This is a genomic window from Denitrificimonas halotolerans, from assembly GCF_034259425.1.
GTDB classification, from domain to species: Bacteria; Pseudomonadota; Gammaproteobacteria; order Pseudomonadales; family Pseudomonadaceae; genus Denitrificimonas; species Denitrificimonas halotolerans.
In genome coordinates, this window is the sequence record NZ_JAXIVU010000016.1 from 1 (window position 1) to 57512 (window position 57512).

The following is a 57512-nucleotide window of genomic DNA, read 5'->3' on the forward strand; positions in this document are numbered from 1 at the left end:
TCTATTAAGAGCTTTCCTGCATTCATTGCGTGTTTGTAACTATATTTTTGTGAATTGCTTACGAAGCTAAGTGGTATATCGACTGCATGTTTTGTTGCTGAGCCAATGTAATGTGACGCTTAATATTCTGGGTTGAAGAAAAGGGTGTGTTTATCAAAATCGTGTAAGATCTCATACTTTTAGTGCGGGGATGGATAGCGAGGGCTGTGTAAGCAGCCTCTTAACCCCTTAACAGGCTGCTAAAGTCTTTGCAGTATAGGTTTACACTAGCATTATATACAGCATGATAAAGCACACTAAAACCTTAAAAGTCCGAGTACGAGATAGGCGTGTGACCTTGCTAAACCGCATGGCTCGAAGCGTCAATTTCATCTGGAACTTTGTTAATGAATTAAGTCAACGCTCGATTAAAGAGCTGGGCTTGCACAGCCAAACCTTGCAGCGCACTCTAGGTGAGTATGTCACGCACCGCAAGCAGTTTAAGAAAGCGCGGCTGAACTGGCGTAAAGTCAGTGTTGGATGCTAGCTGGGGTCAATTAAAAACAATGCTGGACTATAAATGTGCTCACGCAGGCATTGTTTTTAAGGAAGTTGACGAGGCATACACCACTCAAACCTGTTCGAGTTGTGGCAGCTTGCCCGAATCGAGGCCGAAAGGTATCGCAGAACTTGGAATAAGAGAATGGACGTGCAGTGGGTGCGGTGTCACCCACGATCGCGATATCAACGCGGCACGTAACATTCTTGCGGCCGGGCATGGCCGTCTAGCAGTAGGAACCCCCGTCCTTTAGGTCGGGGAGGATGTCAATGTTGGAGGAAGCTGCTAATAAGGCCAGATTTTTTGGTGTAGGTGAATTTTAGTGAATTACTCACTAAATCCATTTGGGTTTTTCTGCTGCCAGCGCCAAGTATCTTGCATCATATCTGCTAAGCTATGTTTTGCTTTCCAACCTAGCTCAGTAGTGGCTTTGCTAGAGTCGGCCCAGCATTCAGCAATATCACCACTACGACGTTCGACTATTTTATAAGGTACAGAAGTTTTGGCGGCTTGTTCAAAAGCCTCAATCATTTGTAGAACGCTATAGCCCTGACCTGTACCTAAATTCCAAATATTTATACCTTGTGTGCTAGCAATTGCATCCAAGGCTTTGAGGTGACCGTCAGCCAGATCAATAACATGAATGTAATCGCGTACGCCGGTACCATCGACTGTTGGATAGTCGTCGCCATATACTGAAAGTTGTGACAGTTTACCCACAGCGACTTGGCTGATATACGGTAATAGATTGTTTGGAATGCCGTTAGGGTCTTCCCCAATTAAACCACTGGGGTGGGCGCCAACTGGATTAAAATATCGTAATAAGGCGATACTCCAGCGTGATTCTGAGATGGCTAGATCATGCAGTATCTCTTCGATCATGAGTTTGGAGCGGCCATAAGGGTTAGTAGGCACGCCCGTTGGGCAGTCTTCGCTGATTGGTATTTGTTGTGGTTCACCATAGACGGTAGCAGAAGAACTAAATACCAACTTAAATACACTTGCTGCGGCCATAGCTTGAAAGAGAACAACACTACCGCTGACATTATTTTCATAATATGTAAGTGGCTGTTGTACGCTTTCGCCAACAGCTTTTAAGCCTGCAAAATGTAAAACAGCATGAATTGAGTAACGCGTAAAAATTGAATCTAATAGAGCACGATCACGAATATCACCTTGAATAAAGGTAGGAGCTTTACCGCAAATACGTTCGACGCGATGCAATGATTCAACGGAGCTATTAGTAAGGTTATCAAGTACGACAACCTCATGCCCTGCTTCAAGTAGTGCGAGGGTGGTGTGTGAGCCAATATAACCCGCCCCTCCAGTGACTAAGATAGATTGTTTCATATGATCTTTAAGTATCCTAAAGTGAGTTGGCTACTGGTTTAGCAGTATGATGCTGGGTATCGATCATGCGCTTTCGGCGTGATTGTAGAATGATGATGATCAGTAATAGCAATAAACCAGGAATCCACATAAGCTCTTTTGGCATCCGATCGGTGGGAGCGCGTACCAGAACAATTTCTTGATCGAACTCTAAACCTAAATCTGCTGCTTGGCTTGAGAAGGCCACGTTATCAATAAGGGTTTTTCCATCTTCTTCGATTAGCATTAAGCCCAGGGCATCTAAACGTTCTTCACCGCTAGCACCGTGTGGTACAGGTAGAAGAACGACGAACTCACGAGGCTCACCGACCTCATCTTCTCCCTGGATACGTAGGCGTAATTGACTACCTTCTTCAACTTGACCTAGAGCTTGAACCATTTGGTTTGGAGGAATATTTTGATAGGGATCATGGATTATATCCATCCAAAAACCAGGGCGGAATAAAGTGAAGGCTACTAAGAGTAAAAGAAGGTTTTCATACCAACGGCTGCGGGTGATAAACCAACCCTGGGTGCCTGCTGCAAATATCAACATGGCGATAGTTGCGACAATAAATATTAAAACACCGTGCATAAAGTTTATATTAATCAGTAATAAGTCGGTGTTAAAAATAAAGAGGAAAGGCAATAGTGCCGTGCGTAAACTGTAGTAAAAAGCTTGTGCTCCAGTTTTGATGGGGTTGCCTTTCGAAACAGCTGCGGCGGCGAATGAAGCTAAGCCTACTGGCGGTGTGACATCAGCCATAATACCGAAGTAGAACACAAATAAATGGACAGCAATTAAAGGCACAATCAAGCCGTTTTGTTGGCCAAGAGAAATAATCACCGGTGCTAATAAGCTTGAAACGACAATATAGTTGGCTGTAGTGGGAAGCCCCATACCAAGGATTAAACTGAAGATAGCGGTAAAAATCAGCATCAGAAGTAAGTTGCCCATAGATAAAAGGTCAACTAAGTCAGCTAATACTAAACCTACACCTGTTTGGGAAACTGCGCCAACAATGACTCCAGCTGCGGCTGTAGCGATACCAATACCGATCATATTGCGGGCACCGGTAATCATGCCTTCACGTAGATCTATAGCTCCATCGAGCCAGCCACCATGGTCATAGCTTTCATCTGTACGCATCCAAGTTAGAATAGGGCGCTGAGTGAGCAAGATAAAAATGAGCATCACACTACCCCAAAATGCTGAGAGGCCTGGTGATAAGCGTTCGATCATGAGGCACCAGACTAGAACTATAACAGGCAGAACAAAGTGCAAGCCTGAAAGTAGGACGGTGCGTGTATCAGGGAGTTCTTCTAAAGGTTTGTCAGTGTTTTCTAGTGGCAGTGGTGGATTGCTTGCAGCAATTTTTAATAAGCCTAAGTACGCAACTGCCAACAAAATACCGACCCCAAGTAGCGCATAATCGCCTAAGGCAGGCTTTAACCAACCTAAGCCATAGTAAACCAGCAAGGAAATGCCAGAAATAAAGGTAATACCAAAAGCAAAGCCGACTAGGCGGCGTAACCAAGGTTTAGGCTGGTGATTACCAATGGGTTGCATGCCTAATTTAAGAGCTTCTAAATGAACGATATATAACAGAGCAATGTAGGAAATAGCTGCTGGTAAAAAAGCGTGCTTGATAATTTCTACATAAGGAATGCCTACATATTCCACCATTAAGAATGCGGCCGCCCCCATCACTGGAGGCATAATTTGCCCATTTACTGATGAAGCAACTTCAACTGCACCAGCTTTTTCAGAAGAAAAACCAACACGTTTCATCATTGGAATGGTGAAGGTTCCGGTGGTTACCACGTTAGCAATAGATGAGCCAGAAATCATACCCGTGAGGCCTGAAGCAACAACTGCTGCTTTGGCCGGTCCGCCACGCATATGCCCTAATAAACTAAATGCCAGCTGAATAAAATAGTTACCGGCACCTGCGCGTTCGAGTAAGGCACCAAAGAGTACAAATAAGAACACAAAGCTGGTGGATACCCCAAGTGCAATACCAAAGACACCTTCTGTGGTAATCCATTGGTGATTAGCTAAGGCGGTCCAACTCACACCTCGGTGAGCAAGCATCTCCGGCATATAAGGACCAGCTACACTATAGGTTAGGAACAATAAAGCAATAATGGCTAAAGGGGGGCCTAGGGTTCGCCGTGTTGCTTCAAGTAGCATGGGAATACCCACGCAGGCAGTCACTAAATCAAAAGTGGTTAAACTACCGGGACGCATCGCTAGGTCTTGATAGAAAATAAATAAGTAAGCAGCACTGGCTGCTGCAACGAGCGACAGAGCAATATCCAGTAAAGGTACATAATTACGCGGTGAGCGTTTAAAAGCTGGATAGGCTAAGAAAGCTAATAGTAAGGCAAAGGTTAAGTGAATTGAGCGGGTTTCTGTGTCATTAAAAACCCCAATACGAAAAATAAAAGGAAGCGGTGAAGCAATCCAAAGTTGGAATAGAGACCAAAGTAAAGCGAGGCCAGCAATAACTTGCGCCATGATGCCATCAGGTGAGCGCGCTCCTGAGTCTTGTGCAATAAGTTCTTCGGCAGAGATATGTTTTTCTGTCATGGCAGTTAACCGGCATTAAATCTAAAGATGCCAATCTACCGTTACTCAGAGTTCCGGTAGATTGGGGTTGTTTAACAGGTTAGCCGAAGCTTTTACATCCAGCCACGTTCTTTATAGTAGCGTACCGCACCCTCGTGTAAGGGGGCAGATAAGCCTGCATCAATCATTTCTTCTGCTTTTAAGTCTTTAAAAGCAGGGTGCAGACGTTTGAAACGCTCGAGATTATCAAAGACGGATTTAACCATCTGATAAACCAAGTCAGCGCTAACCTTGCTGCTGGTTGAAAGCACCGCTTTACCACCAATAGACTGAGTGGGTAGGTCGTTGCCTGTATACATGCCACCTGGGATTTCTGCCTTAGTGTAGTAGCTTTTTTCTGCTAGTAGGGCATCAATTTCAGGACCTGTGACTGGAACTAAAACAGCATCTACAGTCGTGGTTGCTTCTTGAATTGCTCCGTTTGGATGACCAACGAAGTAGGTCATAGCATCGATGTTGTTATCATTTAATGCACTAGCTTGTTCTGCAGCTTTGAGTTCTGCTGCTAAGGAAAAGCTGCTACGATCCCAACCTTTTTTCTGCATGATTTCATCAAGAGTGTCACGTTGGCCGGAACCTGGGTTACCGATATTGACGCGTTTACCTTTTAGGTCGTTAAAGTTAGCAATGTGTGCGTCACGGCGAGCAAGCACTGTGAACACTTCACTTTGCAGTGAGAAAAGTGCACGCATATCATCCATTGGACCTTCAGCCTCAAAAGGTGCGATACCTTTCATAGCTTTGTATTGGTGGTCAGATTGCATAACACCGAAGTTAAACTCCCCGCTGCGAATGCCGTTAACGTTAGCAACACCGCCACCACTGGCGGGAGCATTACAACGAATACCAGTCTCTTTGCTGTCACGATTAACGAAGCGGCAGATCGATTGGCCTGCCACATAGTACACGCCAGTTTGTCCGCCGGTACCAATGGTGATGTATTTTTCTTCGGCCTGCGACATGCCACTCAAGCTCATTCCAGCGAGGGTCATGGACAGAGCCCATGCGAGGGTTTTACCTTTGATCATGGGTATTCTCCTTTCGTTTTTTTAACACAGACTAAGCATTTTATGCGCAGCGCTGTGCAACAAGTTGTTACAGGCTTATGAACTTATAACAACATAGCTGCATGTTAATAGCTTTTAGGGTGAAAGACTATTGGCTTAAGGTTTTTCTAAAAACTTTAGAGTTACGCTGAAAGTTATACATTGAAGCTTTAGCACTGGGAAGCATCGTTATGGGCTGAGCTTGGAAACCTCGTTCTTGAAACCAGTGTGCAGTACGTGTTGTCAGCACGAAAAGGGATACCAATCCTAAAGCTTTTGCTCGCTGTTCGATGCGATCAAGAATGACATCACCACGACCACCGTGGCGATAATCTGGGTGCACAGCCAAACAGGCTAGTTCACCTGTAGCTTGTTCAGGAAAAGGATAAAGAGCGGCGCAAGCGATAATTAAGCCGTCACGCTCAACAATACTAAATTGTTCAATTTCTTGTTCGATTAAGTCCCGTGAACGGCGTACTAGAGTGCCTTGTTCTTCGAGTGGTCGGATCAGTTCCAATAAACCGCCAACATCATCAATTTTAGCTTCACGTACTTGCTCAAATAATCCTTGGTCAACTAAGGTGCCACAACCATCGCGAGTGAACATCTCGGAAAGTAGAGCGCCATCGGTGTGATAGCTAATAATATGACAACGAGCTACCCCACCACGGCAAGCGTTAGCTGCAGCTTGTAAAAGTTCAGCCTGCTCCAGTTTTTTGTGCTTTGTATAGTGCTCAAGGTGTGGTTGTGCTTCTTGTGCGGACAGCTCTCGAATCAGCTGACCTGAAGCATCAAGCAGGCCTTGCTCAGAACAAAATAAAAGTAACTTATCCGCCTGTAGATCAATGGCTGCACGGGTTGCGATGTCCTCGCTAGAGAGGTTAAAAGTTTCACCGGTGGGAGAATAACCCAGGGGGGGTAAGAGAACGATGGTACGTTCATCCAACAAACGTTTAATGCCTTTACTATCAATGCGGCGAACTTCGCCCGTATGTTGATAATCAACACCATCAATGACCCCAAGCGGGCGGGCGGTTACCAAGTTACCACCGGCTACGCGTAAACGTGCACCTTGCATCGGTGAAGTGGCTACATCCATTGATAGGCGCGCCTCTATGAAAGCGCGTAACTGTCCTACGGCATCCAGTACACAGCTCAAGGTTGCTGCGTCGGTAATACGTAGATCTTTGTGATAGCGAGAGTGTGAGCCGAGTATCTCTAAGCGTGACTCAATTTGTGGTCGAGATCCAAAAGCGAGGACTAAACGTACACCTAAGCTGTGCAAGAGTACTAGATCATTGATGGTATTACTAAAATTTTCATGGGCGATACTTTCACCAGGGAGCATCACCACAAAAGTGCGTTCACGATGCGCATTAATATAAGGCAATGAATGACGGAGGGAATTAACGTAAGTGTGCATAAGTGCGTCCAACTCTAAATGACAGCTAATAACTGACGTGTTTGCTGTATTGGCCGCCACAGCTGTAATGCTGTGACGTTTTCTCAGGCAGCATACAATGAAGCTGTGCCTGAGAAAACGCAGCGTTAAGTATTAAATGAAGATGAGCTTCAATATACTAAAGAACACAATTGCGAGGAAAGCACCAGCGGGTAGAGTAATAGCCCAAGACATAAAGATTGAGCCAATGACCCTAAGGTTTAGAGCACCGATACCGCGTGCTAGACCAATTCCTAACACTGCACCAACTAAGGTGTGCGTAGTGGAAACGGGTAAGCCAACTGCTGAAGCACCAACAACGGTAGAAGCAGTGGCTAACTCAGCAGCAAAACCACGACTAGGAGTCAGTTCTGTGATACCTCGGCCAACTGTAGCAATGATTTTATATCCATAGGTTGCTAAACCAACCACAATACCTATGGCTCCTAACAATAGCACCCAAGCAGGTACGGCTGATTTAGCGGTGAGCTCACCCACACCATTGCTTTGAATGACACCCGCAATTGCAGCTAAAGGACCGACTGCATTAGCTACATCATTAGCACCGTGGGCAAATGCCATAGCACATGCGGTGAAAATCATCAGAGTCGCAAAAACTTTTTCTACGCTAGCAAAGTAGGTGCTGCGGTTTGCGTCTGGAGCAATTTTGATGCGGCGAAGCAAGACCATGCCTAATAGCATGACCAAAATGCCCACACCGACTGCAAGCAGTACACTTTCTTCACTATTGATGTTTAAACCAACGTGCTTCAGACCTTTGGATAAGGTCATTAACGCAACCATAAAACCGGTTAAAAACATATAGAAAGGCACGTAGCGCTTAGCGTTTTCAAAAGGATTGTCTGTGTTAATGATCAGTTTTTGAACACTAACGAATAATCCAAAAGCGACAACACCAGAGAGGAAGGGGGTCACAACCCAACTGGCAACGATGGGGAGAATAGCACCCCAATGGACAGCATCAAAAGATACACCAAAAGCAGAGAAGCCCACTACCGCGCCAATGATGGTATGGGTGGTGGAGACTGGCCAACCTTTATTCGTAGCAATTAATAACCAAGTACCGGAGGCAAGCAGCGCTGACATCATACCTAAGACTAACAGGTCTGCTGTCATTACATCGATATCAACAATACCATTTTTAATGGTTTCGGTAACTTCTCCGCCGGCTAAATAAGCACCGCAGAACTCGAATACCATTGCAATAATAATGGCTTGTTTAATGGTCAGCGCGCGTGAGCCCACTGATGTACCCATGGCATTTGCAACGTCGTTTGCACCGACGCCCCATGCCATAAAAAAGCCGAAAAGACAGGCTAAAACTAAAAGTATAAAGCCATAGTCAGTTAAAAGAGCCATAAAAAATCCGCTTGTTCCAGGTGGGGCACGCTATATGAATTAGCGTGCGAGCAATTGTTCCAATCGGTTGCCGATGCGCTCTGCGCGATCAGCGACATCACCAATCCACTCGATGATGGTGTAGAGAAACATGACATCAACAGGTGGTAGGTCTTTCTCTAGCTTAAAGAGTGAGCGACGCACCTCAATTTGCATACGGTCAGTGTCGTGCTCAATATCTTCAAGCACTTCGATCATAGCCGTAACGCGATTGACTTCACGGTTTCCAAAACCTGTTTCAAGGATCTCATCCAGCTCGTTCATTGCGGTCAGTGCTTGTTCGCTGGCATCTACCACTCGTTGTACGAAAGCAAGCATCATAGGTTGCAAAGGCTTAGGAATGGTCATTTGTCGGCCTAGCATTAGGCCTGCAATGTCTTTTGCGCGGTTAGCTACTTTGTCCTGTACACTGAGCAGTTCAAGTAAATCTGAGCGCGGTACAGGCAAGAATAGGCTTTTAGGAAGATGAATACGCACATTACGCTTGAGTTTGTCTGCTTCTTTTTCAAGGCGTGACATCTCTTGCTGAACATGCTCCACCTGTTCCCAATCTTCAGCAATGACTGCTTGAAAAAAAGGAATCAGATTTGAAGCACATTCGTGTGCTTTGGCAATATGTTGTTGCATCGGCCCAATGGGCGAACGACCAAACAAACTTATAAACGGGTTTATCGACATTTTAGAGCTGTGCTCGATTATCCAATAACGACCGATATTATACGGTGTTGTTGTAGGGTTCGGCCAGCTTAGAGGTAAACTTGTAATAAATTGAATTGAGAATGAGATGGCTAAAGAAACCGAAATAAAGTTGCGCGTCAGCCCTGCAATGCTTGCTAAGCTGCGCGAGCACACGCTTTTAGCCAAGCGTTGTGTGGGCCAATGGCAGACCCGAGAGCTACTGAATCGGTATTACGATACAGCTGATTTTGCTTTAGCGCATGGTCAGGTAGCGCTAAGAATTCGTCGGGATGGCGAACAATTGATTCAAACTTTGAAGAGTAAAGGGGCAAGTGTTGCAGGGTTGTCTGAGCGTAATGAGTGGGACTGGTACCTGAAAAGTGATCAATTGGTGCTCGAATATTTAGATGACAATTGCTGGCCTAATAGTTTAAATGCGCTCGATAAAGGGCAATTACAGGTTGTTTTTAGTACAGATTTTAAACGTCAATTTGCAGAGTTGCGTTGGGTACGTCATGGTGTTGAGACTGTTGTTGAGGTGGCGCTAGATCATGGTTTGGTTATCGCTAACGAGCAACAGGAAGAAATCTGTGAAATGGAGTTGGAGTTACGTCAAGGTGAGCCCACTGCATTATTAGAACTAGCTTTAGAATTGGCCGCAGATGTTCCATTAATGCCCTGTGATATCAGTAAAGCAGAGCGTGGTTACCGTTTATTTGATGCAACCAGCTATAGCGTTAATGCTGAGTCAGCATCTTTGGCTGCAGGTATGTCTCTGGATGATAGTTTAGGTGCTATTGCTTGGCAGCTATTAGGTAACAGTCAGCGATTGGCGGAGCAATATCGTTTTAATGGTCACTGGAAGCTTTTTGAGCAATGGTTGCATCAACTCATTAGCTTGCGCGCTTTATTAGCGAGTTTAGGGCAGGCCGCCCCCCGTTCTTCAAGCAGTGCTTTACGCACGCAGCTGGATGAATTAATTCATGATTGGCGCGAACTAGCTTTGACCGGTTCAGAGGACCAAGCGATACGGGAAGCCAATCCAGAGCGATTTCTTTCTGAGTTAAATAACACGCGTTGGGGTGTTTTTTCCTTGCAGATGGCATTGTGGTTGCAAGGTAAATTATGGAAGAAAAACCGCACAGTACGGGGTGCGCGGCAAGGTGGGGTAGCACTGGAAAAGTGGGTGCTGCAGTTTTTAAAGGATGAAACACAAGCATTACAGGTGCATCGTTATATGCGCCAGCCGGAGGATTTAGTTGAGCAAGTGCCGCGTTTGGAGCGTGTGTTGGTTTGGTTGCAGGTGGCGCGTCACTTGATTGAATTGGTGGATAGTGATCGTTTATTTGGCAGTTTACGTGAGCTGCATGCTTTAGCATTACAGCCGATTACTGACGATGTGCTAGACATGCGTCGTGAAAGCTTAGGTTCGATACTGATGTTGAATGCCTGGAAACAGTTGCGTTAAACGCAGATAAAAAGTGCATGATGTGCTGTTAGAGGCCATCATGCAGCGTTTGTAATGATCCGATACAGGTCATCAATCACTGATTTTTGAGTAGTTTATGTGTTTATTAGTTTTTGCTTGGCGACCCAAGCATCCTCAGCCCTTATTAGTGCTGGCTAATCGTGACGAAAATCACGGGCGTCCAACTGCACCGCTGGCACAGTGGATTGGTCAGCCAGAAATCTATGCTGGACGCGATCTTGAAGCAGGTGGAACTTGGCTGGGTGTGAGTCAAAACGGGCGATTTGCTACTTTAACTAATATTCGTGACCTGACTTTGCCTGTCGGCGAACAATCTCGTGGTGCGTTAGTCACTGATTTTTTAGCTTCAGAGCAGACGCCTCGAGTTTATTTAAATAAGGTTGCGAGCAAAGCTGATCAATATTCTGGCTTTAATTTGCTTGTTGCTGATTTAGAGTCGGTTTGGTATTTAAACTCGAGGGAAGCACGACCTGTTCGTCTAACTGATGGCATTTATGCCTTGTGTAATGGCAGTTTAGATACTCCTTGGCCTAAATTAGTGCGTTTGCGCAGTGCATTTTCAGAGCGGTTAGATGCATCTGATCAAAGTTTGTTTGAGTTGATGCAGGATGAGCAGCGTGCGGCTGATGATCAGCTGCCTGATACGGGGGTTGGTTTAACGATGGAGCGCATGTTATCTAGTATTTTTATTCGTGGTGAGCGGTATGGTACTCGGGCCACCAGTTTGCTGCGTCGTTTCGCTGATGGCAGTACTACACTGGTTGAGCGCAGTTATGGAGTAAATGGGGAGTTTATTGGATTGCAGCAGATTGAGTTAGCAGGCTTATCAAAACCGCGTAAGACCTCGTACTTTTAGTGCAGGGATGGATAGCGAGGGCTGCGTAAGCAGCCCCTTAACCCCTTAATAGGTTGCTAAAGTCTTTGCAGTATAGGTTGGTACTGGTACTGTATACAGCATGGTAAGGCACACCAAAACATTAACAGTCCGAGTACGAGACAGGCATGTGCCCTTGCTAAACCGCATGGCTCGAAGCGTCAATTTTGTCTGGAATTTTGTTAATGAATTAAGCCGCCGCTCGATTAAGGAGCGTGGTGTGTTTTTGTCTGCTTTTGATATGCATCCCTACACAAAGGGCACAGGTAAAGAGCTTGGGCTGCACAGCCAAACCTTACAGTGCATCGCGGGTGAGTATGTCACACGCAGCAAGCAGTTTAAGAAGGTGCGGTTGAACTGGCGCAAATCAGGCGGTGTACGCCGCTCACTGGGCTGGATACCCGTCAATACAGGTGCAGCTCAATGGAAAAATGGATAGGTCTACCATAATGGCCACTACTTTAAGGTGTGGGACAGTTACGGCCTGAACCAATATAAATTCCGCTCTGGTAGCTTCAACGAAGATGCCCGTGGCCGCTGGTACTTCAATGTTGTGGTTGATGTGGAGGTCGAGCCAACCAAAGGCCAAGACAGCATCGGCATTGACCTGGGTTTGACCGACACTGCCACCTGCTCGGATGGCATAAAACTGGAAGCGGGTCGCTTCTATCGTGGCCTTGAGGAAAAACTGGCCATAGCGCAACGAGCCAGAAATAAAACCCAAGTCAAAACCATTCATGCGAAAATCGCTAACCGTAGAAAAGATGCCCTGCACAAGTTCAGCCGCACGCTGGTCAACCGCTGCGGTGAAATCTATGTGGGCAACGTCAGTAGTTTAAAGCTCGTTAAAACTACGATGGCCAAGTCAGTGTTGGATGCTGGTTGGGGTCAATTAAAAACAATGCTGGACTATAAATGCGCTCACGCAGGCATTGTTTTTAAGGAAATTGACGAGGCATACATCACCCAAACCTGTTCGGATTGTGGCTGTTTGCCCGAGTCGAGGCCGAAAGGTATCGCAGGACTTGGAATAAGAGAATGGACGTGCAGTGGGTGTGGTGTCACCCACGATCGCGATATCAACGCGGTACGTAACATTCTCGCGGCCGGGCATGGTCGTCTAGCAGTAGGAATCTCCGTCCTTTAAGCCGGGGAGGATGTCAAAGTGCTTCAGCTCTATAAACTTAAAACTAGGTTTGTACGCTAGAGACTGGGTTGAGGACTTTATTTAAGCCGAGCTCATCAAGTGCTGCATTTAGAGTGCTGTGAATCACTTTTGGAGTGTTTATGGTCACGACCTTTTCCAGTAGTTGTTGAGCATGCTGTAAGGTCATTTTGCGCAATAGCCACTTCACTTTGGGTAGATGAGTTGAGTTCATAGACAAGCTATCAAACCCCATTGCCAACAAGAGCACTGCTGCAACAGGGTCGCCGGCCATTTCTCCGCAAATACTGACTTTTTTACCCTCAGTGTGAGCTGCTGCTACAACATCTTGTAGGGCCATTAAAACTGCAGGGTGTAGATAGTCATATAAATCTGCTACTCGAGCATTGTTACGGTCAACTGCGAGTAAGTATTGAGTTAAGTCGTTAGAACCAACAGACAAAAAGTCAGCAATTCGAGCTAGCTCTCGCGCTTGATAGACCGCAGAGGGAACCTCAATCATGACGCCAATTTGTGGCATTTGCACATCGATCCCTTCATTGGTGAGCTCATGCCAGGCGCGTTGAATTAATTGTTGAGCATCTTCTAACTCGTCTACACCTGAAATCATAGGTAATAAAATGCTGAGATTATTTAAGCCCGCACTGGCTTTAATCATGGCGCGTACTTGTACAGAGAAGATCTCTGGATGATCAAGGGTGACTCGGATACCACGCCAGCCCAAGTAAGGGTTGGTTTCTTTAATAGGAAAATAACTGAGAGGTTTGTCCCCACCAATGTCTAACGTACGCATGGTGACAGGTAAAGGGTGGAAAGCTTCCAGTTGTTGGCGGTACATTTCCACTTGCTCGCTTTCACTGGGAAAGCGTGAGGTTCCCATAAAAGCGACTTCTGAGCGATATAAACCGACGCCTTCTGCTCCACGCTGTTGTGCCCGTTGAACATCGGCTAGTAAACCTGTATTAACCCAGAGGGGAAGCTGATGACCATCCAAAGTTTCGCAGGGTAAGCTTCTTAAACTGTCGAGATCGCGAGTGATGAGGCGATCTTCTTCTATGACTTCTGCATATTGTTGGCGCAGCAACGCACTTGGGTTGGTAAAGACGTCACCATGATAGCCATCAAGGATAAGTTCAATGCCATCTAAACGGGTATAAGGTAAATCAACGGCTGCTACGACCGTAGGAATACCCATGGCGCGCGCTAAAATAGCAACATGGGAATTGCGCGAGCCTAGTACAGAAACCAATCCTACGAGCTTGTCAGGTGGAACTTCACCGAGCATAGCAGGTGAGAGTTCTTCGCTCACTAAAATGGTATTGTCCGGATAGACTAGAGTTTGTTGATGTGCCTGTTGTAAGTGTGACAAGAGGCGGCGGCCAAGGTCTTTGACATCGGATGCCCGCTCACGTAAGTAGTCATCATCCATATGCTCAAAGCGTTGTACATGTTCACTGACAACTTGGCGTAAAGCGCCTTGTGCCCATTGCCCTTTGCGAATCACGCGGTTGACATCACCGGCAAGCGCAGAAGGTTCGAGCATCATCAGGTACACGTCAAACAAGGCTCGCTCTTGGGGGCGTAGCTGAGTTGAGAGGCGTTCAGAGAGTTTACGGATATCGTTACGTACTGATTCCAGAGCGGCATCAAAGAGTCTTAACTGGTTAGAAATATCAGAAACGGTTTTATCGGGAACAACATCGAGGTCAGCGATCGGTAAGACAACCACTGCCGTACCTAAAGCAGCTCCTGGGGCACCAGGTACACCAATAAAGCGCGCCTCTTGAATACCTTTACCACGTTTACCTAAGCCGCGAATAGAGCCTGTGGCTTCAGCATGGGCAATCACTCCAGAGAGTTGTGCACTCATGGTGACGAGGAAAGCCTCGTCACCTTCATCAAACTGACGACGTTCTTTTTGTTGCACCACTAAAACACCAACCACCTGACGGTGATGAATAATGGGCGTGCCTAAAAATGAGGCGTAACGTTCTTCCCCTGTTTCTGGAAAATAGCGAAAGCGCGGGTGACTCATGGCATCTTCAAGGATTAGTGTCTCGGCGCGACTCCCAACTAAGCCCACTAAACCTTCATGGGGTGGCATGCTGACCTTGCCTACAGCTCGTTTTTTCAGTCCATCGGTTGCGCGCAATACATAGCGATCACGGTCTGCCTCATAGAGGTACACTGAACAGACATGACTGTTCATAGCAGCTCGCACTTGTTTAACAATGATCGTTAGTGCCGCTGGTAAATCCTTAGCAACGTTCACTTCTTGGGAAATGATACGCAGCATGTTGAGCATGCTGCTATCTGTGCGAGTTGAGTCTGACAACTTGGGGTTAGTCTCGAGTAGGGAGTTGATAAACCAGCTCTTTTAAAGCCCGCCGATAGACGTCACGTTTAAAGGCAACGACTTGTCCTAAAGGGTACCAGTAACTGACCCAACGCCAACTATCAAATTCAGGTTTGTCGGTCAGGTCCACACGTACTTGTTCATCATTGCTGCGTAAGCGCAATAAAAACCACTTTTGTTTTTGACCTATACATAAAGGTTGACTGTGTGTGCGCACTAAACGTTGGGGTAGACGATAACGTAACCAACCTCGTGTACAGGCTAATATATCGACATCTTGTTCTTGTAGGCCGATCTCTTCATGTAATTCCCGAAAGAGTGCTTCTTCGGTGCTTTCATTGGGATTAATCCCACCTTGCGGAAACTGCCATGCGTCTTGGTTTACGCGTCGTGCCCAAAGTACTTGTCCGTGGTCGTTGGTCAAAATGATGCCGACGTTCGGACGAAACCCATCTGAATCAATCATGTCCGCATCCTTTAAGTAAATTAATTGCTTATATCTCCATTGTTCCATAAAGCGAGTTAAGGCGGCAACGCGCTTTATAACTTGAATGGGCAGCCATCAATAAAATCGTTATGCTTATTACTCTTTTATCATTGATTAAGGTAGCTGCCGTGCGTTTGGCCATTTTTGATTTGGATAACACCTTATTAGCCGGTGACAGTGATCACCTTTGGGGCGAGTATTTATGTGCGCAAGGTTTGGTGGATGTGGAAGCCTATAGGGCTAAAAATGATCAGTTTTATCAAGATTATTTATCTGGACAGCTAGATGTCATTGCTTACCAGAATTTTTGCCAAGAAGTTTTGGGGCGTACTGATAAAGAGATGTTGTCTCAATGGCATGCTGATTTTATGCGTGATTACATTGAGCCGATTATTTTACCTAAAGGTGAAAAACTATTGGCTAAGCATCGTGCTGCAGGTGATCTGGTGATGATTATTACGGCTACTAACCGTTTTATTACTGGACCTATTGCACAGCGTTTGGGTGTGGAGCATTTAATTGCCACTGAGTGTGGTATGCAGGATGGCCAATACACCGGTGAGCTGGTCAATGTGCCAAGTTTCCAGGAGGGTAAAATCACCCGTTTAAATGCCTGGCTGGCTGAACATCAAGCGACTTTAGTGGACAGTTATTTTTACAGTGATTCGCACAATGATTTGCCATTATTAGAACAGGTCACGCATCCAGTGGCAGTCGATCCAGATGATACTTTGCGTGAGTTAGCTGAGCAGCGCGGATGGAAGGTGTTGAGTTTGCGCGATTGATAGTTGCTGTTATGGCAGCAGTTGCTTGCTGAAAAATAATCTATAATAATATATTGTATTTAGGTTCATTTAATTAAGAGGCAGCTTATGACTCGTATACAAAATTTAATCAGTGGTGTGGTGCTATCCCTTGCCGTGTTTTCTGTGCAGGCAGTTGAATTAGCCATCAGCGCTGAAGATGCTTACGCTAAAACGCAGCAGACTGAACAGCCTGTATTGTTAGTGGACGTGCGTGATCCAGTAGAAATTATGTTTGTTGGTTTTACTGACGCAGTTGACGTGAATATTCCATTTATGTTGGTTGACCGTAGCCAGTGGAATGCTGAACGTAATATTTTCCCAATAAAGCGTAACCCAGAGTTTGTTGAGCAGATTAAAGCAGAGCTGGCCAAGCGTGGTTTAGATGAAAACACTGAAGTGATCACCATGTGCCGTTCTGGCAGTGAGCGTGGCGAGCCCAGTGCCAAAGTGTTGCGTGAAGCGGGTTTAGTCAATGCACGCTTTGTGGTGAATGGCTTCCAGGGTGATGCACTGAGTGAAGGCCCACAAGCAGGTATGCGCTTGAAAAACGGCTGGCAGAATTCTGGCTTACCTTGGAGTCGCAGCTTAAATGGCGATAAAATCTATCGCTTAGATCGTTAAGTCTGCTTGCACTCGTTATACGCATGCAGTATGTTGAATGCATCTTTTGGAGAAAGTTATGTTGAAACGCACACAAACTAAGCTTGCTATGCTTCCACAATTTACTGTGGGGCTTAACTCTGTGCGAGTACTTAACAACTCTGTTGCATATGACTTTTATGGGTATTGGTATAGCCAAGGGCTCGCCTGATACCTATGCAGGCGGGCCGTTTCGACGGGTCGCCTACCACTGTTTTATATAAACCCCGGTTGGCTTCCCACCCGGGTTTTTTTTATTTTTAAATTTTGATTATGAATTATTTAGAGGACATGGAAATGGCAATGTATGCAGTTTATCCAGAGCGTTTTGATGATTTAAGTTGGCGATTTAGTAATCACAAGCTTGCACTAACCCATTGTTTAAGACGACTTACTCGATAAAGGTGTAGCGCAGTTGCTGCGCTCACCTAAGGACTACATATGAACGCTTTAAATTCTGCCATTGCATTGGATCATACTATTTGTGCTGCTCTCGAGCAGGCCACTGTCACTACCTTGCCGCAAGCGAGACGTAAAACTAAGGGCCTACTTAGCCCCCAGGAGTTACGTCAACAATTACCTTTAAGTTCTTTTTTAGCGCAGCGTGTACAACAGCAGCGCGAGCAGGTACGCGCTATTATTAATGGTGATGACCCCCGTCTTTTGGTTGTGATTGGACCTTGTTCAATTCACAGTGTTGAAGAAGCTATTGAGTATGCGGGACGTCTGGCAGCCCTATCAGAGAAAGTCTCTGAGCATATGCTGCTTGCCATGCGTATTTATATTGAGAAACCACGTACTACTGTAGGCTGGAAAGGACTGCTGTATGACCCACATTTAGACGGCAGCGCTGATATGGCTCATGGCTTGCAGCTGTCGCGTCAATTAATGTTGCATATGTTGGAGTTGAATTTACCGGTGGCTACTGAACTATTGCAACCATTGGCAGCGAGCTATTTTGATGATCTTTTAAGTTGGGCTGCCATCGGGGCACGCACCAGTGAGTCACAAATTCATCGAGAAATGGTCAGTGGCTTACAATTGCCGGTAGGGTTTAAAAATGGCACTGATGGTAGTGTAGGGATTGCGTTAGATGCTATGCGTTCTGCGGCACATGCTCACCAGCATTTTGGTTTGGATTTACAGGGCCGTGCTGCTTTAGTTGAAACTCAAGGTAACCCTGATACGCATTTAGTGTTGCGTGGTGGTCATGCTGGACCTAATTATGATGCACAGAGTATCGCTCAAGTATGTGCAGCGATGCGTGCCGCGGGTGTTGAAGCATCGCTAATGGTGGATTGCAGTCATGCCAATAGCGGTAAAAATCCTCAACTACAACCGAAGGTTTTACAGTCTGTTCTGGCGCAGCGTGCTGCAGGTGAGCGTAGCCTGCGTGCTGTGATGTTGGAAAGTAATTTGTTAGACGGACAACAAGCATTATGTAATGACTTGCAGTATGGTATTTCTATTACTGATGGCTGTTTAGGTTGGGATAATACCGAACAGATGCTCTTAAACGCAGTAGAGTTACTGCAGTAATATCAGTACTGTTAGCGCCACTGCGTTTAGCTGCATTGGCGCTAGATTGATGAGCTAAGCAGTGCGCTAGGCGTGTTGTTGTGCCAGTAGGGCTGCTAAACGATCAATGTTGCTATTGCGCTCAGGCTCTTGGCATGGATTGTTGCCATGTAAGTTGGACCATGCAGGATAGGCGCGGGCAATAATTAATGGCTGTGCTAATGCACCTTCACGCCACTGCTGCTCTTGTGGTGTCTCCATTTGAATACTGTTTTGCGCTGCATGGCCGCGTAACTCTAAGGCATGGAGTAGACGCTGTTGGCGTATGGCCAGTAAGCGTAGTGTATTGTCATTGACGGTTAACTCACGCTCACCGCGCCATTTACCTTTTAAGCGTTCACCGTAATTACGGAATGTTTGGGTTAAACCACCCACCGCAGCGCCCAATACCGTAGCCATACCAAGACTTAAGCCGCCAGTCATAAGATCAATACCTACACCTGTTGCTGCGCCAGCAGCCATGCCACCACCGACCTTAATGCCCAGCTGTTTCATGGTGGCTGGGTTAAATAAATCATCTCCCCATCGGCCTTCCTCAAGTGGTAATTCAGAGGCTTGGGCATCTTCTTTGCGGAAAGCATATAATTTCAATAAGGCTTCGACACAGCGCTGTTCACGCTGGCGCACCGCATCATGAAGCTTTTGAATAGCGGACTCAAGCTGATCAGGGGGGACGCTATGGCGGAATGCGCTGACATCAATTAATAATTCGGCAATGAGGCGGTAGCCAGCTTGGCGGCGTATTAAGACCTGAGCTTGGTTGTGTTCAATAAGACGCTGTAGTCGAGAACGTTGACTGTCGAGGACGAGGCTTAAATTTTCATAAAGGCATTGCTCACCATCTTGTGGTGGAGCAACAGTATCAAAGCGTACTACGGCATGTAGACCTAGACGTGCTAATACTTCACGCCAAGCAGGTTCTCGTTGATCATCTGTATTAACAAAGTTCAGTACCGGCAGCAAAGGTTTGCCACACATGGAGAGAATGGCTAATTCATCACGGTACTTGGCTAAGACAGGTTCGCGTACATCAATCACATAAAGCCCAGCATCGGATTTTAAAAGCTGGCGTAGAACTTTAGCTTCTTGCTCAAAACGTTGGCGTGCTTCACTGCTTTGTAAAAAGGTTTGTATTTGTTCTGGCCCATCGAAGCGCTCATAACCTTTCGGGAGTTGTTCGATGTATTCGTAAAGCGCTACCGCATCTTCAAAACCGGGGGTGTCATACAGTTCTATTAAAGCTTCACCGTCCACCGAAAGACGGGCACCCTCCACATGTTGGGTTGTACTAGGGCGGTGAGAAATCGCACCGAAACCCACGTCACGGGTCAGGGTGCGCAGTAACGAGGTTTTACCTACATTGGTGTGCCCGACAACCGCTAAAGTTAAAGGTTGTTTATTCATCACCTGTCTCCAGCCATGACCAAGGTGCTGTACGGCTATAAGGTAGTTTTAAACTATCCAGTTGTTCTTGCCAGCTTTCTAAACGTTCATTGTTGGCGTTGGTTGGTAATAACCATACACGGGTTTGTGCCGCGCTCCGCGAGAGCTCTGCGATTAAGTTTAAAGTACCACGATCTGCTGAGCGTTGTGGGTTACACGCCACGAGTAAGCGAGCAGGAGGTTGGGTACTCAGCTGTTCTAGAATCTGTCGCCGTTGTTCACGGGTATCAATGATGCCGGCATATGTAATCTGTGCAGAGTGAGTGGGTGGCCACTCAATGCTATCGTCTAACTCAATACCTACTAATACTGCAGCTTTCCCACTTAATTTCTGCCCAGCAGAACTGTTGGGCAAACTGGTAGGGGCTGCATCAACGACTCCAATACGCTCGCTGCTTGGTTGCACTCGTTCGCGAAAAGGCTGCCAAATCGGGTCATCTGCATCTAGCTGTAAACGCTTGACCCCATGGTGCCAACGCCATTGGCAAACTAGTGCGAAGAGGAAACGTGGGAGTACACCATAGATTAGGAGCATGCCTAAAAGCCAACTGGCCCAAATATGGCGTGCCTGTTCATCTGTTAGTGCCTGCATACCACTTTGTTGAATCAGCTCGCTGCTTGGTAAGGAAAATCCAAGCCAAGTAGCAGGTTGCCCAAGGTTGTGCACTAACATTACAAAAGCATCACTAGCAACAATGGTGGATTCCCAAACAAAGCCATAGCGACGCGTGGCTAATAGGGCAATTAAAGTGAATAAAGCTGTGGTTAAGGTTACTAACCACCAACAGTGCAAGAAGCGACCTAAACCCCAACGTAGTAGATGGTGACGCTGCAATAAAATCATTAATGCGGGGGCCAGTTGTGCTGCTTTGGCATCTCGGGCGAGTTTATTGCTTAACCAAAGCCAAGCCTGGCTTAAGGGAGAATTGCTGTGCTGAGTCAACAGTAGGCTGGCGCACCAAGCAATTAGGCTCAGTAAGTTGAGACCAAGCAAACCAGCTAATGCCCAAAAAATGTTAATGGCTAAAGGATGGCCGCTGAGAGCTGTTTTGGCTAAAGCGAAACCTGAGATTAAAGCGCTTAGAAGCAGCAGCCATAACGCAAGTTTAGCGCCCTGTAACCAGTGCTGTAGAGCAATTTCTAAACCATCGCGCTTGGCTAAAAAGAGCCCACGCAACATTAAGCGTTCAGCTAGTGAGCACTGCGCAGTGCGGGCTTTACGACAGGCTTCGCTATCCTCTAGTAGACCAGTTTGCTCTTCTCGTAAGCGTACTGATTCGCAAAGCCAGAGTTTGTATAAGGGGGAAAGAAAATCGCTCACAAGTATTCCAGTTGCATCATGATAATGGCTCCTATTGTGCCTGATTCTGAGCGTCTCGGATAACGCTGGTGAGGCTTTCATTGAGCAAGTCATTTAAGATAGGGCAATACATTTATATATCGAGGTACTGTACCCATGTCATATGCTTTGCCGGTGAGTTTGATTGTTGCTGCAACCCGCAATCAAGTAATTGGTCGTGATAATCAAATGCCTTGGCACCTACCAGAGGATTTACGTTACTTTAAGCAGCGCACCCTTGGTAAGCCGATTATTATGGGCCGTAAAACGTGGGAGTCGCTCGGAAGACCTTTGCCTGGGCGTTTAAATATTGTGGTGACCCGTCAGGCTGAGATTGTATTAGAGGGTGCTGAAGTATGTGCTGATTTGGAAAGCGCTTTACAAAGAGGGCAGGAATGGGCTGAAAAACAAGGCGTTGATGAGGTTATGGTAATTGGTGGCGGGCAACTTTATCAGCAAGCCCTAGTTCATGCACAGAGAGTCTATTTAACGCGGATTGACCTTGAGTTGGAAGGAGATACATTTTTCCCTGTGTTGGATGCAGTGGATTGGGAAAAAATTGATGCACAAGCCCATCCGGCTCATGCAGCAGAGCCGGGCTATACCTTTGAAGTTTGGCAGCGTAAGGGCTAACTAAGTGTTTGCTTGATAACCTTCGGCATCTAACAATTGTTGTAATTCGTCAGGGTTGTTTGGTTGCATGCGGTAAAACCAACTTTCATAGGGGTGGGTGTTTACCCCTTCAGGTGCGTCAACTAAGCCTTCATTAACAGCAATAACTTTGCCGCTAATGGGGGCATGAATATCTGACGCAGCTTTAACAGACTCAACCACACCGACAGGCTGTGCAGCTATTAGTTCGCTGTGCAGTGCTGGCAGCTCGATGAAAACAATATCACCGAGCGCCTCTTGCGCATGATCAGTAATACCTACAGAAACAGTGCCATCAGCTTCTAGACGAGCCCATTCATGGGTGCTGGCATAGCGTAAGTCGGTTGGGATTGTGCTCATATATTAATATCCTTAACAGGTGCAATACGTTTTTATATGCCTGTGCGCTTATTGTTATTTAATGAGTAAGCAATGAGGGTGCTACTCAACTAATCAAGATTGAAACCACGGCAGTATTTGTGTCTACAATTTATAGGCTATTGAGGTGCTGCATACAAGGTTAAATGAGAATTTTGCCATTGCGTACGAAACATGGTTTTACGACACGTACAGGGAACCATTTTCGACGAATTTCTACTTCTCCTCGTTCTTCCGTGTTTAAAGGCACACGAGCAAGTGCAATAGCTTTGCCTAAGGTTGGTGAAAAACTTCCGCTAGTAATCACACCATTGACTTGATTATCAATTCGTACTGGTTGACCGGCTCGTAATACACCGCGCTCTTCTAATACTAAGCCCACTAGCTTTTCGCTAACACCTTGCTTGGCTTGTGTTTGTAAAGCTTGACGACCAACGAAATCCCGTGATTCGGGCTCCCAACAAATAAGGTGTTCTAAATTTGCAGTCAGTGGTGATATGTGTTCGTTTGTGTCAAAACCATACAGGTTGTAGCCTGCTTCTAAGCGCAGCGTATCACGGGCCCCAATACCTATCGGTGAAATGCCGGCACCGACTAGTTCATTAATAAAGTCTGTGGCTTGAGTTGCAGGTAAAGTGATTTCAATACCATCTTCACCGGTATAGCCCGTGCAGGCAATAAACCAATCATCATCTTGTGCTGCTTGGTGGTGTTGTAGATTTTGAATAATGCTCGCACGCGTTGAGTTTAAAATGGGGGATAAACGCTCGCGAGCCATTGGGCCCTGAATCGAGAATAAGCATAAGTCTGTGCGTAACACTACTGTGCAAGCAAACTTAGTAGCATGTTGTTCTAACCAACTGTGGACTCGTTCGCGGGTTACTGCATTACTGATAAGGCGATAACCTGTTTCAGTGCGGAACACCATTAAGTCATCGATTACACCACCTTGCTCATTGAGCATAATGCTGTGCTGAGCGTTACCGATTGACTTTAACAGAGCAACGTCATTGCTCAGTAAGTACTGCAAAAATGCTTGGGCTTGAGCGCCTTGAATATCAAAAATACTCATATGAGAGATGTCAAACACGCCGCATTCGTTGCGTACGTGGTGATGTTCTTCCACTTGCGAGCCGTAATGTAATGGCATATCCCAGCCATTAAAATCAACCATTTTTGCACCGAGGGCCAGGTGCATATCATACAGGGGGGTACGCAATCCCATGGGATCTCCTAACCGGTCAAACGCAGTGTTTGTACCTGTGGGTAATTCACTCGGTGCATAGTGTAGCTATCGTTTGTAAAAAGTGCACCGATGATCATAAGTATAGCCTGTGTTTATCAAAACTGTAGTTAGTGCCCTGGCCGGTGTGCAGAGCGGCGGATTAACAAGATTACTGGTAGTAATCCAACAAGCACTAAGGTCAGTGCAGGGAGAGATGCTCGTGCCCACTCACCTTCACTGGTCATTTCGAAAATACGCACTGCTAAAGTGTCCCAACCAAAAGGGCGCATCAGTAGAGTGGCAGGCATTTCTTTCAGTACATCAACAAACACCAGTAGCGCTGCAGATAAGCTGCCAGGTAGTAATAAGGGTAAATATACACGGCGGAATAACCCTACACCACTGACACCTAAACTGCGTGAAGCTTCTGGTAGTGAAGGCTTAATACGTGCTAAAGCACCTTCAAGTGGGCCGTAAGCTACGGCCATAAAACGGATCACATAAGTAAGCAGTAGCGCGCTTAAGCTGCCCAATAAGATAGGTCGGCCGGAGCCACCAAGCCAAGTGGACAAAGGGATAACAGCATGCTCATCTAAATAGCTAAAAGCCAACATAATGGCGACAGCTAAAACTGAACCCGGTAAGGCATAACCCAGATTGGCAAAACCGACCAGTGCTCGCATACGGCGTGTGGCGGTCATACGCTTTGCGAAGGAGAGCAGTAAAGCTGCAGTTACCGTTAAGGCAGCAGCCATTAAACCTAAATACAAGGTGTGTGTAATGAGAGCGGCATAACGCTCATCTAAGTCGAAGCGTCCTCTCTGCCAAAACCAAGCTAAGAGTTGCAAAATAGGGATTACAAAAGCGCACAAAAACACCAAACTGCACCAAGTTGAGGCAAGAACGGCTTTCCAACCGTGTAAAGTGTAGAGTGCTTTGCCTCGTGGCCGTTCATTGCTTGGTCGAATAGCGCCGCTGGCACGGTGTTCTGCAAAAATTAAAATAGCCACGAAAAGTAACAGTAAGCTAGCCAATTGTGTTGCGCTAGATAAGCTGAAAAAACCGTACCAAGTTTTATAAATAGCAGTGGTGAAGGTGTCAAAGTTAAATACAGATACGGCACCAAAATCGGCTAAGGATTCCATGAGGGCTAAGGCAACACCTGCACCAATCGCTGGGCGTGCGACGGGTAAGGCTACACGCCAAAATGCTTGCCAGGGGCTTAATCCGAGGACGCGCGCAGCTTCCATAAAGCCTTTGCCTTGTGCGAGAAATGCGGTACGAGCTAATAAATATACATAAGGGTAAAAAACCAAGGTGAAAACAATAATCACCCCGCCGGTCGAGCGAACACGAGGAAACTCTATTCCACTACCAAGCCAGTCACGCATTAAGCTTTGTACAGGGCCGGCATAGTCTAATAGACCAACAAATACAAAGGCCAATACATAAGCGGGAATTGCAAAAGGGAGCATGAGTGCCCAATCCAGCCAACGCCGTCCTGGAAACTCACAGAGGCTTGTAAGCCAAGCTAAACTAACGCCTAGCACTACCACGCCAATACCGACACCGCTAATTAAAATTAAGGTGTTGGAAATTAAACGCAGCATCTGTGTTTCCCACAGATGGCTCCAAATTTGAGTATCCACTGAGTGCCAACTCAGTAATAAAACACTGATCGGCAAACAGACAAGCGCAGCAAAAAATAGCGCAATGGGATACCAGCGACGTTGTGCAGGGAGTGCCACAAAAAACCTCGTTTCATCAGTAAAGCTATAAGCAACGCAGTGCAGTATAACCGCCAGATTTAATTTTGGCGTTTTATACTTTTATATTGCATGGCTTGCTAGACAGTTTGTGTGCTTTTTATGAGCAATACTCAGCAGGGAATTAACCAAACTACTTCAAGGTAGATAAGCAAGTTGAAAACTGTTTGGCTAAGTTTGTTAGTAATTGCTCATAGCCTTTATCGCTGACATCAAGGTCTGCGCCTAAGGCGTCGAGCTCCGCTAACTGTACAGGTAATCCGGATGCTAAGGTTTGCGCTAAGCGTGGTTGCAGAGGGGGTTCACTAAATACACAACTTGGTCCAGCTGCTTCTAGGCGGGCACGCATTTGATTAACATGTTTAGCCCCAGGTTGTACCTCGCTGGACACAGCAAATACGCCTGTATGTGCTAAGCCATAGGCTTGCTCAAAGTAGTTAAAAGCTTCATGAAAAACAAAAAATTGTTGATTTTGTAAAGGTTTCAATTCGTGTTTCAGTTGTTGGTCCAATTGCTTTATACGCTGGGTAAAGCCTTTGAGATTAGCAGCGTAATGGTCGGCATTTTTGGGGTCCAGCGCGCTAAGGTCAGCACTCATACGCTGTGCTATGACGAGAGCGTTGTGAGGTAATAGCCAAAGGTGAGTATCAACTGTTCCAGGGCGGTGATCGTGATCATGCTCGGTCAAGGCATGAGCTTGGTCGTGTGTGTGCTCATGGCTGTCAGCAAAGTATTGTAAGTGCAATTGGGGCAGTTCTTGTACAGCAATGCTAGGTTGGCTGCGACGTTTAAGCATCCGTGGTAAGAAGTTTTCTAAATCAGGACCAACCCAGTAAAATAAATCGGCTTGATTTAAGCGTTTCGCATCGGAGGGGCGTAGAACAAAATAATGTGGTGAAGCACCGGACGGTAAGAGTGCTTCAGGTTCACCTTGACCTTCCTGAATAGCTGCTGCAATTAGCTGTAATGGTTTGATGCTAGTTAAAATGTGCACTTGCGCTTGTGCGCTCAGGGCCCATGACGATAAGTAAATGATCAACAGGAAACGAAACACTAGAGTACACTCCATCGGTAAAGAGTTATATAATAACATCTCTTTAAGAAGGATGCTGCAGTTATGTTGAAAAAAATAATGCTGTGCGAATCAGAACACCATGATCACTGTATCAGTAAGGCTCTAGAGTCTGCTGAAGAGGTGTGCGCACAGCGCGGTGTACGTTTAACACCTTTGCGTAAGCGGGTTTTAGAGTTGGTTTGGCAAAGTCATAAGCCTTTAGGTGCTTACGATATTTTAGATATGTTAAGCCGTAAGGATGGTCGTCGTGCTGCACCGCCTACGGTGTATCGGGGTTTGGACTTTTTATTAGAAAACGGCCTAATTCATCGATTGGCTTCGCTTAATGCTTATATCGGCTGTCGTCATCCAGAAGTGGCGCACGTAGGCTATTTCATGATCTGTAAAAAGTGCCACAATGCTTATGAGCTCGCGGAGCATACAGCTATAGATACGGCCATTGCGACAGAGGCAACTGCTATGGGGTTTTCGGTGGACACGCAAATGGTTGAGGTTTTTGGTGCTTGCAGTTTTTGTCGAGAGTCGGCATGAGCGCATCATTACTTATACAAGCTGAACATTTAAATCTTTCTCTGTCTGAGCAAAATGTTTTAAATGATGTCAGTTTAGACATCTCTGCGGGTGAAATCGTTACTTTAGTGGGGCCGAATGGCTCCGGTAAAACTTCATTGGTTCGGGTTTTGCTAGGGTTGTTGCAGGCAGATACTGGAAAAGTGTGGCGGGCACCCCACTTACGCATTGGCTATATGCCGCAGAAACTTGAAGTGCATGCCACTTTACCGCTGTCTGTGCTGCGTTTTTTGCGCCTAGTGCCAGGTGTGAGTCGCGAGCAGGTAGTTGATGCTTTGACAGAAGTCGGTGCCATAAAAGTATTGAATAGTCCTTTGCAGCGTATTTCCGGAGGGGAATTACAACGTGTGCTTTTAGCACGTGCACTATTGCGTAAGCCTCAATTGTTAGTATTGGATGAGCCTGTGCAAGGTGTTGATGTCAATGGTCAGCTTGAATTGTATCAACTCATTGGTCGACTGCGAGGGCGCTATGGTTGCGGTGTTCTTATGATTTCCCATGACTTACATTTGGTGATGCGTGACACAGATCGTGTCATTTGCTTAAACCGTCATGTGTGTTGTTCTGGTCATCCAGAGCAGGTGAGTGGGGATCCAGCCTTTATTGAATTATTTGGTTCCCGTGCTGCGAGTGATTTAGCTGTGTATTACCACGATCATGATCATAAACATGACCTGCATGGTTGTGTTTTAACACCACAAATTCACGAACATGGGCCGGATTGCACACATGCCTGACTTTCTTTTATATGCCTTATGTGCAGGACTACTCCTTGCCTTAGTCGCTGGGCCGCTGGGTTCCTTTGTTGTGTGGCGACGCATGGCTTATTTTGGTGATACTTTAGCGCATTCAGCGTTGTTTGGTGTGGCCATTGGCTTGTTGTTAGATATCAATTTGGCGCTAGCTGTCATTGTGGGTTGTTTGCTATTGGCTTTTGTTCTAGTTGCTTTACAGCGCCGCCAGCCTTTAGCTTCAGACACTATTTTAGGAATTTTAGCTCACAGTACGTTATCGCTTGGCTTGGTTACTTTAAGTTTTATGGACTCGGTGCGGGTCGATTTGATGGGTTACTTATTTGGTGACTTATTAGCAGTGAGCGCGATGGATTTGGTTTGGATTGGCTCTGGTAGCTTCATAGTGTTGTTGTGCATGCTAGTGTTATGGCGCCCACTACTGGCTATTACTGTGCATGAAGAGCTAGCACAGGTGGAAGGTCTACCAGTAGCGAAGTTACGCCTAGTGCTGATGGTTTTAATGGCATTGGTCATTGGCGTGGCGATGAAAATTGTTGGCGTCTTATTAATTACTTCGTTGTTAATTATTCCAGCCGCCGCGGCGCAGCGCCATGCACGTAGTCCTGAGCAAATGGTTGCAGGTGCAACAGTAATAGGTATGTTGGCAGTATGCTGTGGATTGGCGATGTCATGGCATTACGACACACCAGCAGGGCCTTCTATTGTTGTTTGTGCAGCTGCTTTGTTTTTAGTGAGTTTTATGGTGCCGCGTCGCCGCTGATAATTTTGGTGTGGAACTGTCAAGTTTGAGTGCAGTCCAAACCTTCATAGCATTTAAATCCTAAGGAAGTCTTAGAATGAAAAAAATACTGACGCTCACTTTCGTCACAGTGTTCTCTGTCGCTACAGCGGCTTGTACTGCCATGGCAAATAGTGGAGCAGAAATGATGAAATTAGAGGATGTGGCCCCTTATCCTGCAGCTCAGGCTGGTCAAACACGTCATGTCATTTGGTTGGATAAGAAAAATCAAGAAGATCTACTGAAAGTTGAGCTTGTACCGGGGCAAGTAATGCAGACCGACTGTAATACTCGTGGCTTAACGGCTTCATTAACTGCTAAAGACCTGCCTGGTTGGGGTTATACCTATTATGAGGTAGGGGATGTAAATGGACCCATCAGCACGATGATGGCGTGCCCTGAAGGAACCGTAAAAGAAGCTTTTGTTCCGGTACAGAGTGACGGTTTTACGCTAGGTTACAACAGCAAACTACCTATTGTGGTGTATGCCCCTGAGCATCTTGAAGTGCGTTATCGCATCTGGAAAGGTAGCAATCAGTTAGAGCGTGCAGTGCAGCAGTGATTCAATAAACGGCCAGAAATCAACGATTAACCCAAGCAGTGAAACAAGACATCTTCTGCATTATTCCAGAGCAGTGTAGACTGCTCGCTGTTTTGTTGCTTGGGGGATATTGTATGCCACGGTTTTTAGGCCGCTATTTATTGATTTTTAGTTTTATTGGCGCTTTAACTGCGTGCCAGAGCACAATGGACTTATTTACCAAGCCCGTGTTCAATGAGTTGGCTGATGCAGAGTTACTTTTTGCAAATCGTTTAGAAAATAAGCAATTGGATTTAGCCGCTCAGCAGCTAGATGAGTTACAGGTGATTTATCCTGATGAGCCGCGTGTGGAAATATTGCAGCAGCATTTGGCACAGGCTTGGTTAGTTGTTGGTGAGCAAGCATTGCAGATGTCTGATATGGAAACAGCCAGTGCTGCCTTAATTCAAGCTAAACGCTTATTGCCACAAGCACCGGCATTAACGACGGGCCTCAGTGAAGCGTTAATGAAAGCGCAAACTCCGCCGGCTAAAGATGTACCTCAAGCTGTGAAGCAGCCTGCACCGCGTAAAAAAACAACAACTAAAACAACCTCAGTTGTGAGCAAGCCAAAAGCAAATGCAGAACCTACAACTGGGGGCAAAGACGTAGAGTCTGCTTCGGAAGTGTCTGATATAGCAGAACCTGCTCAAACAGTGATAGAACCTTTTATATTTCAGCGCAGTAAAGCAAAGTCAAGCATGATTGACCCGAATGCTGAGCAAACAGTGATACCCATGCCCATGCTCAGTCAGCGTAATAATTACAGTTTAGGCCGCTTATTAGATGATGTTGCGCAGGATGTGGTGCGGTTTCGTGCGACTGTCACTATAGAAGTAGTAGATACTCGAGACTTTCATTGGGTTGCCGCCTTGCTGTCGACGCGAGTTAAAAAGTTGGATGCTAATTTTAAACCGCGTTTACGGGAAGTGATTCGCAGTGATCAACCAGCTCAGCTGATTATTACTCCGAATATCACATTGTAAACACTTTAACTTAAGCTCTTACGGGGCTTTCAACGATAAGCGATGCTGATTCACTGTTCACATCGCCCTAATAAGGTTAAACCGTGATTGAATTCCAGGATGTGCATAAAGCTTATGCCGTAAATGGGCAAAGTATTACTGCTTTGCAGCCAACCAGCTTACAAGTGCAGCCCGGTGAGATTTTTGGTCTTATCGGTCACTCAGGTGCCGGTAAAAGTACATTATTACGCTTGATCAACCGTTTAGAAGAGCCGAGTGGTGGACGGATTATTGTTGATGGTATCGATGTGACTGCATTAGATGCCCAAGGTTTGCGTCGTTTTCGGCAACGTGTTGGCATGATTTTTCAGCATTTTAATTTGCTCTCTTCAAAAACTGTAGCGAATAATGTGGCTATGCCCTTAAAACTGGCTGGAGAGCTGAGTGGTGTGCAGATTAAACAGCGCGTAACAGAACTGTTGAGTCGTGTTGGCTTAAGTGAGCATGCCAATAAATATCCTGCACAGTTATCGGGCGGACAAAAACAACGAGTAGGGATTGCACGAGCTTTAGCGACTGATCCTAAAATACTGTTATGTGATGAGGCCACCAGTGCTTTAGATCCACAAACTACAGCACAGGTTCTGCAATTGCTGGTTGAGATTAATCGAGAGTTGGGGTTAACCATTGTGTTGATCACCCATGAAATGGATGTGATTCGCCGTGTTTGTGATCGTGTTGGTGTTATGGATGCGGGTGTGATTGTTGAGAGCGGTCAGGTCAGTGATGTATTTTTACATCCAAAGCATGAAACCACTCAACGTTTTGTCCAAGAGTCTGAAGAAGATCCGGATATCTCTCGTGAGGAGGAGTATCAAAAAGTCAGTGGACGCATTGTGCGTTTAACTTTTTTGGGGGAGAGCACCTATGCGCCTTTACTCGGAAAGGTGGCTCGAGAGACAGGAGTGGACTACAGTATTTTAGCGGGCCGTATTGGTCGAATTAAAGATCAGGCCTGTGGTCAGCTCACCTTAGCGTTAACCGGTGGTAAAGAACAATTGGCTGAACAACAATTACGTGATGCCGGTGTGCATGTCGAGGTTTTACGCCCATGAGTGAGTTGCTGATAAATATTGATTGGTATGAAATTTGGCTGGCTACAGTTGATACGCTGTTAATGCTAGGCGGATCTTTATTATTTACTGTGTTGCTGGGATTGCCGATGGGTATTTTGCTATTTTTAGTGAGCCCTCGACAGATGTTTGAACACCGTATTTTTTATGCCACTTTATCTTTTGTAGTGAACGTGTTGCGTTCATTGCCTTTTATTATATTACTGATAGTCATGATTCCAATTACAGTGGTTATGACAGGTACATCACTGGGCGTGGCAGGAGCAATTCCACCACTGGTGGTTGGGACAACACCGTTTTTTGCGCGGCTGGTGGAAACCGCATTACGAGAGGTGGATCGCGGGATTATTGAAGCTACTCAAGCGATGGGAGCCAGTACTCGACAGATTATTTTTAATGCTTTATTGCCGGAAGCACGCCCTGGCATTATTGCTGCAACGACAGTAACGGCTATTACTTTGGTGTCTTATACTGCGATGGCCGGTGTAGTAGGAGCTGGCGGCTTAGGAGATTTAGCCATTCGCTTTGGCTATCAGCGTTTCCAAACTGATGTTATGGTTGTGACTGTGGTTTTACTGTTATTGTTGGTGCAGGTTTTACAAAGTGTTGGCGATCGTCTTGTGTTACGGTTTTCAAGAAAGTGACCATAAAACAAGCCCAGTAGCGGCATATCACTCACATTTTGGAGCATTTATGAAAAAAACATTATTGGCTTTAGCCGCCTTGAGCGCTTTTGCTGTACAAGCTGAACCTTTACAAGTTGCAGCAACACCTGTGCCCCATGCTGAGATTTTAGAGTTTTTAAAGCCAACTTTATCTGAGCAAGGTGTAGAGCTCGACGTTAAAGTCTTTACTGATTATGTGCAGCCGAATGTACAGGTGGCGGAAAAGCGCTTAGACGCGAACTTCTTTCAACATCAGCCATACTTGGATGAATTTAATAAAACGAAAGGTACCACTTTGGTGAGTGTTGCAGGGGTGCATATTGAACCCTTTGGTGCTTACTCTAGCAAAGTGACTCAGTTGGATGATTTAAAGCAAGGCGCTAATGTTGTTATTCCTAATGATGCAACAAATGGTGGCCGCGCCTTGTTATTGTTGCAAGCAGCAGGTGTACTGACCCTTAAAGAAGACGCAGGGATTACTGCAACGCCACGTGATATTGCCGATAATCCGAAGAACGTTAAAGTGCGTGAGTTAGAAGCAGCGACCTTGCCACGAGTTTTAAATCAGGTTGATTTGGCTTTAATCAATACTAACTACGCTTTAGAAGCAGGCCTTAATCCAAGTGAGGATGCTTTGGCGATCGAAGGGGCTGACTCACCGTATGTAAATATTCTGGTGACACGCGAAGACAATAAAGACAGTGAAGCCGTACAGAAGTTGGTTAAAGCTCTACGCAGTGATGCAACAAAAGACTTTATCAATGAGAAGTACCAAGGTGCGGTCGTTCCTGTTTTCTAAAAGCATTTATGTTGCCGCTGTTCCCTATAATTAGGGGCAGCGGCCTATACGTTAATTTCTTTAAGGCGGTAGAGCATGAGCGCCTTGTTTATTTAAAGCAGTGTGTTTATAGCGAAGGCTGCGTAAGCAGCCCCTTAACCTCTTACTGGTGCAAATCAGGCGGTGTATGCCCTCACGCTGGATACCCGTCAATACAGGTGCAGCGCAATGGAAAAGCGGGCAGGTCTACCATATTTTTAAAGAAATTGACTAGGCATACACCACTCAAGCCTTTTCGAGTTGTGGCAACTTGCCCGAATCGAGGCCGAAAGGTATCGCAGGACTTGGAATAAGAGAATGGGTGTGCAGTGGGTGTGGTGTCACCCACGATCGCGATACCAACGCGGCACGTAACATTCTTACGGCCGGGCATGGTCGTCTAGCACTAGGAATCCTCGTTCTTTAGGTCGGGGGAGGATGTCAATGCTTACTCGTAGCTTTCTAAACGGTCACGATCTAAAATACAAATCAACCGACCTTCAACACGAATAATCCCTTCATCGCTGAGGTGATGAATAATACGAGAAAAAGTTTCGGGCTGAATGGACAGGTGACTGGCTACTAAACGCTTAGCAACTGGCAGTTCAAAACTGTCGGTATTGCAATGTGCGCATGCTCGTAATACTTGCGATAAAATATATCGAATGACTCGGTGAGTTGCATTTTTTAACGAAAGTATTTCAATATCGTTTAAGCGTTGATGAATACGCGTCGATAGCTCAGCTAACAAGGCCATGGATGCATCGGGGTTTATGCGTAATAAGTGGGTGTAAGCTGTGTTAGATATCATCAGCAACTGGGTCGGTAATACCGCTTGTGCTGTTGCCACATAGCAGCCTTGTCCCATAAACATCATGGCTTCAGCAAAGGTTTGATGCGCGCCAAGGACTTCAAATACTTTTTCTTGCCCATCAGGTGTTAGGCGATAGATTTTAACGCTACCGGAGACAATAAAGCAGAAATGATGACAAGGTTCACCTTGGCGAAATATGTAGTCGCCTTTCTCTAAATTAATGAGCTGGCTCTCATTGAGTAGTTGTTTTAACTGAGTATCGTTGAGCGCTGAAAAAAGGTGATGGTCACGTAATATTTTTTGGTATAGTGGGTGCGGTTCCATTATTCCTGTGCTCCAGAGCTGCAGCAGAGTAGATACTCTCTGCTGCACCCAAATAAGAGCAGGTATTCTAGCATGTTTTGTAGTTAAACTACTTAATTTTGTGATTCCAGTCACAAAAGCAGCCCACTGCTAGGGTGTTTGCGGCGGCCACTGGTCGGTTTTCAATGAGTGCATTCAAAATAGGCTCGATAAAACTGTTGCTAGAATTGCATACGGCACCTTCACTGTAAGGACCAAAGTAGGACAACTCTCCAACACGATTCCAAATAGCTACAGCAGGGCTGGCAGGCAGTTGTTCTGTTCCTGGTAAACCACTGAGGTGGCGCAAACTGCTTAATGCTTTTGGCAGCTGGCCATGGCTGCCAGGTTTTTGTAAGTGATAAAAATCCACTTCATCGGCGTAGTGCTCAATCAATTCCACGAGGTGTTGCTGGTTACCCACATTGCATGGGCAACTTGGATCCCAAAAATGGACAAAACGAATTTTACCAGCACCTGCTATATTCTCGGGTAAACGCAATGTTTGGCCGCTAAAGACAGCGGTGGTTTCACTGAAAGGTCGGATAAAACGTGTTTTATACCACCATAAACCAGTGAGCATGGAACCTAACCACAGCGCAATAGCAATGCCTATCAGTATTTTTTTCACGGTAAGTCGTTTCATAGCTATCACACAGACAAGGTAGTATAGGGTGCCATGAGCAGAACAAAATCCATAGGCTACAGAATGTCGCAGGAACGATTCAGTAAAGGTGTCGATTGATGCTTAAATTCGAGCTACAAGCTTTGCAACGTATGTTGCCTGAGTTAGATAGGCAGAGTGTTGATCCAGTATTGGCATCGGTATGGCGTCGGTTTTATCAAATTGATTATGGATACACTCATAGTGACTTGGATTGCCGCTTGGGTATGGCTCAAGTGGGTGATTATCGCATTGCAATGCAAATATGTCGGCCTGTAGCACCAGTGGCAACGCTTTTGGTTTTGCATGGTTATTATGACCACATGGGATTGTATGGCAATGTTTTTCAATGGGCATTAGAGCAAGGTTTTGCTGTATTGTCTTGCGACTTACCTGGGCATGGTTTATCTACAGGGCCTAGAGCTAGCATCAATAGTTTTCAAGAGTATCAGGTAGTGCTGCAGGCGATGCTGGCGAAAGCTTTACAGCTCGGTCTACCCAAGCCATGGCATATTCTTGGTCAAAGTACAGGTGCAGCAATTGCGCTAGATTATTTATTGACTCAACAGCCCATCAGTGAACTGGGTCAGACAATTTTATTAGCTCCATTGGTTCGACCGCGAGCATGGCAGCAATCTAAATTTTTATATCAGCTGATTAAACCTTTTCGCAGCAGTATTCCTCGGCGTTACTCAGACAATACTAGTGATCAGAAATTTATTGAGTTTGTGCGGCAACAGGATCCTTTACAAGCCAGAATACTACCTACTGCATGGGTGGGGGCTTTAGCACAATGGATTCATTATATTGAACAAAGACAACCCAGTCGTCACAGTCCAATTATTGTGCAAGGTGAGGCTGATATGACTGTTGATTGGCAATATAACTTAGAGGTGCTAACAGATAAGTTTTATCAGCCCAAAATTTTACGTTTACCTCAAGCGCGGCATCACTTAGTGAATGAACGTCCAAGCGTGCGTGATTCGATGTTTATGTTTTTAAGTAAAGAGTTGACTTGAGTGCTTTATGACAATTAAGTGGCCGAGCTTAAGTTTGCAATTGTTGTAGTGCACTGCCTGACAGCAGGCTAATGGGTATTACAGCGCTTGGAGTAAGAGAGTTAGCGTGCAGAGGGTGTGGTATATCGTTCAGGGTCGCGATATACGCGCAGCTCAGAATAGTCTTGCAGCCGTTCACTGCCGTTTAGCAGTAAGAATCTCTAATCCTTTTAAGGGAGGGTATCAAGTTTCCTCGCCTAAGCTAGCTTGTAAGGTTTTTAAAGCAGCTTGGTAATAAGCTTGTCCAGCATTAGATTGTGCAAAATTAACAAACTCTTCCAGTTCAGCATCGGATAAGTTTCGGTAAATATGCAGTAAAGTGTTATCGATATGCGTGTCAATTTCGTTGATTAAACGCTGACGTTGCGTATTAAGTAGAGCCTTAGTTTGCTCTGTACTCATGAGACCTGGGAGCATTTGGCTGAGACTGTCTGCAGCTACACTGCCTAAGGCTAAGGATACATCAGCGCCAGCTTGGCTTGCAGGTAAGATTTGACTGAGGTGGCGGATTAATAAGCGCCGTGTAGCTTCTGCGTGGATTAAAGGTAAGCCTGCTGCATAATGGTTGAGTTGTTCTGGATGTGAGGCAGCAATTTCTGCGGCAACAACTTTCCTCCCTGTGGTCGACTCAAAGAACTCTAAAGCAGATGTAGGATTGTCCAATTGTTGTCGCAAAGCCTTTTGGCCGCGCTGATGCATCGCTTCAATAGCAAAGCGTTGATTGCTATTTTCGACTAAAGCTTGATAAATAACATTAGGTAGTGTGTCTTGATAGCGAAGCTGAGTGTGTTTCACGGCGCTAGCAAAGTGGGCTTGTTGTTGCGGCCAGCCAGCTTTTTCATACAAGCTGTCGTATATATCAGCAAAGCTGTTGAAGCTACTGATAAATAGACAAAAAGTTAATAAATAGCGCATATAAATTCTCAATAAATAGAGCTTGTAAGTTAAACCTTTTTCTTACGTAAATGTAGAGTGTTTTTGTTAAAGCTATCATTTATGTAAGAAAAAGGTTTTGCACAGCGGTTGTAGCAGTATATATAGGTTAATTAATAATTAGGTGAGCTGACTCACAGTTAATGGCGGCTTTTATAGCGTACATCTTAAGTTCTTTTTTGTGGTGAAAATGAATACATTAGCAATCACACCGTTATTTGAACGGATCGTGGACGACTTAGCAACAAAGGGTTGGTCACAGCAAGCAGCTTTTACTCCTGAAGATCTGACAGCGCAACTGGCAGAAGAGTGCCGTCATCGTGCAGAAAAAGGTCAATTAGAAGCTGCTGGTATTGGGCGTGGCAATGCTAAAGCAGTTAATACGGGGATTCGTGGCGATAAAATACAGTGGTTAGAGCAGGGGCAAAATACCGCAGTTGATCGTTATTTGGAGCTGATGGAGCAGTTACGAGCTGCACTTAATCGAACTTTGTTTTTAGGCTTAGATGAGTTGGAATGCCACTTTGCTTTATATTCACCAGGTGCTTTTTATAAGAAGCATGTGGATCGTTTTCGTGATGATGATCGCCGTATAGTAACTTGTATCGCGTACTTAAATGACAACTGGTTACCAGAGGATGGTGGTGAATTACGTATTTATTTAGAGCATGAGCACGTGCATGAAGTACCACCACAGGCGGGGACATTAGTAGTGTTTATGTCTGCGGATTTAGCCCACGAGGTATTGCCTGTGCAGCGCGAGCGTTTATCGATTACAGGCTGGTTTTTGCGGCGGGCATAATAAAACGAAACTGAATAGACAGGTCTCGTTTAAGTGGTGTTCTAAAATTACGCTAGTGGTAGGTTAGGCAGTAAAAAGGGAAGCTATAATAGCTCCCCTTTTTTTGGCGCAATCTATAGCACTTAGTACAGAATACGGCAGCGCATCGTGCCTTCAACTTCTTGTAGCTTTCCTAACGCAAGTTCAGAATGCTCTGCGTCAATATCGATGACAACATAGCCTACGGCTTCGTCAGTGCGTAAGAACTGACCAGAAACGTTAATTTTGTTGTCAGCAAATACTTTGTTAATCGCGCCCATAACACCTGGGATATTCTGGTGAATATGCAGGATACGATGCTTGCCTGGGTGAGAAGGCAGTGACATCTCGGGGAAATTCACAGACGATACAGAGGTACCATTATCGCTGTACTTAACCAGTTTTTCAGCAACTTCTAGACCAATATTGGCTTGTGCTTCTTGAGTTGAACCACCAATGTGTGGGGTTAAGATCACATTGTCAAAACCACGCAGTGGGCTTTCAAACTCTTCACCGTTAGCACGAGGCTCAACTGGGAAAACATCAATAGCAGCACCACCTAAGTGGCCGTCTTTGATTGCTTCAGCTAAGGCTTCGATCACAACGACCGTACCACGCGCAGCGTTCATCAAAATACTGCCTTTTTTCATGGTGCGAATTTCTTTTTCACCAATCATCCAAGCTGTAGATGGCAGCTCAGGAACGTGCAGGGAAACAATGTCAGACATTGCTAACAGTTCGTCTAAAGTAGCGACTTGAGTTGCATTGCCCAGTGGTAGTTTGGCGATTACGTCGTAGTAGTACACGTCCATACCTAAGGCTTCAGCTAATACGGACAGCTGGGTACCGATAGAGCCGTAACCGATGATACCGAGTTTTTTACCGCGAACTTCATAAGAGCCGGTAGCACTTTTCATCCAACCACCACGGTGGCAAGCAGCGTTACGCTGTGGAATACCACGCATCAGCATAATTGCTTGGGCTAAGACCAACTCAGCGACTGAGCGGGTGTTAGAGTAAGGTGCGTTAAACACTGCAATACCACGCTCACGAGCGGCATTGAGGTCGACTTGGTTTGTACCAATACAGAAGCAACCTACTGCAACCAATTTTTTAGCGCACTCAAAAACGTCCTCGGTGAGTTGGGTGCGGGAGCGGATACCTACAAAGTGGGCATCGGCGATTTTTTCTTTTAATTCTGCTTCTGGTAATGCACCGGTAATATACTCAATGTTGGTATATCCAGCGGCATTGAGTGTATCAATTGCGTTCTGATGAACACCTTCAAGAAGAAGAAAACGAATTTTGCTTTTATCAAGCGATGTTTTACTCATCTGCGTAGACCTGTTGTCCTAATGTGAATGGCAAGTTGACGGACAGTGAGAACTGACCGGAACGGCAAAATAAAAAAAGCCGGCCCGGGAATCGGCGTGAGGCGCGACTAGCGGGGTGTCCATGCTACCATAAGCAGCAGAAAAAATAGCCAGCCTTATGACGTGAAGAGTCTTCAGGCAGATCATGAACAGTTTGAGAGTGTACAAAATGACCGATCTCGCTCTAATTGAAGCGCTTAAAACCCTTGTTGATGCAGGTAAAGTACTTACTGACGCGGATGCCTTAGACGCATACGGTAAAGATTGGACCAAGCATTTTGCTCCAGCGCCCTTAGCGATTGTATTTCCTAAAAGCATTGAGCAAGTACAAGCAATTGTGCGTTGGGCCAATCAGCATCAAGTGGCGTTGGTACCTTCCGGAGGGCGAACGGGGTTGTCTGCAGGGGCGGTTGCAGCCAATGGTGAAGTGGTCGTGTCGTTCGATAATATGAATAAAATTTTGGCCTTTAATGAGGTTGATCGCACGGTAGTTTGTCAGCCAGGTGTCGTGACTCAACAGTTGCAAGAGTTTGCAGAAGATAAAGGGTTGTACTATCCGGTGGACTTTGCTTCGGCAGGGTCGAGTCAAATTGGCGGTAATATTGGTACCAACGCAGGTGGTATTAAAGTGATCCGTTATGGCATGACGCGTAACTGGGTAGCTGGAATGAAAGTCGTTACCGGTAAAGGTGACGTACTTGAGCTTAATAAAGATTTGATTAAAAACGCTACAGGCTACGATTTACGTCAGCTCTTTATTGGTGCCGAAGGTACTTTAGGTTTTGTTGTTGAAGCAACAATGCGTTTAGATCGCGCTCCTAAGAATCTTACCGCACTCGTTTTAGGTGCACCTGATTTTGAATCGATCATGCCGGTCTTGCATGCCTTTCAGAACAGTTTAGATTTGACTGCCTTTGAGTTTTTTTCCGACAAAGCTTTAGCAAAAGTATTGGCGCGTGGTGATGTGCCGGCTCCTTTTGTAACAGAGTGTCCGTTCTATGCTTTACTTGAATTTGAAGCGATCAATGATGAAGTGGCTGAGCAAGCTCTGAATACTTTTGAGCACTGTGTTGAACAGGGTTGGGTATTAGATGGCGTTATGAGCCAAAGTGAGCAGCAGTTAGAAAATCTGTGGAAGTTGCGTGAATATATTTCTGAAACCATTGCACATTGGACACCTTATAAAAATGATATTTCGGTAACCGTTGGTCAGGTTCCAGCATTTTTACGTGATATTGACGAAATTGTTGAGAAAAACTACCCCGATTTTGAAGTGGTGTGGTTTGGTCATATCGGTGACGGTAACTTGCACTTAAATATCCTGAAACCCGATCATCTGGATAAAGATGAGTTTTTTGCACAGTGCGCTGTGGTAAATCAGTGGGTGTTTGAAACGGTACAAAAATACAACGGTTCAATTTCTGCGGAGCATGGTGTGGGTATGACTAAGCGTGATTACTTGCATTACAGCCGTTCAGCTGAAGAAGTGGCTTATATGCAAGCAATTAAAGCGGTGTTCGATCCAAATGGCATTATGAACCCAGGTAAAATTTTCCCAGTTTAAGTTTTGTTTCCGGTTAATTTTGGTAGCCAGTTATTTTTAGATTTTGAAGGTTTTCTATGAGTTATCAACACCAGTACACTGATGGTACGCGTATTCATTTTCCTGCGGGTAAAGTGGTATGTGTAGGGCGTAACTATGCTGCTCACGCAAAAGAGTTGAATAATCCTATTCCTAACGAACCATTATTGTTTATTAAGCCCGGTAGTAGTGTGGTATCTGCGGAAGGGGGATTCCATATTCCTCATGATCGAGGTGCTGTGCACTATGAAGTTGAGATTGCGGTATTGATTGGTAAGCCTTTATCGCGTCAACCGAATGAAGACGAGGTGTTAGAGGCAATTTCAGGCTTTGCTCCAGCGCTAGATCTTACGTTGCGTGATGTGCAAGATAAATTAAAAAAGAAAGGCTGGCCATGGGAAGTGGCAAAATCCTTTGACGGGGCTTGTGTACTTGCACCTTTCGTTTCAAGGTTTACGGTGCCAGATACTACTGATATTGATGTGCGTTTAACTATTAATGGTGAAGTGCGTCAAGACAGTAATAGTGCAGAAATGTTGTATCCTATTATTCCATTGATACAGCATATTGCAGGCCAGTTTTCATTACTACCTGGAGATGTGATTTTAACTGGGACACCAGCAGGAGTGGGGCCATTGCAAGAAGGGGATGAGTTGTTCATGGAGTTGCCGGGGCATACGCAATTGAAAACCTTTGTGATTAAGCGTAACTAACTGTGCCTGAACTGCCAGAAGTTGAAACCACACGTCGTGGTATTGCTCCGCACCTCATTGGGCAGCGGGTTGTGCGAGTAGTGGTGCGCAATCCACGGTTACGTTGGCCAATCCCAGCAGATTTAGACGTACGTTTATCTGGACAGAAAATCGTCAGTGTGGAGCGTCGAGCTAAATATCTGCTGATTGGTGCAGAAGTGGGGACTTTAATTGGTCATTTGGGGATGTCGGGGAGCCTGAGAATGGTTGAAATGGGTACTCCGGTGGAAAAGCACGACCATATGGACATTGAGCTAGAGTCGGGATTAGTCCTGCGTTATACCGACCCCCGTCGTTTTGGCGCCATGCTATGGAGTAGCGAGCCGCCCTTACAGCATAAATTACTGCAAAAATTAGGGCCCGAGCCGTTATCTGAGGCTTTTTCTGAGGACCACCTTTACGAGCGCTCCCGTGGTCGTAGTATGTCGATAAAGCCGTTCATTATGGATAATGCGATAGTGGTTGGCGTAGGTAATATTTACGCTACCGAAGCCTTATTTGCTGCCGGTATTGATCCGCGGCGTGAGGCGGGTAGTGTTTCCAAAGCACGCTACGCTAAGCTCACCGCGGAGATTAAGCGCGTACTTGCTGTCGCTATTGAGCAGGGAGGAACCACGCTGCGTGATTTTGTCGGTGGTGACGGTAAACCTGGTTACTTCCAGCAAAAGCTTTTTGTTTATGGTCGTGCCGGACAACCTTGTTTAGTGTGTGGACGTGAATTAAGGGAAGTGAAGTTGGGGCAACGCGCAAGCGTCTTTTGTTCTCGCTGTCAAAATTAAACCTTTCTGGCTTAGTGCCGTGCGTTTAATATCTAATCCATGATCTAGACCTCGCATCTTAAGTGTGAGGCATGATCTATATAGCGGCGCTGTAAGGTTCAATGCATAGAGCTTGCTGTTTACGATGAAATTATCAAAATCGCGTAAGATCAGTTTTAGATGCTGGCTGGGGTCAATTAAAAACAATGCTGGACTATAAATGCGCTCACGCAGGCATTGTTTTTAAGGACATTGACGAGGTATACACACCCAAACCTGTTCGAGTTGTGGCAGCTTGCCCGGGTCGAGGCCGAAAGGTATCGCAGGGCTTGGAATAAGAGAATGGACGTGCAGTGGTGTGGTGTCACCCACGATCGCGATATCAACGCGGCACGGAACATTCTCGCGGCCGGACATGGTCGTCTAGCAGTAGGAATCTCCGTCCTTTAGGTCGGGGAGGATGTCAATCAAAGGTATAAAACATCCTAAACAGTATCTCTAAGTGAGATGCTGCTTTCCAAATTAACGGTCTGCGCTTTGGTGAGTGTATGGACAAGTTGAAGTCGTTGTTGCTGCCCATATTGGCTCTGTCTGTGTTAGGCGTGAGCTTTCTATACAGTTCCGGCTGGTTACAGTTGTGTGCCGGTTTGGCTTTGTTTTTATTTGGGATGCAGTGTTTAGAGGAAGGGCTGAAAGAGCTTGCTGGAGGCCGCTTGGAACAGCTTTTAGAGCGCAGCACTGCTACGCCCTTTAAAGGTTTTCTATTTGGTGTCGGTGGCACTATGGTGCTGCAGTCTACTACCTTAATGTCTTTATTGACGATTGCTTTTATCAGTACAGGTTTAATTCAGCTAGCCGGTGGTATTTCTATTTTATTAGGAACTAACTTGGGAGCGAGTGCAGGCATTTGGTTATTGGCAGCTGCCGGACAAAATTTTAGCTTAAGCCCATTGGCCTTGCCCTTGCTGGTATTTGGCGTGCTCGCTGGTTTCAATGGCCCTAAAAGTAAAGCAGCTGGACGTATTGTGCTAGGTATTGCTTTTATTTTTATGGGAATTGATGAGATTAAGGGCGGCTTTAATGCTTTTGGTAATAGCATTGATATGACTGAGCAAGTAGAGAGTGGTCTATTCAGCCAGTTGATATTTATTGCTATTGGTTTGGCTTTAACTGCTGTTTTACAGTCCAGTCATGCAACCATCATGTTAGCGTTAGCTGCATTAGCAGGAGGACAAATTGAACTTTGGCAAGCCATGGCTATCGCTATCGGTGGTAATGTGGGGAGCAGCATAACTACAGCTGTGGTCGGTTGGCTAGGTGGCAACCGTGGTGGGCAGCGTTTGGCTTTGGTTCATGTGCTGTTCAACTTTTTTACTGCGCTGGTGACTTTTGCTTTATTGAACCCGCTGACCTGGTTATCACATTGGGTGATGGGTGCTTTAGGAGCAGGTGATAACACTTTGCTGCAGCTAGCATTGTTTCAAACGTTATTTAATATTATTGGCGTAGTTTTATTTTGGCCTTGGCAGCATCATTTAGAGGCTTGGTTGTATAAGTTTTTACCGGATCGTGCAGAGCCGAGTGTGCTGATTCCAGACCTTAAAACAGGGCGGACCGCGGTTGTTGAGTTGCGTGTGCCGCAAGAAAGTCGTGCACGTTATTTAAGCGATGCTGCATTAACTTCCGTGGATACTGCTTCGCGTGCAGTGGTGCAAGAGTTACAGCACTTAGGTCGCTTGAGTTTAGAAGTAATCTGTCATGCTTTATATCAGCCGATTGAGCAGCTTTCTAATGTTAAAGTTGATGAGGCGCGTTTAAATGCACGGCCTGATGATGCAGATGGTATGGATGCTGAGGAGTTGTACCAACGGCATATTAAGGGAGTGTATTCAGATCTCCTCGGTTTTATGAGCCGCTTAGATGCGCATCTAGATGAAGAGCATCAGCAATTTTGGATGACCTGCCAAGTGGTAGCCTTACAGTTGGTAGATGCGGTGAAAGATGCTAAGCATTTGCAGAAAAATATGGGTCGTTATTTGCGGGACGACAGCTCAATAGTACACAGCCATTATTTGGACTTACGTCGGCATTTGCTCTGGGTATTACGTCAGGTGCGTGAGGTGGGGCGTTTAGACTTACCTGATGATGTGTGGCGTAGCCGCTTAGATTGGGTCGATGGGCAGTCGTCTAAGTTTGATGCAGACTTCCGACTCCGTATTTTTAGTGAGGTGCGCAGCCAAGATCTAGATAATTTGCAGGCCAGTTCCCTGATGAATGATTTAGGTTATGCTAGCCGTATTACACAAAGCTTACGTAACGTTCTGCAATTGGGCTTGGTTGGTGAAAATGAACTTTTGCGGGAAGTGCGCCGCCTAGGTGGTGACGACGATGAGTTTCCACTCATAAAAATGCATTATTCCAATTAGAGCGTCAGTGACTTAAGCTGGCACCAGATCCACGAGGGTCACTGGCAGCGGCGCTGTGGCCTGAGTCTTTTTGCCACCATAGAACTTGTTGATTGCCGTAGTTGCGGGTCAGTTCCTTAACTTCATGGCCTTGCTTTACCAAGCGCTGTTGTTGTTGCTCGGTGAGTGCGCCAGGTTCAAAACCGAGCACATCGGGGAAGTACTGATGATGAATACGTGGGCTTGCAACCCATTGTTGGGGTGCTTTGCCATTAAGAAACTCCAGCATAGCGAGCACATTCATACTGGGGATGCGACTGCCACCGGGTGTGCCAAACGCGGCAAACTCATGCGGTCCCTCCAGAAAGCTCGGACTCATGGATGACAGTGGACGCTTGCCTGCTTGAATTGAATTGACTTGGCTACCTATCAAACCATAGGCATTACTGCCTTGTACATCTGCAGCAAAGTCATCCATTTCATCATTCAGTAGCACGCCTGTTTCAGGTACAGTAAAGGCCGCACCAAACATCATATTTAATGAAAGCGTTGCTGCGACTGCGTTACCTTGTTGGTCCAGTATTGCAAAGTGGGTGGTATGGTCCCCTTCATACAGTACTGAGCCGGGGGGTAAATGGCTGCTTGGCGTAGCTTGGTCAACTTGAATACTATCGGCCATCTGTACAATGTGTTGGCGTGCTAACAGGGCATCAATGGGATTATTGATGAAGTCAGGATCACCTAAAAGACTGCGGTCACGATAAGCGCGTCGAAAGACCTCTGCAAGGTAATGTGCACGTTGTGCAGGTTTGGCTTGTTGCCAAGGTAAACGTTGTAGCATTAACAAACTTTGTGCAATGGCAATGCCACCGGCAGAGGGCGGCGGTGCGGTGATGAGTTGGCGTTGTTCGGCTAAAGGTACAATGAGTGGTTGGCGCCATTTGACTTGATATAGAGCTAAATCTTTGAGCGACCAGATGCCACCAGCATTTTGTATGTTTTGAACCAGTTTTTCGGCAAAAGGCCCCTGATAAAAACTTTTTGCGCCCTGAGCAGCCAGCAGACTTAAAGTATTGGCTAGGTCGGGTTGACGTAAAATCCAGCCTGTCTTTGGGAGCTGTTGTTGATCAAGAAAGATGCGGGCTGATTCTGGGTCTTTTTGCAGAGCTGCTAAACGCCAGCTTGCACGTTCTTGGTAGACCTTATCAATGGCAAAACCATTACGGGCCAGTGCAATGGCTGGTGCGAGGTTTTCAGCTAAAGAGAGGCGGCCATGTTTTTGGCTTAATTCATCTAGCGCTGCAGGAATACCGGGAATGGCAGCTGCGAGGGGGCCATCTAGAGATAATTTTGTGCTTACTACACCATTTATTCGGTAAAGGTTTGCATGTGCCGCTAAGGGTGCGCGCTCGCGTGCATCGAGAAATTGGTAGTTTGTTTTCTTGCCAGCATGACGGAGTAAGTAAAATCCGCCGCCACCGAGACCAGAGCCATAAGGTTCAACTACGGCTAATGCTGCAGTAACTGCAATGGCTGCATCAGTAGCGTTACCGCCTTGCTTAAGGATTTCAATACCGGCTGCGCTGGCTAAAGGATGAGCACTACTGACATAGGCTTGTTTAGGAGGCTGTGCAGCTGTAGCTGTAACCGACCATAGCAAAAGCACATGCAGTGCAATTGTTGATAACCAGCGCATTGTATAATTAAGCCTGCCCAGTAATGATTTTGTATTTTTCCATCAGTTCTTCTTGGCTTTCCACATTATTTGGATCCAATGGAATACAGTCAACCGGGCATACTTGCTGACATTGTGGTTCGTCATAATGACCAACACATTCAGTGCAGAGGTTCGGATCAATTTCATAGATTTCCTCACCTTGTGAAATAGCACTGTTGGGGCATTCTGGTTCACAGACGTCACAGTTAATGCAGTCATCCGTAATGATTAATGACATGGAGCAACTCCTATAAGAGTAGTGATGGCACAGAGTGTGCCGCAATCTAAGTCAGCACCAAGCATGAGGGATCATGCTTGGCATAAATCATTTTTTATAGCGTTCTGCCAGAGCACGGGATACAACAGGGTGGACGAACTCAGAAATATCACCGTTGAGTGCAGCAATTTCACGCACTAAAGTGGACGAAATAAATGAGTACTTCTCTGACGGGGTAAGGAATAAACTTTCCACATCGGGTGCTAACTTACGGTTCATGTTAGCGAGTTGGAATTCATACTCAAAGTCTGACACTGCGCGTAAACCACGCATTAAAATGTTGGCATTAACTTCTTTTACAAAGTGAGCTAACAAGTTATCAAAACCGATCACTTCTACATTGGGTAAGTGAGCGGTTACTTCTTGAGCTAAAATGACACGTTGTTCCAACTCAAAAAGTGGTTTTTTCTTCGGGCTAGCAGCAACAGCGACAATCACATGATCAAAAATACGCGCAGCACGCTCAATGAGATCGCTGTGGCCGCGAGTGATTGGGTCGAAGGTTCCCGGGTACAAAACACGGTTCATTGCGACGTCCTTTAAAGCGTTAGAAAAGTGTTGCAATCTTAACGCAGCAACACGTGGAGCGCAAAAAGGATTACTGAATCGTGGAGTATCTTAAGGAAATCACTACAGGCTTGTAAGATTACACCGTACTTATTTCATCATGTGAAAGGCAAGATCAAAAGCGCATTCATCCCACCACCTAAAAGATGGGGGAATTTTGCTAGCAATTGTTAAAATTGTAAAGCTAGTCCCCAGCTCCTCAGTTACGACGAGCTGGGGGCTCTAATTAGGCTTCAGCCTCTTCAGGAGCAACAATCACATCAGTGTAGTTTTCTGGTTCAATCAGTGCACGGTGCAGAGCAATAATGGCTGCATCATAATCACTTTCTTGAACAGTAATTTGCATTTCCACCTGACGAATGGTTTGTTGTAGTGCTTGTACGCTGATACCAGCATCCGCTAGGGCTGTTGCAGTTTTAGCCAGAATTCCTCCAACTTTCATATTGGAGCCGATAGCTGACACAATCGCAACGTTATGTACTGTGACTTCAGCGCTAGAGTAATATTCTTCAATCAAGCGTGCGGCACGGTTAATAATTTTGCGTGAACCAGCGCAGTAATAAGTAATGCTGTTAGCATCACGGGATTTATTCACTACATACAGTCTGAGCTGTTTGATAATGTTGGTGATTTCAGTGTCATAACTTAAATCACCAAGCATTTCTTGGTCAAACACTTCAATGCCGAACACATCTTTGCGTCCAGCAATGATTTCTACACGGGGAGTGGTACTGGCGTAGTCTTGACTAATTAAGGTACCAGCATCTTCCGGCTCAAAAGCATTTTTAATACGTAGTTCCACGCCGGCACGGCGTAAGGTTTTACCTGCACGAGGGTGAATTGCTTCCATGCCTAAGTTTGATAGTTGATCTGCTACATCGTAGTTCGTCATGCCGATGGTAACGACTTTGTCTGCACCTACTAGGTTTGGATCCGCTGTACTCAAGTGGAATTCTTTGTGAATAATGGCTTCTTTAGCCCCTGTAGCAGCAGCGATTTGTGCAAAAGTGATCTCTGTATAACCGCGATCAAAGGTGTTCATGAGACCTTCAGTGCAGTGAGTATAGCCCGGTGCAATAACCATCTCTTTGCTGAAATCGATGTCCTTGAAATGATGTTCGATCATCTTTTCAAAGGGCATAGGTTCAGACGCTTCCCAACCAGTTAAATCGGCAAAGCGTGCATTAATGCCTTCTAACTTAAGGGCTAAGGCGGTATTAAAGGCACTGTGCGCCTCACCTAAAGAAGCCAGCATTTCGCGGACTTTCATGAGGTGTTCGGCCAGTTGGAAATGGCCAAAGTGACACAGTTGATGCAGGCTGTGCATTACTTCTGTGCAGTCTGCGATACGAGTATTAATAAATTGGTTGGCTTGCTCTAAAGCATGAGTGTTGTGTGCGAAGATCTCTTGGTTTTTCGTCAACATTGCTTCGCGCACTTGCTCTAAAGGCTCTTGCCAAGCTTTTTCACCGCTGGCTTCAGCAAAACGTTGATAAACCCCTGGTTCACCGGTTTTCTTGTGCTCTAACAGCTGGTTAGTCATGCCGCTATAGGCTGACACTACGAAAATACGTTGATAAAGACCATGTTTGGGGTGTTTAGCTAAGAAAATATTATCTAACAGGTCTTTGAAGCAGCTCATTGAAGTGCCGCCAATTTTTTCTACGGTATGCATGAATGTGCGTCCGTTCTAAATTAAGTGAGTCATTTGAGGTGAGTCATACGCAGGATGCGTAGCTCATAGCCTTGTGTATCGCCACCAAGCGTGTAAGTGGCAAGGATACTTGAAGTGTAATAAAGCGGTACCAGAATAACTAGCACCGCTTGAATTTTTCACGCTGAACCACTTAATGGGGGTTAAAGTGGGTACACACCATTTTCATCATGGACTTCTTTACCATTGAGTGGTGGGTTAAACACGCAAGCCATTTTCATGTCCTCGCTACCGCCGCGCAATAAATGCTCATCGTGTTTATCGAGAATATAAAGTGTGCCGGGTTCGATTTTGTAAACTTTACCGTCAGCTAAGGTTTCAATCTCACCGTTGCCGCTCATGCAGTACACTGACTCTAAGTGGTTTTGGTACCAAATGTGAGTTTCAGTGTTGGCATAAATAGTAGTGATATGGAATGAAAAACCCATATTGTCATCTTTCAGTAGCATGCGTGTGCTTTCCCAGTTTTCTGAGACAACACGGCGTTCGCTGTTTTCTGCTTCTTTTAGGGTACGTACAATCATTGGTAAAACTCCTGTAAGCGCAACGTCTGAGCTATTACAGACGCTACGCAAAATAAGGTTAAAAACGCGTTAGTGAAATTATTGAGCAGCAAGTACTGCATCAAAAGCGTTGTCTAAAATATCCATGGCAGTATGAATTTGCTCATGGGTGATGGTCAGTGGGCAAAGGCATTTGACGACTTCGCTGTGGGCGCCACTGGTCTCAATTACTAAGCCATTATTAAAGGCGTGCTCACAGATATCAGCTGCGATGTCACCATTTGGGCAGCTGATACCAATCATCATGCCGCGGCCTTTAAAGAATAGGCCATGCTGGCTATGACGTTTGGTGATTTGCTGCATGCGTTCAGCAATGATGTCGCCTTTTTCGCGTACAGTTTTTGAAAAACTATCATCTTGCCAAAACTCTTCTAGTGCAGCTGCGGCAGTCACGAATGCATGGTTGTTACCACGGAAGGTGCCATTGTGCTCGCCAGGGGTCCATTCATCCCATTTGCCGCGTAATAAAACCACTGCGAATGGCAGACCAAAACCACTGATGGATTTGGATAGGGTGATCATATCTGGCTTGATGCCCATTTCTTCAAAACTGAAGAAGGTGCCTGTACGGCCACAACCTGCTTGAATGTCGTCAACAATGAGTAGCATGTCATGTTTGCGGCACAGGCGTTCTAGGTTGCGTACCCAGTCGGCTGTTGCAGCGTTTAAACCACCTTCACCTTGGACGATTTCCACAATAACTGCAGCGGGTTTATCAATACCGCTGCTTGGATCGGTGAGCATTTTATCCATCATTTCGATGGTATTGATGTCTTTACCGAAGTAGTTGTCATAAGGCATACGGCTGACGTCAGATAATGCAACGCCTGCCGCACCACGGTGGTGCTGGTTACCCGTGACAGCTAAAGCGCCAATGGTGCAACCATGAAAACCGTTGGTGAAGCTGATCACATTATTACGGCCTTTGACTTTACGTGCTAATTTTAGCGCAGCTTCAACAGCATTCGTTCCTGTTGGACCTGTAAACTGCACGAGGTAATCTTGCATATTACGCGGCGATAGAATCAGGCGATTGAATGTATCTAAAAAAGTTTCTTTGGCATCGGTATACATATCGAGACCGTGGGCTAAGCCATCGTTCTGGATATATTCAATCAATGCTTTTTTGAGTACCGGGTGGTTGTGGCCGTAGTTCAAAGTGCCTGCACCGGCTAAAAAATCAATGTAGCGTTTACCATCTTTGGTAATCAGCTCAGCACCCTGTGCTTGTTGGAACATTACTGGGAATGAGCGGCAATAACTTCTTACGCCAGATTCGTTTTTTTCGAAATTCTGTTCGAAGAGTTTCATGTCTAATCCTGTAGTTTTTTACTTATTGGAATCGTGGGGCAATGGGCCCGCGCGGTACAACACTTCGTCTTCACTTTGCCCAGCAAAATGCTTTTGGCTCGAGAACAAAACAGAAGTGTTATGAGGGATTCCTAATTGATTAAAGGCTTTTAAAAATAAAGCCTGAGAGGCGGCGTTACCTGGAGTAATAGTGGTTTCAATAAACCGAACGCCTTGAGCGGCAACCCGTTCAACTAGGGTTAACAACATGCGCAGTGCCAAACCTTGACCCCGCATACTGCTGTCAACAGCAACTTGCCATACAAAAAGGGTATCTGGACGAGCTGGTGGTCGATAACCGGAAATGAAACCAACAAGGTCTCCGTCGGTATTTTCCGCAGCAATAGCAGTATCTGCAAAATCAGTGCACTGAAGTAAGTTGCAGTACACCGAGTTGGTGTCCAGGGGCTGGCAGCGTGCTACCAGTTGATTTAGGGAGTGGCCGTCACCGTCTGTTGGTTGACGGAATTTGACGGTAGCTGAACTCAAAATAAATCCTTGTGGTTATTAGTTAAGCCAATAAAGAGTAGGCAGCTTAAAAAATAATAACAACCGCGAATTTTGCAAAAAAAATGAATTTAGAGGTGAAAAAGGCTGTTTTTTGTACAACAAGAATTGCCGTTTCGTCGAGCTATAGCGGTACGAAACGGCAATTTATAAAGTGGAAAAAGAGGGGTCTGAAAAAAATTAAATTATTTTTATTTTTTTTGTAAAAATAGGTTTTTTTAGAGAAAAATCGCAAAAAAATGGATTTATAAAACCACTTTAATTGTTAAAATCGCGAAAAAATGATCTATTTTTACCACTTTTTAGTTTTTATCTGACCAACCAGGAACACCTTGACGGATGATTTTTGAGTAGTTTTCATTCAGTGGTGCATGTTTTGAACGCTCGGTAATGCGACCAGCGTTGCGTAGTTGGGTTAAATCAAATCCAGAGGTAAGGCCGTCGAGCTCTTTAATATAGCTGGGCAAATAACCAGTGAGTAACAAGCGTGAGTCCAAAGGTAGGCCGCCGCTAATATGTTGCATCATGCTGAACACCATAGTGGTGCAGTTGGCAGTGACAGTATTGTAAAAGCGTGGTTGTTCAATCAGCTGATTAGCTTGATCAATATAGGATAGAAATAAAGCACGACGAATATCAACTGGCATATCGATGCGGTAGAGGAAAGTATCTTCACCACGCACGTTAGGACGAACGGCGACTGCATCACGCTCGTCAGTCGCTAAGATACTGAGTTCATATTGTTTAAAAAAGCCAGCAATCTCAGAGAATTTTTGACCTTTCTTTTTACGGATCTCGACTGAAAATGTAACAAATTGACCATCATTAAAGCCAAATGAGACTAGAACGTGAGCAATTGCATCCATACCCCAATGCGAGGTTAGCATGTCCACTGATTGCAGTTGACTGAGGTCATATTGGCGCGTTTCCCAACGAGGGGTGTATTGGGTTTCAGAGTGCCAATCAAAGTTACGTACATTGAACAGTGTGACTAAATCACCTTCAACCTTACCTGAGGTCATTTGGGCTACATCATCTTCCCATATACGTTCATTAGAGGGCGTTAAGGTGTTCCACCAGAGGAGCAAAGTACAATGTAGGGCAAGATAGATTAAACAACCTTGCCAACGGCTGTAGCGCCATAGGTGAGTGAGAGCAAAGAGCGATAAAGCGGCCCAAGCTAACAAAACTCCGGCTAACCAAGGCATGTTCATTGGTATTTGATAAAACAAGGCGATGCCACCCCAAGTGGCTGCGAGCAGTATGATCAGTGATAGCAATATATTGAGGCTGGCTGATAAAGCCGGATGCAGTTTATTCGACATAAGAAAAACCATTTGTTTGTTTTAAATGGGCATGCAGAATACGGCGTACTTCAACAATAGCGGGCGGCGTTTCTTGTACGCTATGCCATGAGTGAATGACTTTTTCTGATACCGCGCCTGATAAGTGTGCACTTTTGTAAGGTACAACGCCGTCGCTGGATTCTTCGAGTGCTAGATCCGGAGTGTCATTACCAATAATTGAATGGTAAGGCACATGTGCAGCAATGGGTAGGTCGGCGGCAAGTCGGACAAAAGGGTCTTGATCGCTGAGATTGGAGATACTGTTAAATGGTCGTGTCAGTGCTGCCGCATTGGCTGAGCTCGGATCCACTAATAATTGGGCAATTTCGGTGACGCGTCCGAGCATCGAAACAGGTAGCTTAATGATGCTAGCAAACCAACGTGAAAAGTGATTTTCAGCAAAAGGTGTGCCGCGGTGTGGTGCAGCAATAAAGATGGCTCGACTGACCTCAGGCATGGGTTCAAACCAAGCAAAGTCTTTGAGTTTTTTTTGCACTTCTTTTTTACGTGCACCTTTTAAATCATAAGCGGCTACGATCGGGTCCCAAAAACGATCACCGGACTCGGAAATCAGTAAGCGCGCCAAAACCCCGCCCATGCTATGACCAATTAAAACGACATCTTCTGAGGCGCGGTGTGTACCTTCTGGATCAAAAGCTTTTAAGGTCTGTTCTATGGCTTTGCGGATACTGTTTTGATTAAAAGCTAAAGGGGCATTGGTTGGGTAATATACCTGCCACACTTGAAAGTTTTTGCGTAAAGTTTCGTCACCTAAGACTTCATTAGCTACATTAATCCAAGCTTCTGGGCTGCTGGCTAAACCATGTAACATGATGATAACGCGGCGCTTAGGGTCATACGGCTGCATTAAATATACGCGTGGTTTTTCTAATACTTCACCTCGGCCAACTAAGGTCATGAGTGACTGTCGGGCGAAGCCTGAACGAGCTAACCATAAACCATAACCTGAAGTGAAATTGGCCGCTAAAGGTACCTGAGAGCCAGCTAAGCGCACGCTATTCCGGCGGTAAGGGTCAAACCCTAGCAGTTCAACCTGTTGGGTGTTCAGTACTTCCTCTAAGGTGTCACCTGGAAAGCGTAAAATAGCTGTAATAGCTGGGAAAGGGGTTTCACTGAAAGAGGCTTCACGGCTGTGTTTACTTACTACACGCTTGGCAGTCACCGCAACGAGCTCAGCTCCAATACCGTCGCGGCGGTATTGATTGCGCAAGCCTTTAAAGGTCAGCGAAGAGGCTGGAATGAGTTGTTCGGGAATGCGTTGGTGTGCTGCTAAGCGTACTTCATTAAGCTGTCCGGTAATCTTCCATTGGTTCGCTGTAACACTAAATTCACCATTGTCATCAATGCTATCGAGTAAGCTATCATGATGGTGGTTAAAGGTGCGTGTTACCATTTGTTGGACAGCAAAATTGTAGTAATCCCGCACTTGAGTTTGGCGATCTTCTAAAGCGCGTTGGCTTGGTGAGCGAGGAGTTAGGAACAAATAAGCATAAGAGTGGCGCGCACTTTCTAAATAGGCATTGAGAACATCTTCCGCCAAAATGCCTTCATTAATCTTTTGATCCATGGATAAAGCTTCTTGTAGCCAGAGTTCAGCCAATGCAGACACTCGCTGTTCATCATCCAAACCAATGTTTTCAGCTAAATTGAGTCGGCATTGTGCCGCTGCGTTGCGGCATTGCTTTTCATCAATACCAGCTACTTGTAAAGCAACACCAACGGCTGAGCTCATTTCGCCCGTGGTTAAAATATCGCCGCGCCGCTGAGACATATAATCAGTGGTGCTTACAGATACGGTTTTAACTCCCGCACAACCGCTCAATACAATCAGACTAAGTAGAGCGAGCCAGGTAGTGCGATAGAAATACAAGTTAAACAAGATGTTGCCTATGAAAGTGGTAAATGCGGAGAGTTTAATGGGAACAGTTTGTGTTCACTGAGAGCTAGTTTGACGCTTATTCAATCTTAAGGCTATGGATTTATTGCAATTTTTAACGGTACTCTATGGTCATAAAAAGCCTGTATTGTCTGTTTAAGTTGTATTTCGCTTGGAGTGGAGAATGATTATGCGGAATTCGATCCCGAGTGAGTTGATTGGCGCCTTGAAAGAGGCACAGGAGGTGTTAGTTTTTACTGGAGCAGGAGTCTCTGCGGAAAGTGGGGTAAGCACTTTTCGTGACGCACTGACTGGCTTATGGGCACGGTTTGATCCCGTGCAATTGGCTACACCAGAAGCATTTTTGGCTGACCCAGCTTTAGTGTGGGGCTGGTATGAGTGGCGGCGTCAGTTATTATTAAGGGCTGAACCGAACCCAGCACATCGAGCCATTGTTGAAATGGCAAAAAAGGTGCCACAGCTGACCGTAGTGACACAAAATGTCGATGATTTACATGAGCGTGCGGGTAGCCAAGATGTACTGCATTTACATGGTAGTATTTTTAATCCACGCTGTTTTGACTGTGCCCAGCCCTATGTTTTACAGCAGCCACCCATGTTGGCGCAAGAACAAGCGGTAGCACCACCGCGTTGCAACCATTGTCAGGGGCTAATTCGTCCAGGCGTGGTTTGGTTTGGTGAGAGTTTACCGCAAGAGCCCATGGTGGCTGCTTTTGCGGCGGCAGAAGGCTGCGATGTGCTGCTCTCGATTGGTACTTCTGGAGTGGTGCAACCTGCGGCAAAAATACCCTCTATTGCTTTGTGCAGCGGTGCTTGGGTGGTACACATTAACCCTGATCCGGTTCCCAGTAGACACCCGCGAGAGCTGAGCTTGGCTGGTACAGCAGGGCAGATTTTACCAGCGTTGTTAGCCAGTTATTGACATTGCATTGAGCGATGACTTAAGCGGTCCCGGAGGGTTAATGTGTGTGCTGTTTAGTTGATACCGCCAAAATTGATGTACTTTACTTCTAAGTATTCATCCAGGCCATATTTAGAACCTTCACGACCTAATCCCGAAGCTTTAATTCCTCCAAAAGGGGCTACTTCATTGGAGATTAAGCCTGTATTGACTCCAACCATGCCATACTCTAAAGCTTCAGAGAGTCGGAAGCAGCGACCGATATCACGGCTATAAAAGTAAGCGGCCAAGCCAAACTCGGTGTGATTGGCAAGATGAATGACTTCTTGCTCATCGTTAAAGCGAATCAATGCTGCAACAGGGCCAAAGGTTTCTTCGCGAGTCAGTAAGGCATCTTGGGGAACTTCGGTGAGGATCGCCGGTTGGATAAAGGTTCCTTCAAGGACTTGCCCACCATGGTGTAAGGTTGCTCCGCGGGTGACGGCATCAGTAATGTGTGCTTGAGTTTTTTCTACTGCAGCCTGATCGATGAGAGGCCCTATGTTCACGCCATCTTCAACTCCATTCCCGATGCGTAATTGTTCAACCGCCTTGGTGAAGCCTTGGGTAAATTGTTCGTAGATTGCATCCTGTATATAAAAACGATTGACGCACACACAGGTTTGTCCAGCATTACGATATTTGGCTGCTATGGCGCCCGTGATGGCAGCATCAATATCGGCATCATCGAACACAATGAAGGGGGCATTACCCCCGAGCTCTAAGGAAACTTTCTTAATATCATCAGCACATTGACGTAATAAAGTGCGCCCTACTTCGGTAGATCCCGTAAAAGACAGCTTACGAATCAGTGGGCTGCGAGTAAAAGCATCGCCTATAGCGCTGGCGCTGCCTGTTACAACAGACAATACGCCATCTGGAACGCCAGCACGTTGTGCCAAAACCATTAAAGCTAAAGCGCTAAAAGGTGTAGCTGAAGCGGGTTTTATCACCATGGTACAACCTGCTGCCAGGGCTGCACCTGCTTTGCGGGTGATCATTGCGGCGGGAAAGTTCCAAGGCGTAATGGCAGCACATACACCAACAGGTTGTTTAATGACCATTAAGCGCGACTGACTTGAAGGGCTTGGAATCGTATCACCATAGGCACGTTTACCTTCTTCAGCAAACCATTCTAAAAATGAGGCAGCATAGGCAATTTCACTACGAGCTTCTGCTAAGGGTTTACCTTGTTCGAGGGTCATAATTAAAGCCAGATCATCTTGGTTTTCGAGCATCAATTCAAACCAACGTCGTAAAATCTGCGCTCGAGCAGCAGCCGTTTTGCTTCTCCACTCAGTCAGAGCTGCGTGCGCAGCGGTAATCGCACGCTGGGTTTCCGTTGCACCCATTCGCGGTACTGTACCTAAAAGCTTGGCATTAGCAGGGTTATGCACAGCTATTGTTTGTTCAGAATCTGCAGCACACCAGTTACCAGCAATAAATGCATGTTGGCGAAAAAGATGGGGGTCGCGTAATCGCATAGAAGCCTCCGCAATAAGGATGGACAGCAGCCAGCCAGGAAGTCTAAGCGGCTGTTGATGAATGTGTTTATTAAGTGACCACTGAGCTGTAAATACAAGCTGCCTTTAGTGTGTTAGGTAGGTTACCGTGCAATACGTAGTTGAAGTCAATATTTGGACTGATACTTGGCGAGCTTGCGAACTAAATCATGTTGCATGACTCTGTATTGTGTAAAAATAACGTGGAAGCACGTAGTAAGCGTGTTGTCTTTTTCCGTACGGGTTATTCGCAGCAATGGCAGAACAGTACAGGTGCTCCTTGGTTTTTTTTAAATGGCTCTTAAGCTTAGTTTTGGGCATGTTGCTGTTGTTTGTGGGTTTAGTGACATATGTTTGGTATCACGCACAAGAACGGGCAGTGGAGCCGGCGCCGGCAGTCATTGTGCTTGGAGCCGCTGCTTGGGGGAACAAACCTTCACCGGTATTTAAAGAGCGCATTGCTCATGCAGTCTACCTGTATGAGGCAGGCTTGGCGCAAAAGCTTATTTTTACTGGTGGTGCATTACGCGACGATGTGCCCAGTGAAGGAAAAGTTGGTGCACGTTGGGCAATTAAACAAGGTGTTGCACCTCAAGCCATAGCCTATGAAAGCACCTCGCGGGATACGTGGCATAATTTAAAAAATGCTAAAGTGATTTTGCAGGAGGAAGGCATTGATTCAGTTATTTTGGTGAGTGATTATTTCCATTTAGCACGCGCAGGAATCATGGCTCGTGATCTTGACTTGCAAGTCCAGCTGTCACCGACACCCACCTCTAAATTTAATCAATTCTCTGCTCTGGAGAAGTTGATTTTATACAGTAAAGAAAGTTATTTGATTATCGGCCATCAGCTGCGCAAGTTCTTTGAGCATAACTTTTACCAGGCTGAGCTGAGCGTAGGAGAAGCGGTAGAGTAGGCTAGGTATGGGTTGCAGCATCGTAAGGATCATGA

At 45.8% G+C, this 57512-nt stretch carries 55 protein-coding genes and 1 pseudogene; 28 read left to right on the forward strand and 28 right to left on the reverse strand.

What is annotated here, in order from left to right:
• Nucleotides 1-349 precede the first annotated feature (349 nt).
• Nucleotides 350-526 carry a hypothetical protein gene (locus TOI97_RS10455; RefSeq protein ID WP_321554071.1) on the forward strand — a complete coding sequence of 59 codons (177 nt, stop codon included), beginning with the start codon at nt 350-352 and terminating at the stop codon, nt 524-526.
• 19 nt (nt 527-545) lie between these two features.
• The gene (locus TOI97_RS10460) at nt 546-791 is read left to right on the forward strand and encodes a transposase (RefSeq protein ID WP_321554072.1); all 246 of its coding nucleotides are present in this window, start codon (nt 546-548) and stop codon (nt 789-791) included.
• Nucleotides 792-865: 74 nt separating this feature from the next.
• On the opposite strand, the gene galE is transcribed toward TOI97_RS10460, so the two are convergent.
• The 6 genes from galE to TOI97_RS10490 form a co-directional block, all read right to left on the reverse strand.
• A complete protein-coding gene (gene galE, locus TOI97_RS10465) occupies nt 866-1888 on the reverse strand; it encodes a UDP-glucose 4-epimerase GalE (protein WP_321554073.1) in 1023 nt (340 codons plus the stop codon).
• A gap of 16 nt (nt 1889-1904) precedes the next feature.
• Nucleotides 1905-4499: a TRAP transporter permease gene (locus tag TOI97_RS10470; protein WP_321554074.1), complete on the reverse strand. Its 2595-nt coding sequence runs from the start codon at nt 4497-4499 to the stop codon at nt 1905-1907.
• Between the two features lie 92 nt (nt 4500-4591).
• Entirely contained in the window at nt 4592-5563 is a 972-nt protein-coding gene (locus tag TOI97_RS10475) for a TAXI family TRAP transporter solute-binding subunit (RefSeq protein WP_321554122.1), read from the reverse strand.
• Nucleotides 5564-5693: 130 nt separating this feature from the next.
• Nucleotides 5694-7007, reverse strand: a complete 1314-nt coding sequence (gene argA, locus TOI97_RS10480) for an amino-acid N-acetyltransferase (protein ID WP_321554075.1) — start codon at nt 7005-7007, stop codon at nt 5694-5696.
• Nucleotides 7008-7139: 132 nt separating this feature from the next.
• Nucleotides 7140-8405, reverse strand: coding sequence for an inorganic phosphate transporter (locus TOI97_RS10485; protein WP_321554076.1), 1266 nt, complete (start codon nt 8403-8405; stop codon nt 7140-7142).
• A 39-nt stretch (nt 8406-8444) separates the two neighbouring features.
• The gene (locus TOI97_RS10490; protein WP_321554077.1) at nt 8445-9122 is read right to left on the reverse strand and encodes a TIGR00153 family protein; all 678 of its coding nucleotides are present in this window, start codon (nt 9120-9122) and stop codon (nt 8445-8447) included.
• 106 nt (nt 9123-9228) lie between these two features.
• Between TOI97_RS10490 and TOI97_RS10495 the strand changes: the two genes are divergently transcribed.
• The 4 genes from TOI97_RS10495 to TOI97_RS10510 all read left to right on the forward strand — a co-directional run bounded on the left by TOI97_RS10495 (nt 9229) and on the right by TOI97_RS10510 (nt 12632).
• Nucleotides 9229-10590 (forward strand): CYTH domain-containing protein, encoded by a 1362-nt coding sequence (locus tag TOI97_RS10495; protein ID WP_321554078.1) that lies wholly within the window; start codon nt 9229-9231, stop codon nt 10588-10590.
• A gap of 97 nt (nt 10591-10687) precedes the next feature.
• Complete coding sequence (locus TOI97_RS10500; protein ID WP_321554079.1) at nt 10688-11467, forward strand: NRDE family protein; 780 nt, start codon at nt 10688-10690, stop codon at nt 11465-11467.
• A 166-nt stretch (nt 11468-11633) separates the two neighbouring features.
• Nucleotides 11634-11924 carry a hypothetical protein gene (locus TOI97_RS10505; protein WP_321554080.1) on the forward strand — a complete coding sequence of 97 codons (291 nt, stop codon included), beginning with the start codon at nt 11634-11636 and terminating at the stop codon, nt 11922-11924.
• Nucleotides 11925-11951: 27 nt separating this feature from the next.
• A complete protein-coding gene (locus TOI97_RS10510) occupies nt 11952-12632 on the forward strand; it encodes an RNA-guided endonuclease InsQ/TnpB family protein (protein WP_321554081.1) in 681 nt (226 codons plus the stop codon).
• Nucleotides 12633-12675: 43 nt separating this feature from the next.
• On the opposite strand, the gene ptsP is transcribed toward TOI97_RS10510, so the two are convergent.
• A complete protein-coding gene (gene ptsP / locus TOI97_RS10515) occupies nt 12676-14955 on the reverse strand; it encodes a phosphoenolpyruvate--protein phosphotransferase (RefSeq protein ID WP_321554123.1) in 2280 nt (759 codons plus the stop codon).
• A gap of 37 nt (nt 14956-14992) precedes the next feature.
• A complete protein-coding gene (locus TOI97_RS10520; RefSeq protein ID WP_321554082.1) occupies nt 14993-15472 on the reverse strand; it encodes an RNA pyrophosphohydrolase in 480 nt (159 codons plus the stop codon).
• 149 nt (nt 15473-15621) lie between these two features.
• Here TOI97_RS10520 and TOI97_RS10525 point away from each other — a divergent pair, with 149 nt between their 5' ends.
• From TOI97_RS10525 to TOI97_RS10535, 3 genes are all read left to right on the forward strand, one after another.
• Nucleotides 15622-16278, forward strand: a complete 657-nt coding sequence (locus TOI97_RS10525) for a histidinol-phosphatase (RefSeq protein WP_321554124.1) — start codon at nt 15622-15624, stop codon at nt 16276-16278.
• An 87-nt stretch (nt 16279-16365) separates the two neighbouring features.
• Nucleotides 16366-16920 (forward strand): rhodanese-like domain-containing protein, encoded by a 555-nt coding sequence (locus TOI97_RS10530; protein ID WP_321554083.1) that lies wholly within the window; start codon nt 16366-16368, stop codon nt 16918-16920.
• 459 nt (nt 16921-17379) lie between these two features.
• On the forward strand, nt 17380-18477 hold the full coding sequence (locus TOI97_RS10535) for a 3-deoxy-7-phosphoheptulonate synthase (protein ID WP_321554084.1): 1098 nt from the start codon (nt 17380-17382) through the stop codon (nt 18475-18477).
• A 66-nt stretch (nt 18478-18543) separates the two neighbouring features.
• Here the strand turns inward: TOI97_RS10535 and TOI97_RS10540 are convergent, their stop codons facing one another.
• Nucleotides 18544-19920: a DUF3482 domain-containing protein gene (locus TOI97_RS10540; protein WP_321554085.1), complete on the reverse strand. Its 1377-nt coding sequence runs from the start codon at nt 19918-19920 to the stop codon at nt 18544-18546.
• Nucleotides 19913-21280, reverse strand: a complete 1368-nt coding sequence (locus TOI97_RS10545) for a DUF2868 domain-containing protein (RefSeq protein ID WP_321554086.1) — start codon at nt 21278-21280, stop codon at nt 19913-19915. The genes TOI97_RS10540 and TOI97_RS10545 overlap by 8 nt, the downstream gene beginning before the upstream one ends.
• 135 nt (nt 21281-21415) lie before the next feature.
• On the opposite strand from TOI97_RS10545, the gene TOI97_RS10550 reads away from it, so the two are divergent.
• Nucleotides 21416-21931 (forward strand): dihydrofolate reductase, encoded by a 516-nt coding sequence (locus TOI97_RS10550; RefSeq protein WP_321554087.1) that lies wholly within the window; start codon nt 21416-21418, stop codon nt 21929-21931.
• Here TOI97_RS10550 and gcvH read toward each other — a convergent pair whose 3' ends face one another.
• From gcvH to znuA, 4 genes are all read right to left on the reverse strand, one after another.
• The gene (gene gcvH / locus TOI97_RS10555; protein WP_321554088.1) at nt 21932-22309 is read right to left on the reverse strand and encodes a glycine cleavage system protein GcvH; all 378 of its coding nucleotides are present in this window, start codon (nt 22307-22309) and stop codon (nt 21932-21934) included.
• 160 nt (nt 22310-22469) lie between these two features.
• Nucleotides 22470-23552 (reverse strand): glycine cleavage system aminomethyltransferase GcvT, encoded by a 1083-nt coding sequence (gene gcvT / locus TOI97_RS10560; protein WP_321554089.1) that lies wholly within the window; start codon nt 23550-23552, stop codon nt 22470-22472.
• 128 nt (nt 23553-23680) lie between these two features.
• The gene (locus tag TOI97_RS10565; protein WP_321554090.1) at nt 23681-25300 is read right to left on the reverse strand and encodes an ABC transporter permease; all 1620 of its coding nucleotides are present in this window, start codon (nt 25298-25300) and stop codon (nt 23681-23683) included.
• Nucleotides 25301-25451: 151 nt separating this feature from the next.
• A complete protein-coding gene (gene znuA, locus TOI97_RS10570) occupies nt 25452-26387 on the reverse strand; it encodes a zinc ABC transporter substrate-binding protein ZnuA (RefSeq protein ID WP_321554125.1) in 936 nt (311 codons plus the stop codon).
• 48 nt (nt 26388-26435) lie between these two features.
• On the opposite strand from znuA, the gene TOI97_RS10575 reads away from it, so the two are divergent.
• The 9 genes and pseudogenes from TOI97_RS10575 to TOI97_RS10615 all read left to right on the forward strand — a co-directional run.
• Nucleotides 26436-26924 carry a transcriptional repressor gene (locus tag TOI97_RS10575; RefSeq protein WP_321554091.1) on the forward strand — a complete coding sequence of 163 codons (489 nt, stop codon included), beginning with the start codon at nt 26436-26438 and terminating at the stop codon, nt 26922-26924.
• Entirely contained in the window at nt 26921-27700 is a 780-nt protein-coding gene (gene znuC, locus TOI97_RS10580; protein WP_321554092.1) for a zinc ABC transporter ATP-binding protein ZnuC, read from the forward strand. The genes TOI97_RS10575 and znuC overlap by 4 nt, the downstream gene beginning before the upstream one ends.
• Nucleotides 27693-28478: a zinc ABC transporter permease subunit ZnuB gene (znuB, locus tag TOI97_RS10585; protein ID WP_321554093.1), complete on the forward strand. Its 786-nt coding sequence runs from the start codon at nt 27693-27695 to the stop codon at nt 28476-28478. The genes znuC and znuB overlap by 8 nt, the downstream gene beginning before the upstream one ends.
• A 76-nt stretch (nt 28479-28554) precedes the next feature.
• Complete coding sequence (gene eco / locus TOI97_RS10590; RefSeq protein ID WP_321554094.1) at nt 28555-29058, forward strand: serine protease inhibitor ecotin; 504 nt, start codon at nt 28555-28557, stop codon at nt 29056-29058.
• Nucleotides 29059-29171: 113 nt separating this feature from the next.
• Nucleotides 29172-30062, forward strand: coding sequence for a hypothetical protein (locus tag TOI97_RS10595; protein WP_321554095.1), 891 nt, complete (start codon nt 29172-29174; stop codon nt 30060-30062).
• Between the two features lie 83 nt (nt 30063-30145).
• Nucleotides 30146-31156, forward strand: coding sequence for a methionine ABC transporter ATP-binding protein (locus TOI97_RS10600; RefSeq protein WP_321554096.1), 1011 nt, complete (start codon nt 30146-30148; stop codon nt 31154-31156).
• Complete coding sequence (locus TOI97_RS10605) at nt 31153-31818, forward strand: methionine ABC transporter permease (RefSeq protein ID WP_321554097.1); 666 nt, start codon at nt 31153-31155, stop codon at nt 31816-31818. Before TOI97_RS10600 ends, TOI97_RS10605 begins: the two co-directional genes overlap by 4 nt.
• Before the next feature lie 49 nt (nt 31819-31867).
• On the forward strand, nt 31868-32638 hold the full coding sequence (locus tag TOI97_RS10610) for a MetQ/NlpA family ABC transporter substrate-binding protein (RefSeq protein WP_321554098.1): 771 nt from the start codon (nt 31868-31870) through the stop codon (nt 32636-32638).
• A gap of 265 nt (nt 32639-32903) precedes the next feature.
• Nucleotides 32904-33083 (forward strand): annotated as a pseudogene (locus tag TOI97_RS10615) (zinc ribbon domain-containing protein); the annotation flags it as partial.
• A gap of 21 nt (nt 33084-33104) precedes the next feature.
• Here TOI97_RS10615 and TOI97_RS10620 read toward each other — a convergent pair.
• Nucleotides 33105-33794 carry a Crp/Fnr family transcriptional regulator gene (locus TOI97_RS10620; RefSeq protein WP_321554099.1) on the reverse strand — a complete coding sequence of 230 codons (690 nt, stop codon included), beginning with the start codon at nt 33792-33794 and terminating at the stop codon, nt 33105-33107.
• 88 nt (nt 33795-33882) lie between these two features.
• On the reverse strand, nt 33883-34458 hold the full coding sequence (locus TOI97_RS10625; RefSeq protein ID WP_321554100.1) for a DUF6436 domain-containing protein: 576 nt from the start codon (nt 34456-34458) through the stop codon (nt 33883-33885).
• A gap of 98 nt (nt 34459-34556) precedes the next feature.
• Here TOI97_RS10625 and TOI97_RS10630 point away from each other — a divergent pair, with 98 nt between their 5' ends.
• Nucleotides 34557-35495 (forward strand): phospholipase BipL, encoded by a 939-nt coding sequence (locus tag TOI97_RS10630; protein ID WP_321554101.1) that lies wholly within the window; start codon nt 34557-34559, stop codon nt 35493-35495.
• A gap of 222 nt (nt 35496-35717) precedes the next feature.
• Here TOI97_RS10630 and TOI97_RS10635 read toward each other — a convergent pair whose 3' ends face one another.
• Nucleotides 35718-36449, reverse strand: a complete 732-nt coding sequence (locus TOI97_RS10635; RefSeq protein ID WP_321554102.1) for a hypothetical protein — start codon at nt 36447-36449, stop codon at nt 35718-35720.
• Between the two features lie 208 nt (nt 36450-36657).
• On the opposite strand from TOI97_RS10635, the gene TOI97_RS10640 reads away from it, so the two are divergent.
• Nucleotides 36658-37269, forward strand: a complete 612-nt coding sequence (locus TOI97_RS10640) for a 2OG-Fe(II) oxygenase (RefSeq protein WP_321554103.1) — start codon at nt 36658-36660, stop codon at nt 37267-37269.
• A gap of 122 nt (nt 37270-37391) precedes the next feature.
• Here the strand turns inward: TOI97_RS10640 and serA are convergent, their stop codons facing one another.
• Nucleotides 37392-38621 carry a phosphoglycerate dehydrogenase gene (gene serA, locus TOI97_RS10645; protein ID WP_321554104.1) on the reverse strand — a complete coding sequence of 410 codons (1230 nt, stop codon included), beginning with the start codon at nt 38619-38621 and terminating at the stop codon, nt 37392-37394.
• A 208-nt stretch (nt 38622-38829) separates the two neighbouring features.
• Between serA and TOI97_RS10650 the strand changes: the two genes are divergently transcribed.
• From TOI97_RS10650 to TOI97_RS10665, 4 genes are all read left to right on the forward strand, one after another.
• Entirely contained in the window at nt 38830-40224 is a 1395-nt protein-coding gene (locus TOI97_RS10650) for an FAD-binding oxidoreductase (protein WP_321554105.1), read from the forward strand.
• A gap of 56 nt (nt 40225-40280) precedes the next feature.
• A complete protein-coding gene (locus TOI97_RS10655; protein WP_321554106.1) occupies nt 40281-40955 on the forward strand; it encodes a fumarylacetoacetate hydrolase family protein in 675 nt (224 codons plus the stop codon).
• A 2-nt stretch (nt 40956-40957) separates the two neighbouring features.
• The gene (gene mutM / locus TOI97_RS10660; protein ID WP_321554107.1) at nt 40958-41773 is read left to right on the forward strand and encodes a bifunctional DNA-formamidopyrimidine glycosylase/DNA-(apurinic or apyrimidinic site) lyase; all 816 of its coding nucleotides are present in this window, start codon (nt 40958-40960) and stop codon (nt 41771-41773) included.
• A 527-nt stretch (nt 41774-42300) separates the two neighbouring features.
• On the forward strand, nt 42301-44178 hold the full coding sequence (locus TOI97_RS10665) for a Na/Pi cotransporter family protein (protein ID WP_321554108.1): 1878 nt from the start codon (nt 42301-42303) through the stop codon (nt 44176-44178).
• A 4-nt stretch (nt 44179-44182) separates the two neighbouring features.
• On the opposite strand, the gene ggt is transcribed toward TOI97_RS10665, so the two are convergent.
• From ggt to TOI97_RS10710, 9 genes are all read right to left on the reverse strand, one after another.
• Nucleotides 44183-45874: a gamma-glutamyltransferase gene (ggt, locus tag TOI97_RS10670; RefSeq protein WP_407651346.1), complete on the reverse strand. Its 1692-nt coding sequence runs from the start codon at nt 45872-45874 to the stop codon at nt 44183-44185.
• Nucleotides 45861-46112, reverse strand: a complete 252-nt coding sequence (locus TOI97_RS10675) for a YfhL family 4Fe-4S dicluster ferredoxin (RefSeq protein ID WP_321554110.1) — start codon at nt 46110-46112, stop codon at nt 45861-45863. Before TOI97_RS10675 ends, ggt begins: the two co-directional genes overlap by 14 nt.
• A gap of 87 nt (nt 46113-46199) precedes the next feature.
• Nucleotides 46200-46679, reverse strand: coding sequence for a pantetheine-phosphate adenylyltransferase (coaD, locus tag TOI97_RS10680; RefSeq protein ID WP_321554111.1), 480 nt, complete (start codon nt 46677-46679; stop codon nt 46200-46202).
• Between the two features lie 265 nt (nt 46680-46944).
• The gene (locus TOI97_RS10685; RefSeq protein WP_321554112.1) at nt 46945-48393 is read right to left on the reverse strand and encodes an aspartate kinase; all 1449 of its coding nucleotides are present in this window, start codon (nt 48391-48393) and stop codon (nt 46945-46947) included.
• A gap of 182 nt (nt 48394-48575) precedes the next feature.
• Nucleotides 48576-48956 (reverse strand): ectoine synthase, encoded by a 381-nt coding sequence (locus TOI97_RS10690; protein WP_321554113.1) that lies wholly within the window; start codon nt 48954-48956, stop codon nt 48576-48578.
• Between the two features lie 78 nt (nt 48957-49034).
• Nucleotides 49035-50306, reverse strand: coding sequence for a diaminobutyrate--2-oxoglutarate transaminase (gene ectB / locus TOI97_RS10695; protein ID WP_321554114.1), 1272 nt, complete (start codon nt 50304-50306; stop codon nt 49035-49037).
• Nucleotides 50307-50324: 18 nt separating this feature from the next.
• Nucleotides 50325-50834 (reverse strand): diaminobutyrate acetyltransferase, encoded by a 510-nt coding sequence (gene ectA, locus TOI97_RS10700; protein ID WP_321554115.1) that lies wholly within the window; start codon nt 50832-50834, stop codon nt 50325-50327.
• A gap of 320 nt (nt 50835-51154) precedes the next feature.
• Nucleotides 51155-52177, reverse strand: coding sequence for an Lnb N-terminal periplasmic domain-containing protein (locus tag TOI97_RS10705; protein WP_321554116.1), 1023 nt, complete (start codon nt 52175-52177; stop codon nt 51155-51157).
• Complete coding sequence (locus TOI97_RS10710; RefSeq protein WP_321554117.1) at nt 52167-53990, reverse strand: esterase/lipase family protein; 1824 nt, start codon at nt 53988-53990, stop codon at nt 52167-52169. The genes TOI97_RS10705 and TOI97_RS10710 overlap by 11 nt, the downstream gene beginning before the upstream one ends.
• A gap of 295 nt (nt 53991-54285) precedes the next feature.
• Here TOI97_RS10710 and TOI97_RS10715 point away from each other — a divergent pair, with 295 nt between their 5' ends.
• The gene (locus TOI97_RS10715; protein WP_321554118.1) at nt 54286-55038 is read left to right on the forward strand and encodes an SIR2 family NAD-dependent protein deacylase; all 753 of its coding nucleotides are present in this window, start codon (nt 54286-54288) and stop codon (nt 55036-55038) included.
• Nucleotides 55039-55091: 53 nt separating this feature from the next.
• On the opposite strand, the gene TOI97_RS10720 is transcribed toward TOI97_RS10715, so the two are convergent.
• Entirely contained in the window at nt 55092-56540 is a 1449-nt protein-coding gene (locus tag TOI97_RS10720) for an NAD-dependent succinate-semialdehyde dehydrogenase (protein WP_321554119.1), read from the reverse strand.
• 188 nt (nt 56541-56728) lie between these two features.
• Between TOI97_RS10720 and TOI97_RS10725 the strand changes: the two genes are divergently transcribed.
• Nucleotides 56729-56863, forward strand: a complete 135-nt coding sequence (locus tag TOI97_RS10725) for a hypothetical protein (RefSeq protein WP_321554120.1) — start codon at nt 56729-56731, stop codon at nt 56861-56863.
• 14 nt (nt 56864-56877) lie between these two features.
• A complete protein-coding gene (locus TOI97_RS10730; RefSeq protein WP_321554121.1) occupies nt 56878-57477 on the forward strand; it encodes a YdcF family protein in 600 nt (199 codons plus the stop codon).
• Nucleotides 57478-57512 lie beyond the last annotated feature (35 nt).

Coding starts and splice junctions, on each gene's coding strand:
- TOI97_RS10455 (WP_321554071.1), top strand. CDS start 350: ATGGCTCGAAGCGTCAATTTCATCTGGAACTTTGTTAATGAATTAAGT.
- TOI97_RS10460 (WP_321554072.1), top strand. CDS start 546: ATGCTGGACTATAAATGTGCTCACGCAGGCATTGTTTTTAAGGAAGTT.
- galE (WP_321554073.1), bottom strand. CDS start 1,888: ATGAAACAATCTATCTTAGTCACTGGAGGGGCGGGTTATATTGGCTCA.
- TOI97_RS10470 (WP_321554074.1), bottom strand. CDS start 4,499: ATGACAGAAAAACATATCTCTGCCGAAGAACTTATTGCACAAGACTCA.
- argA (WP_321554075.1), bottom strand. CDS start 7,007: ATGCACACTTACGTTAATTCCCTCCGTCATTCATTGCCTTATATTAAT.
- TOI97_RS10485 (WP_321554076.1), bottom strand. CDS start 8,405: ATGGCTCTTTTAACTGACTATGGCTTTATACTTTTAGTTTTAGCCTGT.
- TOI97_RS10490 (WP_321554077.1), bottom strand. CDS start 9,122: ATGTCGATAAACCCGTTTATAAGTTTGTTTGGTCGTTCGCCCATTGGG.
- TOI97_RS10495 (WP_321554078.1), top strand. CDS start 9,229: ATGGCTAAAGAAACCGAAATAAAGTTGCGCGTCAGCCCTGCAATGCTT.
- TOI97_RS10500 (WP_321554079.1), top strand. CDS start 10,688: ATGTGTTTATTAGTTTTTGCTTGGCGACCCAAGCATCCTCAGCCCTTA.
- TOI97_RS10505 (WP_321554080.1), top strand. CDS start 11,634: ATGGCTCGAAGCGTCAATTTTGTCTGGAATTTTGTTAATGAATTAAGC.
- ptsP (WP_321554123.1), bottom strand. CDS start 14,955: ATGCTCAACATGCTGCGTATCATTTCCCAAGAAGTGAACGTTGCTAAG.
- TOI97_RS10520 (WP_321554082.1), bottom strand. CDS start 15,472: ATGATTGATTCAGATGGGTTTCGTCCGAACGTCGGCATCATTTTGACC.
- TOI97_RS10530 (WP_321554083.1), top strand. CDS start 16,366: ATGACTCGTATACAAAATTTAATCAGTGGTGTGGTGCTATCCCTTGCC.
- TOI97_RS10535 (WP_321554084.1), top strand. CDS start 17,380: ATGAACGCTTTAAATTCTGCCATTGCATTGGATCATACTATTTGTGCT.
- TOI97_RS10540 (WP_321554085.1), bottom strand. CDS start 19,920: ATGAATAAACAACCTTTAACTTTAGCGGTTGTCGGGCACACCAATGTA.
- TOI97_RS10550 (WP_321554087.1), top strand. CDS start 21,416: ATGTCATATGCTTTGCCGGTGAGTTTGATTGTTGCTGCAACCCGCAAT.
- gcvH (WP_321554088.1), bottom strand. CDS start 22,309: ATGAGCACAATCCCAACCGACTTACGCTATGCCAGCACCCATGAATGG.
- gcvT (WP_321554089.1), bottom strand. CDS start 23,552: ATGGGATTGCGTACCCCCCTGTATGATATGCACCTGGCCCTCGGTGCA.
- znuA (WP_321554125.1), bottom strand. CDS start 26,387: ATGGAGTGTACTCTAGTGTTTCGTTTCCTGTTGATCATTTACTTATCG.
- TOI97_RS10575 (WP_321554091.1), top strand. CDS start 26,436: ATGTTGAAAAAAATAATGCTGTGCGAATCAGAACACCATGATCACTGT.
- znuC (WP_321554092.1), top strand. CDS start 26,921: ATGAGCGCATCATTACTTATACAAGCTGAACATTTAAATCTTTCTCTG.
- znuB (WP_321554093.1), top strand. CDS start 27,693: ATGCCTGACTTTCTTTTATATGCCTTATGTGCAGGACTACTCCTTGCC.
- eco (WP_321554094.1), top strand. CDS start 28,555: ATGAAAAAAATACTGACGCTCACTTTCGTCACAGTGTTCTCTGTCGCT.
- TOI97_RS10595 (WP_321554095.1), top strand. CDS start 29,172: ATGCCACGGTTTTTAGGCCGCTATTTATTGATTTTTAGTTTTATTGGC.
- TOI97_RS10605 (WP_321554097.1), top strand. CDS start 31,153: ATGAGTGAGTTGCTGATAAATATTGATTGGTATGAAATTTGGCTGGCT.
- TOI97_RS10610 (WP_321554098.1), top strand. CDS start 31,868: ATGAAAAAAACATTATTGGCTTTAGCCGCCTTGAGCGCTTTTGCTGTA.
- TOI97_RS10620 (WP_321554099.1), bottom strand. CDS start 33,794: ATGGAACCGCACCCACTATACCAAAAAATATTACGTGACCATCACCTT.
- TOI97_RS10625 (WP_321554100.1), bottom strand. CDS start 34,458: ATGAAACGACTTACCGTGAAAAAAATACTGATAGGCATTGCTATTGCG.
- TOI97_RS10630 (WP_321554101.1), top strand. CDS start 34,557: ATGCTTAAATTCGAGCTACAAGCTTTGCAACGTATGTTGCCTGAGTTA.
- TOI97_RS10635 (WP_321554102.1), bottom strand. CDS start 36,449: ATGCGCTATTTATTAACTTTTTGTCTATTTATCAGTAGCTTCAACAGC.
- TOI97_RS10640 (WP_321554103.1), top strand. CDS start 36,658: ATGAATACATTAGCAATCACACCGTTATTTGAACGGATCGTGGACGAC.
- serA (WP_321554104.1), bottom strand. CDS start 38,621: ATGAGTAAAACATCGCTTGATAAAAGCAAAATTCGTTTTCTTCTTCTT.
- TOI97_RS10650 (WP_321554105.1), top strand. CDS start 38,830: ATGACCGATCTCGCTCTAATTGAAGCGCTTAAAACCCTTGTTGATGCA.
- TOI97_RS10655 (WP_321554106.1), top strand. CDS start 40,281: ATGAGTTATCAACACCAGTACACTGATGGTACGCGTATTCATTTTCCT.
- TOI97_RS10665 (WP_321554108.1), top strand. CDS start 42,301: ATGGACAAGTTGAAGTCGTTGTTGCTGCCCATATTGGCTCTGTCTGTG.
- TOI97_RS10675 (WP_321554110.1), bottom strand. CDS start 46,112: ATGTCATTAATCATTACGGATGACTGCATTAACTGTGACGTCTGTGAA.
- coaD (WP_321554111.1), bottom strand. CDS start 46,679: ATGAACCGTGTTTTGTACCCGGGAACCTTCGACCCAATCACTCGCGGC.
- TOI97_RS10685 (WP_321554112.1), bottom strand. CDS start 48,393: ATGCATACCGTAGAAAAAATTGGCGGCACTTCAATGAGCTGCTTCAAA.
- TOI97_RS10690 (WP_321554113.1), bottom strand. CDS start 48,956: ATGATTGTACGTACCCTAAAAGAAGCAGAAAACAGCGAACGCCGTGTT.
- ectB (WP_321554114.1), bottom strand. CDS start 50,306: ATGAAACTCTTCGAACAGAATTTCGAAAAAAACGAATCTGGCGTAAGA.
- TOI97_RS10705 (WP_321554116.1), bottom strand. CDS start 52,177: ATGTCGAATAAACTGCATCCGGCTTTATCAGCCAGCCTCAATATATTG.
- TOI97_RS10710 (WP_321554117.1), bottom strand. CDS start 53,990: ATGTCTCAGCGGCGCGGCGATATTTTAACCACGGGCGAAATGAGCTCA.
- TOI97_RS10715 (WP_321554118.1), top strand. CDS start 54,286: ATGCGGAATTCGATCCCGAGTGAGTTGATTGGCGCCTTGAAAGAGGCA.
- TOI97_RS10720 (WP_321554119.1), bottom strand. CDS start 56,540: ATGCGATTACGCGACCCCCATCTTTTTCGCCAACATGCATTTATTGCT.
- TOI97_RS10725 (WP_321554120.1), top strand. CDS start 56,729: ATGTTGCATGACTCTGTATTGTGTAAAAATAACGTGGAAGCACGTAGT.
- TOI97_RS10730 (WP_321554121.1), top strand. CDS start 56,878: ATGTTGCTGTTGTTTGTGGGTTTAGTGACATATGTTTGGTATCACGCA.